Origin of the sequence: Ancylomarina euxina (genome assembly GCF_003863355.1) — a bacterium.
Taxonomy (GTDB): domain Bacteria; phylum Bacteroidota; class Bacteroidia; order Bacteroidales; family Marinifilaceae; genus Ancylomarina; species Ancylomarina euxinus.
In genome coordinates, this window is record NZ_QQWG01000012.1 from 57,672 (window position 1) to 115,342 (window position 57,671).

Here is a 57,671-nt window from a genome sequence, read left to right on the forward strand (position 1 = left end):
AAAGGGGTTAATCGAGTGGTGTACGACATCAGTTCGAAACCACCTGCAACTATTGAGTGGGAATAATATTTCAAGAGCTATCCTTTTAGGGTGGCTCTTTTTTTTTGCTCGAACTCATGTTTGTGAAAATGTTATTTTTCTCTAAAAGGCCTTATATTTCAATATCTGGCTTAAGCGAAGTTTATAAAAAGATTGTATCTTTCGTTTTACTTTTAACGAAGTCTAAATAAATAAAATTAATATATGAGATTATTGAATTTTACCATTAGTAAATCTGCTTTTGCTTTTATACTCTTTTTTGTTTTAAGTTTTTCCCAGACTCAAGCACAAGAGGTCAGAGATCAGACTATTAAATATCAAAATCTAATTGCTCTAGTCGATGCTTTTTATGTAGATAGTGTGAGTCTTGAGAAATTAACTGAAGATGCTATTATAAAGGTACTTGCAGAACTTGATCCCCACTCAGTTTATATCAGTAAGGATGAAGTGAAGGAGATGAATGAACCTTTGCAGGGAAGCTTTAGTGGGGTAGGGATTCAGTTCAATATTTTGAGAGACACATTAATGGTTGTGGCAACTATTCCGGGTGGTCCATCGGAAAAAGCTGGCCTAAGAGCTAGCGATAGAATCATTAAAATTGATGATGAGATGGTAGCTGGTGTAGGAATGAAAAATACCGATGTATTTAAGAAATTACGTGGAGATAAAGGAACGAAGGTCAACTTATCGATTCAACGTAAAGGGGAAAAAGAATTACTTGATTTTCTAATTATTCGCGATGATATTCCAATTTTTAGTCTGGATGCATCATACATGATTAATAAGAATGTAGGTTACATTAAATTGAATCGATTTGCAGCTAAAACAGCTGAAGAATTTTTGGAAGCTCTTTTAAAATTAAAGGAGCAAAAAATGCAAGACCTTATTCTTGATTTACGTGGTAATGGTGGTGGATATATGACTGCGGCTATTAATATTGTTGATCAGATGTTCAACAAAGATCAGTTGATTGTATTTACTGATGGTTTAAAATCGAAGCGTCATGATAATGTTTCAACCGATCAGGGTGCTTTTAAAGAGGGGAGAGTTATTGTTCTAATAGATGAAGGATCTGCTTCAGCTTCAGAGATTGTATCTGGTGCCATTCAGGACTGGGATAGAGGTTTAATCGTTGGTCGACGATCGTTTGGGAAAGGTTTGGTTCAGCGTCAATTTCCGTTGTCTGATGGGTCTATGATTCGATTAACGACAGCTCATTACTACACACCAACAGGACGTTGTATTCAAAAACCCTATGATAATGGTTTAATGGATTATAGAATGGATATCATCAATCGATATAACTCAGGTGAAATGGTTAGTCAGGATAGTATTCATCTGGCTGATTCATTAAAGTATAAAACATTGGTAAAGGAACGCTTGGTATATGGAGGTGGCGGAATTATGCCTGATGTATTTGTTCCAATAGATACATCCGCTAATTTTAAGTACTTTAATTTATTGGCTCGCAAGAATGTGCTTTATCCTTTTGTTTTGACTTTTATGGATAACAATAGAGAAAATTTCAAATCTAAGTATCCAGATTTTGAAACGTTCAATAAGAAATTCCAAATTACAGAGGATATGTTGAAAGAATTGGTTGCACAAGGCGATGAAGCCAAAGTTGAGCATACTGAAGAAGAATACTTAGCGGTAAAAGATCACCTTAAGGTTTATTTGAAAGCTATAATCGCAAGAGATATTTGGGATGGAACTGAGTTTTATCAAATTGTTAATCAAGGAAACGATATACTCGATAAAGCTTTGGAAATACTTGATAATTCTAAAGAATATGAGAAATATTTAAAGTAAAGATTTACTTTTTATGAGAAAAGCCGGATGTTTTCCGGCTTTTTTTATTTAAAACCACTGAAAAATAGCTGATTTTTATAAGCTAAAGACTACTTTTGTAAGCGTAATTTAGCGGGAGTCTATAGTTTATAGAATTTATAGATGCACGAGTTAGTCAAAAGGGTATAATTAATAACAATAGTTTTGAAAACAGATTCGGTAAAGTTTAGAATGATTGCAAAAACCTTTCAAGGTTTAGAGGAGGTATTGGTTCAGGAATTGGAAAATTTAGGAGCTGAGGAGATTAAAGTATTAAAGCGTGCCGTGAGTTTTGTCGGAGATAAAGCTTTAATGTATAAAACGAACTTTCACTTAAGAACGGCGACTCGTGTTATTAAGCCAATCCACAAGTTTAATGCTATAGATACTGATGAAGTGTATAAAGGTATTCAGGAGATAGACTGGAGTGAGTATCTATCTTTAAAAGATACCATTTCAATTGATAGTACTATCAGTTCTGAAGATTTTAAGCATTCAAAGTTTGTAACTTACCGAGTTAAAGATGCTATTGTTGACCAATTCTTCGAAAAAACAGGAGATCGTCCATCGGTTCGTGTGGTAAATCCTACTTTGAGAATCAACGTCCATATTGATAAAAATACATGTACAGTTTCTTTAGATAGTTCGGGAGAATCATTACACAAAAGAGGTTATAGAGTTGCTGAAACAGCTGCTCCTCTTAACGAAGTCATGGCTGCAGGTATGATTCTTATGTCAGACTGGGATAAGAAATCTAACTTTATCGATCCTATGTGTGGTTCTGGTACTTTGTTAATTGAAGCTGCATTAATTGCTTATAACATTCCTGTAGGATTATATCGTAAAGAATTTGGTTTCCAGAAGTGGAGCGATTTCGATCAAGACCTTTGGGATGAGATTTATAATGACGAAACTGAAATTGATTTTGACGCAAATATCATAGGTTGTGATATCTCAGATAAAGCAATGGAAATAGCAGAGCAGAACATTCGTAACGCTGGTTTAAGAAGAAAAATTAAGTTGAATGTAATACCTTTTCAGCAATTTATTCCTCCAGTTGAAAAGGGTATTCTTATCACAAATCCACCTTATGGTGAGCGTTTAAAGGTTAAAGACCTAGAAGGCCTTTATTCTATGATCGGAGAAAGATTGAAGCACCAATTCATGGGTTATGATGCATGGATTTTAAGTTATGGAAAAGAATGTTTTGATAGTATTGGTTTGCGTCCATCAAGAAAAGTAACCTTATTTAATGGTCCTTTGGAATGTAGATTTCAAAAATATTCGATGTTTGCTGGAAGCAAGAAGGATACTTTTAAGGATAGAAAAGAATCAAATAGATAAGTATTCGGACAGTAATCTTTTAGCTATTTTATTATATTTGTTGAGAAGAGATAGTTTAATATAAAGATATTTCAATGAGTTTTAACCTTAACCAGTGGTTTACCGATAATGTGAGCGAAGACAGCCTTTTTTATTATAAAGGGAGTGTTGGTTCTAAGACGGTAACTGAGATTCTGGAGAAGATTGAAGCGATTATGGAAGACAGAAACTTTCCTTTGAAGGAAAGAAAAAAGATCCTAAATATCCTTATCGAATTGGTTCAGAACCTTTATCATCATGGAGAAAAGTTTGAGATTGAAGATTCTTTCAAAAGTTACGGAAGCTTAATCTTTAATAAAAATGATGAGGGAGTGAAAATTATATCTGCCAATTTTATTAAAATTGAAAAGCTGAAGATTTTCACCGATTATATTGATCATACCAATTCATTGGGTACTAGTGAGCTAAAGACCTTATATCGAAAAGTATTGTCTAATCGACATTTTTCTGAAAAAGGAGGCGGCGGACTAGGCATTATCAATATGATACGAAGAAGTGGGAATAAACTTAAGTATTGTTCCAAACGGACCCAAGGAGAGAATTTCTTCTTAGTCTTAACTGTAAAAATTTAGTCAAAAAAATAACGATATTCTTTTATGGATACTTTAATAATAGAAGGCAGCTCAAAAACACCGAAAGTCGTATTCAATGCCGAAAAAGGCGAATTACTACTGGAGGGGCGTTCAATTCCCGAAAATTCATTAGAATTTTACATCCCTTTGATGGAATGGGTGGAAGCATATTCTCATGAAGTAAAAACTGATATCATCGTTCAGATGAAATTGGAATATTTCAATACCAGTTCTTCAAAATGTATTTTGGACTTTTTCAGAAAACTTGAGGCGATTTCGAATCGAGGAAAAAATGTTTCTGTAAATTGGTATTTCGAAGAGGATGATGAGGATATGATGGAAGCCGGAGAAGACTATAATGCGATTGTAGGTATCCCTTTTGTGATGGTTGAGCAAAAAGAAGTTTAATTTATTGACTGATATGATATAAAAGGGGCTGATTCATTTGAATCAGCCCCTTTTGAATTATAGTAATTTGAATGAAAAGAATCTTTTACTCTCCGTCTATAGGACCAGAACCAATCAATTCATCACCATCGTACCAGGCAGCAAACTGTCCTGCAACCACAGCACGTTGAGGCTCGTCAAAAAGAATATATAAACCTTCTTTCTTAAAATATATCGTCCCTTTTTGAAGTGGCTGACGATAACGAATTCTTATATCATAACGTCGTTCACATTCTTCGGTAGGCATTAAGTCCTGACGAATCCAATGGGTTTCTTCCTTCGAAATAAACAGCGCTTTTCGCATTAAAAGAGGATGAGAGTGCCCCATACCCGTATAGATGATATTCTCCTTAACATCAGTACCAATTACAAATAAGGGTTCAGCTTTTCCACCAACATTCAACCCTTTTCGTTGTCCTACAGTATAGAAATGAGCGCCATTGTGTTCACCCACTTTTTTACCATGATGTCTTCTAAACTGAAAGGGTTTAGCTAAGTCAGCTAATTCTTCAGATTTAGGTAGGATTCTGTGAGCGTTTTCAGCTAGTACTTCGACAATAATGCCAGGCTTAGCTTTAAGTTTCTGTTGTAAGAATACAGGTAAGTCTACCTTTCCTACAAAACAGATGCCTTGTGAGTCTTTCTTCTCAGCAGATGCAAGCTTTTCTCTACGAGCTATTTCTCTAACTTCAGGCTTCTCAATATCACCAATTGGGAACATCGCTTTGGAAAGCTGATCTTGCGAAAGTTGACATAGAAAATAGCTCTGATCCTTATTATTATCAACACCAGCTAAAAGGCTATAAACCTCTTTGCCATCAACTATTTTTGTTTCTTTTCTACAATAGTGTCCCGTTGCTACGTAGTCAGCACCAAGTTCTACCGCCTTTTTTAAGAATACATCGAATTTAATTTCACGATTACAAAGTACATCAGGGTTTGGTGTACGTCCTTGTTCATATTCTGAGAACATATAATCAATTACCTGTGCTCGATATTCTGTGCTTAAATCAACAAAATGAAATGGAATATCTAATTTCTTAGCAACCATTTGTGCAAATAGAATATCCTCGTCAAAAGGACATTCTTCAGATTTTAAGCCAACTGTATCATTCCAGTTCTGCATAAACAAAGCTTCAACTTCGTAACCTTGCTCTTTTAGTAAATAGGCTGCTACACTTGAGTCAACTCCACCAGACAATCCTATTACAACTTTTTTTGTCATTTCTTTTTCTCCTTCATTTTGAATCTGCAAATGTACTTATTAAAACTCTGAAGAGCAATATTGATTTTTTCGATATAATTAATGCTTATTTTTAAACAAATTAAATTAATTTAGTATACTGTTAGATCAGAATATTAATTAAAAATGAAAATAATGACTAGAAATTTACTTTTCGTATTCTTTGCACTTCTATGTCTTAATCTTAGTGCACAAGAGACTCAGGACACAAGCTATTGGAAAAAAGGAGGTATGGCTTCCTTATCTTTTTCTCAGACTTCTCTAAGTAATTGGTCTGGTGGTGGAGATAATGCTATTTCAACTAATGTGCAGTTGAATCTATTTGCTAATTATACTAAAGCTAAAAATGCCTGGGATAATACTTTGAAGTTAGAATATGGCCTATTGAAACAAGGAGATGAGGGAACACGAAAGAGTATTGATAAGATTGACTTTGTAACTAAATATGGACATCAGGCAAGTAAAAAATGGTATTATACAGCCTTGTTAGATTTTAAATCTCAGTTTGCAAAAGGTTATAATTATGCAAAAAGTGAAACAGAATCTGATGTAAAAGTTTCAAATTTTATGGCCCCAGCATATCTTTTACTTTCTCTGGGTATGGACTACAAGCCAAACGATATATTTTCAGCTTATTTGTCACCTGTAACAGGTAAGACAACCATTGTTAATGATACCGAATTATCAGACGCAGGGGCTTTTGGTGTAGATCCAGGTGATAAGGTTAGATATGAATTTGGTGCGTTAACTAAGTTAACGTTAAAGAAATCGATTGCTAAAAATGTTGATTTGAAGAGTACACTTGACCTATTTACAGCCTATTCTGATACTTTCGGAAATATTGATGTGAACTGGGATTTGATGATTAATATGAAAGTGAATGAATTCCTAACCGCTTCGATTAATACAACATTGGTTTACGACGATGATGTACAATATGTGAATAAGGATGGCGTTAATAAGGGTGTAAAGGTTCAATTCAAAGAAATATTAGGAATTGGATTATCGTATAAGTTCTAAAATAAGCTCATAATATTTCAAAATGCCTCTTAAGTTTTACTTGAGAGGCATTTTTTGAATTTATAATTAGTTGAAATTAACAGTTTAGAGATATTTTCAGCTTACCTATTTCAAACAAAAAAACATTTGTTTTCTTACTGTTAAGCTAGCTTAAAAATTGTATTTTCGGGATAAATTAGATTTACTATGTCATCATTGAATATATATCGAGCGTCAGCTGGATCAGGAAAAACCTACACACTCACAAGAGAATATTTGAAGCTCGTTTTCGAAGAGGCTTTGAACTATCGAAGCATTTTGGCAGTAACCTTTACCAATAAGGCCACTGATGAGATGAAATCGAGAATATTAAAGGAAATTTATATTCTCTCGAAAGGCGAGAAATCACCCTATGCTTTAGAGCTAATGGAGCTTAATCGTTTGGATGCAATTGGTTTGCAAATAAAGGCAAAAGAAATCCTTAACCGATTATTACACGACTATAGTCGATTTTCGGTAACCACAATTGATAGTTTCTTTCAAAAAGTAGTCCGTTCATTTACCAGAGAAATAGGTTTACAAATGGGCTTTAATATTGAGCTCGATCAGCGTAAAGTTTTAAACGAGGTCGTAGATCTTTTATTTCTCGATGTAGATGAGGACGAACAATTACGTTCTTGGTTGTCTGATTTTGCTGAATCGAAGATAAAGGAGGGTAAAACCTGGAATTTTAAGAATGATATTCTTGAAGTTGGGACTGAGGTTTTCAAGGAAGACTATATGAATTTTGATAAGGTCTTGATCGAAAAGCTATCGGATAAGAACTTTTTGAATGTTTACCGAAAGGGCTTAAAACAAATTAAAGACGAATTTGAAAATACACTCAAAGAGATTGGAACCAAGGCGGTTTGTTTAATCGAAAACCAAGGATTGACCATTACTGATTTTTCTTACGGGAAATCAGGCTTTGCGAATTATTTCTACAAGCTGCAAGCAGGTGATTTTGATGAGCCTGGTACGCGAGTTTTAGCGGCCATAGATAATCCGGATAAATGGACAACTGCTAAGGCGAGTTCTGATTTAAAAGCGGCAGTCTCCTCAGTTTACTCTACTGGTTTGGGAGCTTTGTTGAAAAATGCCGTTGAGTTCTTTAATAATGAATGTCATTTGTATTTTTCAACAGATAAAACCTTGAAATACATCTATACGCTGGGTATTTTAACGGATATTTCAAAAAAGATTAAAGCTTTCACCGAGGATGAAAACCTGTTTTTATTATCCGAAGCCTCTCGTTTACTTCGTAGCATTATTGGAACTAACGATACGCCTTTCGTTTATGAGAAAATTGGGAATGTGTATAAGCATTTCATGATCGATGAGTTTCAGGATACCTCTTCTATGCAATGGGAAAATTTCCGTCCATTGGTAGGGAATTCATTGGCGGAGGATAATCGCTCTTTGGTTGTGGGAGATGTGAAACAGTCAATTTACCGTTGGAGAAATGGTGATTGGAAATTACTCGCTGAGCAATTGGACGTTGATTTTAAAGATCAGGGAATAAATGGCTTAACCTTGGATATGAACTGGCGAAGTTCAAAGAACGTCATTAACTTTAATAATGCCTTATATGCATTGGCGTCTCAGGCTTTGCAGAACGATTATAATAATGATATTCCTGATGGTTTAGAAGACAAGTTAAGTCTTGAGCAAGCTCGAATACTTAATGCTTATGCAGATGTTTATCAGGATTATCCTGGAGGAGAAGACAAGTGCCCTGGATACGTGAAAGCGAATATGATCGAAGTTGAAAAAGGAGAGAAGTGGATTGATCGCGTTTTAGAATTATTGCCAAGTCAAATTGAGGAGATCCAAACTAAGGGTTACAAGGCTGGCGATATGGCTATTTTGGTTCGGAATGGACGTGAAGGGGCTATGATTGCTAATAAACTGATGACTTATAGAAATTCAGAATCTGCAATTGAAGGCGTAAATTATAATGTGATCTCAAATGAGTCGCTCTATCTCAAGAACTCTTCAGTTATCAGTTTTCTATCCCATTTATTGAGGTATTTTATTTACCCCGAGGATAAAATTAACTTAGCTTATTTACTGCAGGAATACAGTCTATATCTAAAAGAAATAAAGCCTGAAAACTTTGATGATATATTTGCTCAGAGCGAAGATTCAGAAGACATATTTAAAGGTTTGTTTCCAGCTGCATTTACCGAAAATATCTCATTTTTAAAGAGACAGGCTCTTTTCGATTTAGTCGAACAGTTAATTGATATTTTTGAACTGAATAAGCGTACAACCGATTTTACTTATTTAGAAGCCTATCAGGATTTGGTCTTAGGCTTTTCTCGTAGCGATGCGCCAGATCTCAATTCATTTGTCGATTATTGGGAAGAGCGAAAGGGTAAGGAAGTTATCTCTGTTTCTGATCATCAGGATGCCATTCGTATTCTAACCATTCATAAGTCGAAAGGTTTGGAGTTTAAGGCTGTTTTATTGCCTTTTTGCGATTGGGATTTGGATGATGTGAAGCACACAAAAATTCTTTGGTGTCAGCCAGAAATGGAAGGTTTTAATAGCATTGATGTCTTGCCAATTCGTTACGGATCAGATTTAAAACAGACGATATATTATAAAGAGTATTTTGCAGAAAAGCTTCAAGCTTATATCGATAACCTGAATTTGCTATATGTTGCAACAACTCGAGCAGAAGAAATTTTAATTACCTATTCACCTTTACCAACAAATGATCAGTTTTCTAAGGTCAGTCATCTTTTATACCATATTTTTGAGAATGCAGCCAAGTATTCTTCTGACTTTAGTGGTAAAGAGATCATCAATATGAATACGTATTGGGATGATGAGAATAATTGTTTTGAATTAGGCGCGTTAACTGTAAAAGAGAGTGAAGATATTGAACATGAAGCTGAGCAGTTAATGACCGAGTACCCAGCTGCAATGCTTGATGATAGATTGAAATTACGTTCTCATGCTGCAGATTACTTTGATTTTTCTGAAGCCGCATCTATCGATAGTTTTGCTCCAATAAATAGAGGTAATATCTTGCATAGTTTATTTCAGGATATTGAATATTACGATGATATAGAGAAGGCGATAGCTAAAAAAAGGCATGAGGGTAAGTTAGACGAATTACAGGCAGATGAAGTTCAAGAAATGGTGGCAGATTTGTTTAAAAATCCTCAAATAGCTTCTTGGTTTTCTAAAGACTGGCGTGTAATAAATGAGCGTGATATTTTATTGGGAGATGAAAATACTTTACGCCCAGATAGAGTGATTGTGAAAGATGATCAAGCGATTGTGATTGATTATAAGTTTGGTAAGAAGAAGGAAAAAACTCATATTTATCAGGTTGGAGCCTATAAAAAACTGCTTGAGAAAATGAATTATAAGCAGGTCAGTGCTTTTATCCTTTATGGTAAATTAGATGAAATAGTAGAAGTATAACCTAAACAGATAAGCCTAAAATGAAACTAAGCCTAATTTTATTATTGATTTTCCTATTATCGTCCTGTGACTTTATCGTTGAAAAATTTTCTAAGAAGAACGATGTGGTTGAGCAATCTTTTTCTATAGATTCCAGTTCTACTGATTCAAAATCGATTAATGGGGAGGTTAGATATAAATTTCCGAGTGGTAAATTAAAATCAATTGTTAACTATAAGGACAATAAGAAAATAGGCATTAGCCATTCTTTTTATGAAACAGGAGAAAAACAATATGAGATTCCCTATGTGGATGGGAAAAAGCATGGCGAGGTTAAATGGTTTTATAAGAGTGGTAAGTTGTATCGATCGACAAGCTATATTGCGGGTGCTAAGCATGGCCCACAGAGAAAATATTGGGAAGATGGCAAGATAAAATCCGAAATGAATTATATGGACAATATGATGTGTGCTGGACTGAAGGAATTCACAAATATAGGGAAGCAAAAGGAAGAACCTCAAATAAAGGTTAAACATGTGAACCTTCTAAGAGATTCAGATATGTACCATTTGGAGTTGAGCTTGAATATGAAATTCAAGAATGTGCAGTTTTATATCGGAGAACTGTTGAATGGAAAAAGCCTTCCTGTGAAAGTCAATTCATTTATGAGCGAACTGGAAACAAAAAAAGGAAAGGCTATTTTTAAGTTTAGTATTCCGAAAGGTCGTAATGCCAATCGAGACATACCTATTGTTGCTGTTGTTAAGACAGCTTATCAAAACTATTACATTCTCAGCACCAAGACAAATGTAAATGTTCGAAATCCGAACTAGATCTTTTAGTTGTTTTTTTATTTATCAAAGCATCGGGTGTATTTTTCATACATTAAAGTCAGTATCTTTACGCTCTATTTCTGATCATTTTTTAGATGTTCCGAAAGAAAAAGAAATCAAATAAGAATTAATAAAATAGTAAGCATGTTTAATTTCGATGATATAAATCTGGACCAAATAGTGGTTCACAATGTAGGTAACAAACATCATGAGGAGACTTTGAAACTTTCAAAGCAGGGAATACAATTGGAAGATGATGATGTTAGAGATATCTTATTGAAATATTTTTTATCTGCTTTTAATAAAGAAGAGTTCTACAATTTTCAGCATGAAGAAGGATTAAGCATGAACGAGGTGTATTGTTTTGCTAGTGAATTCTTTGAGGATAATGAGAGCTTCTACGATCAATCGGTAAATGTTGCTATGCACCTCTACGATAAGTCGAATCACCCTAATATTAAAGGTGGAGAGTTTTATTTGGTTGCGTTCTCTGGTTGTATTATCGATGGGGAGGTTTGTGATGCCTTGGGTATTTTCAAATCAGAAAATAAGGATACCTTCCTAAAGGTATACCAGAATCAGGAAAACTTCGAATTGGGTTGTGAAAGTGGAATCAATATCAAGAAATTGGATAAAGGTTGTTTGATTTTTAATACTGAGAAGGAAAATGGCTACAAGGTTTGTATCGTTGATAAAACCAATAAGAATGGTGAGGCAATCTATTGGAAAGAAGATTTCTTGAACCTAAAGCTTCGTGAAGATGATTTCTACCACACTCAGAATTATCTTGAAATGTGTAAGGGCTTTATTGGTGAGGTTTACAACGATGAGAATGAAGTCGCAAAAGCCGATCAGATTGATTTGATGAATAAGTCGATTAACTTTTTTAAAGACAAAAAAGAGTTTAATGAGGAGTTATTTAAGCGTGAAGTGATTGAGCAGCCAGAGGTTGTAAATGCCTTTGACGAATACAAGAACTATTACCAAAGCGAGCACGATCACGATATTAATGCCGAGTTTAGCATTAATAAAGACGCTGTAAAGGGAGAGCAAAGATTCTTTAAACAAGTCTTGAAGCTGGATAAGAATTTTCATGTTTATATTCATGGCCAAAGGAAGTTTCTTGAGAAGGGCTACGATGCAGCCCGCGATATGAGTTTCTATAAGCTCTTTTTTAGAGAGGAGAATTAGAATATAAAGCGCAAAATATAAAGCCAACAGAATTTTTTTTCTGTTGGCTTTTTTGGTATGTCGGGCATGGTGATATACTAGCAGGATGGACTTGCAACAAAAATGTGGACCATAAGATAAGTTTTTTATCCGCTGCTATTATGCTCTGACTATATGCAAACCTAAGGGAATAATCGGGAACAATAAAAGTGAGACCCTCAGAGTATATACATAAAAAAACCGCCTCCTATGGGTCAAACCAAAGAAGACGGCTTATTAGCAATAAAAGATCAGAGCGTTTCTCTGAACTTAATCTAAACCACTAATAAAAATATTGGCTGATTTGCCCAGCATCAACTATGATGAATCGGAAAACCAGGCCTCCAATAAGAATAAGTATTGCTGGTAAAGCGACAGGAATATGTTTGCCTCTAAGTTCCATCACTTCGAGAATTGCAGGAATAACTAAACCCAATAGAACCACACCACCCCAGAAAGGTAGAGTGTAAGCACCTCCGAGGAATAACTGAGCGGCTTCAATTTGAGCTGCATTACTGGCCATAAATCCCATAAACAGGTGAATGATAAAGAAGACTTCGATACCAATCAAGAGCAAATCGATTTTGCTAAACAGGCTGCGTTCCAATTTTTCTTTGGATAGCCACATGATGGTGGCGGCACCAGTCGATAATCCTGAAACCAGGAATAAAGGGCCTAAAATCGAAGTGTTCCAAAGTGGACGAGCATTGAATGCGGATAAAAGAATACCCGTGTAAATACCAAGAATCACAGATGAGATAATCATTGTCCAGGCGAAGGTTTTGCGGTACTTTTGAACAAATACTTCTACCCATTCGAGGAATTTAAGCTGCCAGGTCCAGTTAGGAATTAAGTCGCGCCAATAGCTCAAACACCAAGCCATAGAAAGCGGTGTGATCAGCATCAGAATCCATGCACCCCACGACATAGGCGATTCAATTCGAATGGTGGTGTAGAGTTGCCAGAAATAAAGTTTATTTTTTAAATCCAGAAAGAGAGCACCTAAGCCTACCATTAAAATAATGGGGACTAGGAATGTTGCTTTTCTGACTGCAGTTGGTAGCTCTTTTTCTTTACCTAATAGTGAATATAGAGCAGCAAAGAATAGAATTCCAGCGGCCAAACCTCCCAGAAAAAGGTAAAGAGGAATTTCCCAGCCCCAAATACCAAGTGTGGGATCAATGTGTGGATTCATTCTTCCGCTAATTAAAATTTCTTCATTCATAACTAAAATTTAGATTTTAGGTTTTGAGATTCTAGATTTGAGAAAAAGGTAGCCTTGAAAATTTCTCTTATCTTATTTCTATGATCTCATCATCTATAATTAGATTAAATAATATACCTGTGGTTTTGTCCCAACTTCTGGAGCGAGTACTTTCCAGCCTCTGTTCTTAAGAAGTTGACTCACCTGACTTTCAGAATCGTCCAAATCACCAAAATACATACAGCTGGTAGGACAAACCGAAACGCAGGATGGGTTTTTACCTTCCTTTAATCTATGATTACAGAAACTGCATTTATCTACGAATCCATCGGGATGCGAGTATCGAGCATTGTAAGGGCAAGATTGTACACAAGCCCCGCATCCAATACATTTCGATCGATCCACCATGACTAATCCACCATTCTCGTAGTGACTGGCTCCAGTAGGGCAGCAACGCACACAAGGTGAGTTTTCACAATGGTTACAGCGTTCAGATCGCAATTCGATGCTCACATTAGGGAAAGTTCCTTTAGCATTTTCTATCACCCAATCACGACAATAACCAATGGGTACGCGGTTTTCATTTTGGCAGGCTACAACGCAATCGCTGCATCCTACACATTTTTTCGTATCAATGATCATTGCATATCTCATGAGATCTCCTCCCTTTCTGGCTTGTCAATTATAAATTTTACAAAATTCCCACGCATGCCTGTTCCGCCCATTATAGGATCGACCATCACCTTGGTTACGAGCTGGGAATCACTAATTCCTCGTCCATTTGAACGCTGAAGTTTTTTATTGGATTTCCCAAAGCCATGAACCATGTATACGTTATCCATGCCAATGCGCTCGGTAACTCTTAGCTTTATAGGAAATTCTGATTTGATGCCATCCTGATTTTCTAACCAGACTTCCTGATCATTAACAAGACCAGCTTCCCTGGCAATTTTTGGGTTCACCCAAAGCTTGTTTTCGCTCATCAGTTCATTCAGGTTTGGGTTGTTAGCTGTACGCCCAAAAGTATGCATAGGCGCACGTCCATAGTTCAGTCTGAAGAAACCTGCTGGTGGTTCAGGATGAGGGGTGTAATTTGGCAGGGGATCAAAGCCTTCCATTTCCAAATCGGTAGAATAGAGCTCAATCATTCCTGTTGGCGTTCCGAATTCGTATTCTTCACCCTCTTCAAGATAAAGGTTCTCGTGCTTGCGCTCGAATTTGATAACACCCTTTTCTTGCATTTCAGACAATGAATGCCCCATTTGTTTCAACTGCCAATCTAAAACTTCGGAATAAGACTTATAGTTGAAATAAGAACTCAATTTTAATTTGTCGGCCAACTTACGAACGATCCAATCCGAAGGCTTGGTTAAGTATTTGGGTTCAGCAGCTGGCATTCTCACGGCTATATTGGGTTCACGATTAGGCGATACTCGTATATCATCGTAACGCTCTAAGTAAGTACATTCTGGAAGAATGATATCAGCATAACCCGTAATTTCCATAGGCATGGTATCTACCACTACAAATAGGTCTAAGTTGTCAATTGCCTCCAAAGTTCGTTTGGTATCAGGAATGGTAGATATCAGATTTGTACCCACAACAAACCAACCTTTAATTTTCTTATCCGTTGTATTATCTGGATGAGATGCATCTACGAATACATTGGCAATGGATGAACCTGCCAAAGCATATTTACCATCAAGATAGTCTTTCCATGTCCACGAAACGGATGGGAAAGCTGGATGGGGGAAGGAAGGGACTTTGGCTGTCTCTGGGAAATAGAATCCACCTTTACGCCCCCATGATCCAAGAAGCGCATTCAGCATTGCCATCGCGCGTAAGCGTTGTGTATCGTCACCATACCAAGTGACATGACGACCAGGATGGATCAGCGTAGCTGGTGCATTAAAAGCCATTTCTCTTGCTGTTTCTCTAATCACATCAGCCTTGATTGTTGTAATTTCTTCTGCCCACTCAGGGGTTTTGTCAGCAACGTGAGCTTCAAGATCTTCAAAGCCGTAAGCATAACGCTCGATATAAGCTTTATCGTATAATTTCTCTGTGATTAATACATGCATCCAAGCCAATAGCAGAGCGATGTCGGTTGCAGGTTTAATGGGTAGCCAATGTTTCGATTTACTGGCTGCAGTTGATAATCGAGGATCAACCGTAATTATTTTTAAGCCCTTATCAATGGCTTTAGACATTTCCTGAACATGAGAATTGTGCATGTTCTCACCAATGTGATTACCAATTAAAACCAGACATTTTGTGTTTTCCAAATCGACAGGCTCAGGTGAGTTAATGTTGGCACCAAAAGTCGCATGAAAACCAACTTCGCGAGGACCACGACATTGGGCATAGGAGGGAGCAGTAATATTTCGGGAACCGAAAGCCTTGAATAATTTCCCGAAGTGTGCACCACCGGAACCGTGCTTGAATAAGGCCATACTCTCGGGACCATGTTCTTCTGAAATCTGGTTCATTTTGTCAGCAATAAAGCGGAATGCCTTATCCCAGCTAACTTCTTTGAAAGTTTGTTTACCATCAACTTCTACACGCATCAATGGCGATTTCAATCGATCTTCATCATTATACATGCCAAGACCTCCTGTACCTCTGGGACAGAATCGTCCTTTGCAATGTGGATCATCTTCATTACCTTCTATTTTCCAAAGTTCACCTTTTTCATCTTGATGTACCCAACCAGCACATTTCCAGAAACACACTTCGCAATAGGTCGGTACCCGTTTTAACTGGGAAGCATCTAAGGGCTCACTGGCTTGCACTTGCCCAATCATGGCATTCAGAATTGGATTTGCTAAAACCAAGCCTCCGAATCCCAATGCGGATATCTTTATAAAATCTCTTCTTGACTTGCTCATCAGATCGATATTTTTATTTCAATCTGTTATCCTATGGAAAGTCTAGAGGATAACAGATTTATTAAAATTTGAAGTCTATTATTGCATTTTTTCGCTTGCTGTCCATTCGAACAAAGCGCCATCATAAACTTTCACATTAGGGTAATTCAAAGCTGATGTTAAGGCTAGATATACAATACCTGCACGTACACTTGATTCGCAGTAAAGAATCACTTCTTTTTCTTTTGTTATACCTGCTGCAGTGAAAAGAGCTTGTAATTCATCTTTCGACTTAAGTTCAGCCTTTGAGTTCATTACATTTTTGAATTCAAGGTTGATAGCAGAAGGAATATGACCTTTGGGTAGTTTTGATTCTTTCACGCCACTGAATTCGTCAGCTGCACGAACATCGATAATTACAGAAGCAGGATTAGTCGATGCTTTTTTTACCTGATCGATGCTTGCAATTGCCGCTTTGTTTAGGTTTACAGCAAATGTTGTTGCTGCTCTGTTGGCAGGATTCTTGGTTACAGGCTTACGTGCCATTCTCCAGGCTTTCATATGCCCATCTAATAATTTGACATCTTTGGCTCCTAAATATTTTAAGATCCAATAAATACGACCTGAATATTTCCCCGAGCCATTATCGTAAATGACAATTGTATTGGTATTACTAATCCCTTTTTCACCAAGAATCTTTGCAATTTCAGCACTTGATTTTAGCGTACTTTTGGGAGTGGTTTTGTATAAGGATTTATGATCTATATTGATAGCTCCCGCAATATGAACTTTAGCGTAGTCAACAGGCTTTCTAGCACTAATTAGAACAACATTAGGGTCTTTTTGAATCTTTAAATAATCCTTTACTGAAATAATATCTTGTCCGAAAGACATTTGAATGCCCAGAAAGCAAACAAATACCATCAATATCACTTTTTTCATATCTATCTATTTTTAATTTGATTAACAAAGTACAAGTAAAGGGAGCCTTTCGGCTCCCAATCATCCCGTTTTTAAAACTTAACCGTTACTTGCAACATGAATATATCGTTATCAATCTCTTTTTCTTTTTCTGCTCTGTATACGTAGTTAGCTTGAATTTTTGTCCAATCGTTAAAGAAATAGTTAAGACCGTAGGTTGTGCAGTACTCTGTGTTACTATCAACATCTTTATTTGAATCGAAGTATTCAAATTTAAGAACAGGTTGAAGGTTGTTTTGGAACTTATACATACCCATTACGAACATACCATCTCTTTTAATATCACCTTGATGTACTTCAATCGGCTCACCACAACCACCACCAGTGGTATAAGACCCCACATCCTTAGCATACAAATATTCAGCTTGTAACATAAAAGCGCCTTGCTTGTATTGAAGATCGGCTCCATAGCGGGTTCTTTCATCTTCAGGCATACCGTCAACTGCAGCCGTTGCTTTACCAAACTTGTAGCTGGCACCTATCTTTAAATTCTTATGAGGGTTAGTAACTAAACGAGCGGCATAATCTTTTCTTTTATTATCATCATTTTGGAATAAGCCTGTACCGTTTGTAATAGCAAGGCTGTACTGAAATAGGGTTGTGTCTGCACCACCCAGAACCATAAAACCACGATCGCGATCAGGCGTTGCTAACTGCTCCACAACTCTGGAACGATTAATGGTATGAAGCTTATGACAGGGTGTATTCAATTCTAAAGAGATTGGTGATTTGAATGAACCAAAAGAGAGTCTTGCAAAATCGTAACGAGAATAGGTGACGAAAGCATCAAGTAAATAAGGCGTTCCATTATTTTTAGAAGGACTTGTCTCAAGAACCATATAGTAGCTAAAATCATAAGGGATACTACCCATAGCCCCTATACGAGCTCTGTTAAAGTTAAATGTATTACTGTCATCAATTCCTTCATTTTGGTTGTATTCAAACTTGGGTTGGAAGAATCCGAATACATTAACCCCTTCTCCTGAAGGTTCGTCGCAACCTTGTGCGTTTGCTACAATAGGTACCATGATGATAACCATTATAGAGAGTAGTATATTTTTCATGTTGATTTTTTTTGTTTGGTTTAGGTTTTAGCAAGGATGCCTAATTTGAAAAGAAAAAATGCTTTGCTAATAGGCAAAAGACTTAGGAGTGATCATCACTCCCAAGTCTTTTAAGATTCTAATGACCTCCAGTTGTCCATTGGTTTGCTGTAATAGCTGTGTTGTCAGTCCATTGGCTATGTGAGTGTTGCAAGCCATTCATTCCGAACAATAAACTCTTTGCTTTATCGTATCCCAATACGTGCAGGTAAGCCGTAATGATACTTGAGGTTTGTCCTGTGTAGCAGTAAGTCACGATAGTTTGATTTGGATCAAGATTGAAAACCTGACTTCCATTCAAAGTCAAAGGATTTAAACGGTGAGCGCCTTTAAAGTGACCAAAAGCATTCCAGTCGCCTTCTGAGAAATAATTATTGATCTGGTAGTTTGAAGGAGTCGCTAATACATCAGGATTCTTAATAGACCACGCTGTATTTTCCAACATCGCCTGAACTCTTTCTTTAAGAATTACAGCTCCTTCAGTAGCCGTTGTGTAAAGAACAGGAGCAGGATAAGTTGATGGATTAACAGGAGCATCATTTGTCCAATTTGCATGATCTTTAGCAGCATCACCAATGTTGCCATCCCATGGACCAGAGTTACCTTGATTACTCATTCCCCACTTAAGTAAAGCGGCATTTGGGTAGCCACTCAAACGTAAAGCAACAACAGCTCTTGCAGCAGTTTGTCCAGTATAGCAAACAACAAGAATTGGCTTATCTGCTGCTTTAGCTGTTTCTAAAATATTTACTAAACTTGAGTTAACAGCACCATCTAAATGACCTTTACCAAAATCTTCAGCACTTCGAATGTCGATAATATATTTGCCATCTTTTGTAGTTGTAGCAAACTTACCATTCTCAGTTGTTGAGATAATCTGGTTTAAATCCATTTGATTATCAATCAGGTAAGTTTGAAGTGCTTCAAAAGCTGGGTTATCAACACCTGTTGCAGCATCATCTTCTTTACATGACGAAAGGAATAACATCGGCAATAAAGCCAGAATGATAAGAAATTTTGTGAATTTTTTCATTTTAAAAGGATTTAGGTTTTTATTATTTAGGTTTTGTAATTTTTAGATATTAGCAGCCTCCTGATTCTTCTTCTTCAGTAGCAGCGCTGACTGGAGTACCAGCTTCAATTTTATCTTCTTTTATTTCTGGGTATTTGGCATGCCAATCTGTCCAGCCTCCATTAATATTTTTCACATTGGTATAGCCAAGTTGTTTAAGAGCAAGGGCTGCTAAAGCACCTCGTTTTGATTTCTTACAATACAAAACAAGCATTTCGTTTTTCTCAGGAACATACATGCCTTCTTCATCCCAAATTTTTTCGTTGGCAATACGAAACTCGATTACGCCACGAGGAATTGAAATTGAACCAGGAATGAAACCTTTTTTGTGCTCTTCGGGTAAGCGAACATCTATAAGAATATAAGCTGAGTCGCTGTTCATTAATGTATGAAAGTCATCAATGCTCAGATCCGATGTTAAGGATCGTGCTTCTGCGATCATCTCATCAATACTCTCATAAATTTTTTCTTCTGGTATACTCTTCATACTACATCCCCATATCAATGTGATTAGGGTGATGGACAGAAGGACTTTTATTGTCTTCATATGCTTTGAGGTTTTGGGTTAGTTCCTATAGAAAATGCGCTTAATAAATTTGTCTTTAAAATCAGTTAAAGAATAAAGATTAATTTCTTTAATGTAATATTAGAGCTTTATCGGTAGATATGCTTGTGATTTGTAAGGGAATAGCTCAAGTTGATTTTTGGAATATGCAATAAAAAACTTGAGCAGGTTGGTGTGAAAAATTGATCTATTACATGCTGAAAATTGATATAAAACATGTTTTATCTTGATAGATTTGTATATATTTAGATTTCTAGATTTAAAACATAAACCCAGAATATTATGCCTATCCCAGAAAAATCAGTTACTTGCAAGAATTGTTTAACCAAATCAGAATGTTTCAAGGAGTTGAATGATTCTCAGTTGGAAATGATTGAAGAAGGACGTCTTGAAGTGACATTTAATAAGGGGGAAGTCATCTGCAAGCAGGGTATGTTAGCCTCACATGTGATCTATATTAAGAAAGGATTCGTAAAACTCTATATAGAAGGCAACAATGGTAAGAACATTATTTTGACCATTGAAAAAGATGGATATCTAATTGGATTACAGTCTTTATTTGGGAAAAATATTTTCCACTACACAGCAGTTGCCTACGAGGAAACAACCGTTTGTTTGTTCGATATGAAAGCTCTGAGTAATTTGTTAGAGCTTAATGCTAGTTTTGCGGCTAAACTGATAGCTCGTTTGAACGAGAATACGATTCGATCTTACAGCCGCCTATTTTGTTTAACTCAAAAGCAATCTAGCGGGAGATTGGCTGAAATTCTACTTTGTCTTTCGAATAGAATTTATCAAAGCCCACGTTTTAACCTGGCTTTATCTAGAAAAGACTTAGCCGAATTGACCGTTTTGTCGGTTGAGAGTTTGTCTCGCGTGATTAAAGAATTCAAGGAAGATAAACTGATTATTGTCGATGGAAAAACAATAGAAATATCAGATCGAAAACGACTCGAAATGATTTGCGAGAATGGCTAGTTTACCTATTCTCAGGACACATAAAAGAATGGCGGCTTATAACCTGATTAAGGAAATAAGCCGCCATTTTATGATTATTGTTTGACGATTCTATTCTGCTAGAATTTTTTTCTTCTCAGCATCAAATTCTTCTTGAGTTAGTATGCCCTCGTCTAATAGTTTTTTAAGCTGAGTAAGTCTTTCAGCTTTAGATTTAATTATTATTTCAGTTGGAGATTCTTTATAATTATCTGGGCAACCCGTGTAATTAAGATTGTAATGGAAATTTTTATAGTCAATTTTTGATACACCACTTTCATGTACGCTAGGTTTCCAAAATGAGCCTGATGCACCATCTACTATTAAACCCCAAGGTACAGGTATACCTCCAATAGTACCTGTCCACGTAACTATAGTTCCTACGAGTGTCCATCCTCTAAAACTTTTTTCTGTAAAATCGAAAGCTTGTTCGTCGCAGCCTGGTTCTTTTACCTTAATTGTTAAGAAGTCGGCATCTATTCTAGGAACTAAAAAATCTGCTTGACCTATTCCTTTTGCTTTCCCTTCGTATGTAATTACTGCATCAGGATGATTCTCTACTGTTACATGGGCATGGTATCTACTTCCACCAATTATGACGCCACAGCTGGATAAGAGAATACTGGATAAAAATAATAAAGCGAGTTTTGTTTTTAGTTTGTTATTGATCATTATGTCTTTTTAATGATTAGCTTGTTTTTATAGCTTCCAAACATAATGAAAATATTTCTTTTTTTTTATGCTATATAATTAGTCAAATTATTAGATGTTTCTAAGTATGTTCCTTATCTAAACATTACGTAAAATGGAGATAGTTACATTTTATATACCATTGCATTGATATTCATTCCTGCACCTACCGATGCAAAGACAATGCTATCTCCTTTATTAATTTTGTGAGGTTTCAGTTCATCCTTCAGAATAAGATCCAGCAGGGTAGGTACGGTTGCAACCGAAGAATTCCCCAACCAGGATATGGTCATTGGCATGATGTTTTCTGGTAATTCATCTATATGATATAGGGCATATAATCTTTTTAATATGGCATCATCCATTTTTCCATTGGCTTGATGAATTAGTATCTTTTTTATATCGCCAAGAGGTACTTTGCTCTTTTCAAGACAAGCTTGAATGGCTTGAGGAACTGTCGTTAGTGCGTATTGGTATAATTTACGGCCATTCATTTTTAAGAATAAGGCATCTTTATGCTCGCTATCAGGATTAAAAGATGTAGCCATATACAACATCTCAGAAAACTGGTAGGTATCTGATCGAGTCGTATGGGCTAATATACCAATAGGTGTATCACTTTCTTTTCCTTCAAGAATAACAGCGCCAGCCCCATCTGCATAAAGCATACTATCTCTGTCGTAAGGATCTGAAATTCGGGATAAAACGTCGGCGCCAATAATTAATATTTGCTTGGCATCACCTGATTTAATGTAATAATCAGCCTGAATAGTAGCTTGCAACCACCCCGGACACCCGAATGGTAGATCGTAAGCAATACAGTTTGGATTTTGAATTTTCAGCTTATATTTGACCCGTGCAGCTAGACTAGGAACAAGATCTGACTTTCTATTATCATGTTTGACGTCTCCAAAGTTGTGAGCTACGATAATATAATCCAATTCTTCTTTATTGATTTTTGAACTTATGATGATATCTTCTGCAGCAAAAAAAGCAATGTCAGATGTGACTAGGTCTTTCGAAACATGTCGTCTCTCAGTAATCGTAGTTATATCTTCAAACTTTTCAGTTATTTCCTGATTCGATTTCTCACTCTTCTTACCATAAGTGTCGTAAAATTCATGGGTAAGGAAATCTTCATTTTTTACTGTTGTTGATGGTATATATTTCCCTGTACCTTTTATAATACTGTAGATTTTACTGCTCATATTTTTTGGTTTTCAAATTGTTTAGTGGTGTAAACGATTCTACTAAGGACGGGGTGAGTGGGATACACTCCAGGCTTTTCAAGTCGAGCTTAATACCTTAATATTAGCAAAATATATTGAATAACTGGCGCTTATTCCTGCATAAATAATGTGCAAGTAGTTTAAAGGAATGTTTCGGGTGAAGAGAAATATAGAAAGCGGAAAGCTTACATTTAGTGACTTTTGAAGTGTAAAGCTATAGAATATTGTAAGGGTTTTTAACTTCCTTTGCATTTAAATCAAAAATATTGAATTGAATATATGAATGAAAATGTTAGAATTGAATACCGTTTTTCGCATTTGTTGGATGTAGATTATGCTTCTCATCCAAATATGATTACTTATTCAGGCAAAATATTAATTAAATCAGATGATGAATTTGATAATTATGATTTAGATGAAATAGAAATTGGTACGATCTGTTTGGAGAGGTATGATTTAAATTTCGAAGCGGGTTATTGTACTTTAATGGAAGCCTTTGATAAAACGCCTTCATCTTTTGAAGTGGGTACAGCACTATTAAACGATAGCTATGAAAAGATAGATGATAAAATAGTAGAATTGGTCGGAGATAGCTTTAATCGAAACGTTTTGCTTGTTAAGCAACTTGAGATAAAAGAAAAATACCGCGGAAAAGGATATGGCAAATATGTTTTAAATAGCTTAGGAATTTATTTTAAGTCGACCTGTGCATATGTGGCTCTTAAGAGCTTTCCTTTGGGTTTTGAAGGCATTACCGACGATAGAAATTACGATAAAGCACAAGACAGACTTAATTCCTTTTTTTTCAGATGTGGGTATAAGAAAATACGTCATGATGCTGATGATATTGAAGAGGATGAGTTTGACGATTTAGATATGGATTTTTTAGATACTGATGAGGTTGAGATGAATCATATCTTTATTAAAAACATTTCTCCTGCTTAGAGATTCAATTGGATAAATTGATGGGATTGTTACTATTGGATAGATAGTGTAAAAAGCGAAAATGCCACATCAAGGAAGCGTAGATGTGGCATTCTCTGAGTAATATACAGAGTGTATATGTCTTTATTATCTTAGTTGATCAACCACCTGTAAAATTGGGTGTAATATAGATTCTCCAAATAAAATACTTCTTTCTGGAGACCATCCAAATTCAGGATCTGGTAGATCATTATTGTCCTTAAATGGCATTTCAATGGTCAAAGATAAACATTTATATCGTTCCCCAATATGTTTTGAACAAATAGCTAGATTAGCCTGCCCAGGTTCATTCTTTGGGTAACCGTTAGTGTCTTGGAAATCAGGGCATGAAGCTATCCATGATCCGATGAATTTTTCTAAAAGATTTTTTAATCTGTCATCAAAAGAAGGGATACCTTCTATACTAGAAATGAAGTTATAAGGTAGTGCTTCGTCACCATGAATATCAATGTTTAAATCACAACCGTATTTATCCATTATATTGCGAACGTGATAAACTTCTGGGCTATAATCCAGTTTAGGCTCTGCCCATTCGCGATTAAGATTGGCACCCGCCGCATTCGACCTTAAATTCCCTAGAATACTACCGTCAATATTCATATTTGGAACAATATAGAAAACTGCTTTGCTCAATAGAGTTCTTGAGACAGCATCATCTTCGTCTAGAATTCTTCCCAGGAAACCTTCCATAAACCATTCTGCCATCGATTCACCTGGATGTTGACGTGCAATCATCCAAATCTTTTTCTTCTCAGGAGATTCTTCTCCAACGATAAGCATGTCAATATCCCGCCCCTGAACAGTTTCACCTATCGAAACCAATTCGCACTCTGGTGAAAGCTGAGCGTTGTGAACGAGGTTAAGATGTTGCTCATAAGTATATGGCGCAAAATATGCGTAAAATACCGAATTGAATTCTGGAGTATGTTCAATCACTAATTCTTTACCATCGTAAGTACTTGGCACTCTAAACCAGGTTTCCTTATCGTATGACGCTGCTGTGTGATAGCCTTCGTATCCTTCAGGATATGAGGCCTCAGAAGCATTTAGGATACGCATTTTACAAGATTGATTTTGTGCACCTTGTAAACGGAAGTGGAACCATTGAAAGAAATCGGAATGGGTATCTTTATTAATTTCAAGTTGAATGTTTGAAGCTGTGGTGCAATCTATGACTTTGATGTTACCACTATCAAAATTTGAATTGATTTTCATATTGAGTGTTTTTGTTGTCTTTTTTTTTATCGATAACCAAAGATAATTTATTTGGAAACTTACACCTATAGTTTGTCTTTATTTCTACTCAAAAACTAAAGGGCCTAAATGAACACGCTTATTGATAAACTTAATTATTTGTATAAATTTGTGGATAAGCATACGATCCGAAAATAAAGAAATATGATCAATCTATTTAGACTAGAGAAACTTCAATCGAAAAAACTAAAATATGGACTGATTGCCATTTTTATTTTATTCGTTGTGGTTGGAACAGTTTTGTTGAAATACTACCGTAATATTTTTTCATCGAATATCGATTTGGGTGAGAAAACCGAATTATTTATTCAAATTCCATCGGGGGCAGATATGCAATCGGTTCTTCATTTATTTGAAGAGAGTCATTGTGTGATCAATTTATCTTCCTTGGAGTGGGTAATGAATAAGAAGCATTATGGTGAATTAGTCAAATCCGGACAATATCGAATCGAAGAGGGTATGAGTAATAATAACCTGGTTAATATTTTGCGATCAGGGGATCAGGCCCCTATTAATTTAACATTTAATAATACCCGTACTCTGGAAGAGTTTGCTGGTAAAATTGGCAGTCAAATTGAGTCTGATTCTCTAAGTATCCTGAACTTTTTGAAGGATGAGGCTAGCTTAAAGCCTTATGGTTTTAAACCAGAAACGGTTATTGGGCTATTTATTCCCAACTCTTATCAGGTTTATTGGAATATGAGTCCAAAGTCATTTACAGATCGTATGTATAAGGAATATGTAAAGTTCTGGAATGTGGATAGGATGAAAAAGGCATCAAAGCTGAATCTAACACCTATGCAAGTAAGTACATTGGCTTCTATTGTTGATGAGGAAACCATTAAAGAAGACGAAAAAGCTCGCGTTGCAGGTGTTTATATAAATCGTTTAAAGCGAGGTATAAAGCTTGATGCTGATCCAACCTTAAAATTTGCTTGGGGAGACTTTTCAATGCGTCGTGTTCTAAATAAGCATAAGGCTATAAAATCACCTTATAATACTTATAAATATGCAGGTTTACCTCCAGGTCCAATACGTCAAGCTTCCGTATCAGGTTTAAATTCAGTGCTTAACTGTGAAACTCACAAATACATTTATTTCTGTGCCAGTCCTGAATTTAATGGCTATCATGTTTTTGCAAGTAGCCTTAGAGAGCACAACAAGAATGCCGCTAATTACCAACGAGCTCTTAACTTACAGCGTATTTTTAAATAAGGTCTAAAGGTTGAAGTCAAAAAAAAATAAAAGATCAAAAAAGCCTATATAAGAAAAGAGTGATTAGCAATAATCACTCTTTTCTGTGTAAATTATTTTATCGAATCTATATCGCATTGACTTCCATTTCAAGTTTGACGCCATATTTTAGAAGAACTGACTTTTTAATATCATTGGCTAGTTGAAGCACTTCGTATCCTTTCGCATCCCCTAGATTAACTAGCACAAGAGCTTGGTCTTTATGAACGCCAGCCTGCCCAACTTGTTTTCCTTTCCATCCACATTGCTCAATTAACCAGCCAGCAGCTAGTTTGGTGTTTGTATTATCCACCTCGTAATTTGGACAATCAGGATGTTTAGATAATAATTGTTCTGCAAATCGAGTATCCACAATTGGGTTCTTAAAGAAAGAGCCTGCATTACCAATCACTTTAGGATCGGGTAGCTTAGATTCTCTAATCTTGATAATAACCTCCCTAATGTTTTTTAGGTTGATGTCATCATAGCTTTCAAGTTCTTTACTTATGGCACCATACTCTAGGTTAAACTCTGGTTTTTTACTCAATCGGAAATAAACGTAGGTGATGATAAAAAGGTTCTTGTATTCTTTTTTGAATACAGAATCACGATAGTCGAACTCACAATGGAAATTTTGAAACTCAACTTGTCTCTTACTTTCTATCGATATGGCATCAAGCTTTTCAACAACCTGAGAGGCTTCTACGCCGTATGCTCCAATGTTTTGAACAGGTACTGCACCAACGACTCCTGGAATATTAGATAAGTTCTCGATTCCACCATAACCATTTGTTACAGCCCAAGCTACTAACTCATCCCAATCTTCGTTAGCACCAGCTTTCACTAAAACTGAATCTTTGTTATCAGACACAATTTCGATGCCTTTGATATTTGGATGAAGAACTAAACCATCATAGTCGTCTGTGAATAACAAGTTGCTGCCTCCACCAAGAATTAGGTATTTGACGTTATCTAGCGGATTGTCGTCTAGAAAAGACTTGATTTCATCAATCGTGTCGAACTCGAAAAAGTAATCCGCTTTGGCTTTAATGCCAAATGTATTATAAGGTTTTAAAGAGTAATTTTCGTGTAGAATAGCCATTTAGCAATTTGTAATTAATAATTGAGATTAGCTCAGTTGTTCTTTCAGTAAAGTAACAAAGCCTTTTATATCATCTTCAGTGGTATCGAAAGAGCACAACCATCTGACTTCACCAGCATGCTCGTTCCAGACCCAAAAGAAGTATTCATTCTGAAGTTTTTCAATTTTATCTTTAGGAATGATGGCCCAAATACCATTGGTTTGAACCTCTTGAGTAATTTTTATTGCTGGAATATTTCGAACTTCTGATTCCAGAAGCCCAGCCATTTTATTGGCATGACGAGCCGTTTTTAACCAAAGGTCATCGGTTAATAGAGCTTCGAATTGACAGGCAATATATTTCATTTTCGAACAAAGCTGCATGCTCTGTTTTCGGACATATTTGGCATTTTTTGAAAGCTCTGGATTGAAGAAGATAACAGCTTCACCAAGCATCATCCCATTCTTTGTTCCTCCAAAACTTAAAACATCAACACCCGCTTTATTGGTGATTTCTTTCACATCAACATCTAAACTCGCTACTGCATTAGCCAATCGAGCACCATCCATATGCACATACATATCGTGCTCATGTGCCAAATCGCAAATTGCCTTAACTTCTTCGGGAGTATATACAGTACCCAACTCGGTGCATTGAGTGATTGAGATAACCTTAGGTTGTGAATGGTGTTCAAAACCAAAACCGTGTAGTTGCGTTTTTATCAAGTCAGGAGTTAGTTTACCATCAGTAACTTCAATAGGGATAAACTTACAGCCTGTAAATTTATCTGGGGCACCACATTCGTCAACTTGTATGTGAGCTGTAGATGGACAAATAACAGAATTCCATGACTGTGTTAGAGTTGATAAGCCAATAACATTAGCTCCAGTACCATTAAAAACAAAATAAACATCGATGTTTTCCCCAAACAAATGCTTGAATTTTTCGATGGCAGATGCCGTATAAGGATCACCTCCATAAGCCATAGAATGACCATAGTTAACCTTCTGAATGGCTTCCATTACCTCTGGTAAAACGCCTGAAAAATTGTCGCTGGCAAATCCTCGTTTATTCATGTTAAGTGTGTTTAAATGATTAGCTTTTTAGAGAAGCTAAAAATAGCGTTTATTCTGCAAAGAGAAGGTGGGATACTTGCTGAAATTTTTAAGCAGATAAAAGAAAGCCCTATTCTTTACAAATATTTGAATAGAAGAGAGCTTTGTTTAATAGGGAGGCTTTAGATCTTCCCGATATTCCAGCTGCAGCCAAGTGCAAAATAATGCATGTCGTGATTTAATCCCAAACCAAAGGAGACATCCAATTGTAGATTATCTTTAATAAGGTAGGTTAAACCAGAATCAAAATTTGTTTCCCAGTTTGAAAATTCGGCATGCTCGCCATAAAGTTCTACATAAGTTCCAAACTTCTCACCTAGTCCAATGCCAAGAGCTACAGAATAAGTTAAATCACCCTTGCCTTCTCCCATATTATTGTATCCCACATTGTATCCTAAACCCAGTTTGTCATTAATTTTGTGAGATATGGCAAGCTTGTTCACTGTACCATATTTGTCATTTGTTAGACCTTTTGATCCAGTGGGTAGTATCAGGTGAGATAGAAAAGCAATCTCAGTGTTGATGCCTTCCTTTTTTAATAACTGAATTTTGGTTCCGATTTCCAGATCGCTAATACCAAATTCATTTTGCGAGCTCACATCATTTTTAATGTTTTCGAATTGTTCAACAAATCGAAGTTCTATGTCTTTTGTAAGCCCATATCGTAATAATGTTGACGGAATTAAAGTTTGTTTGATTAATCCATTTTCATAATTACCAAATAGGATGCCACTCTCAATCTGTAGACTTTTTAGCGGAACAGTTGAAGATGATTCAGTTTGATCGGGTCTGTCTGTAACAATGGTTTGTGCTTTAAGTCCCAAGTTAAAGATCATTAGAGCGAATAGGAGTGTGTATATTTTATTCATCATTTTTAGTTTTATTATTAATAATGTGAATGTAATTATACAAAAGAGAATAAAAAAGATCTGAGTATCTTATTTTAAGATTTGCACGATTAAGAATGAGTTAATTTAGCATGATGAATTTAATGCTAGCAAGAAAAGCAGCCCGAAAGCTGCTCGTTTATATAGAAATTTAATAGGGTATTATTTTGAATCTTTCTTCTCCTTAGGAATAGCATAGAATATCTTGCTTACTATTTTCCAACCATCTTCAAATTTGATTAGTGATAGATAATCGATGTATTTTTTCTCACCCCCTTCATAGAATTCTATCTTGGCAGTGGATACATTTCCTGTAACATCTACAAACAAAAATTTAATAGTCGTGAATTCGTCTTGAAAAGCATATCTATGCTTCTTTTTGCCTTCTTTGGCATTTTCTATCCAGTTGTAAATAGGGTGCTTCCACATGGTGTTGCCCTTTCCTGCACCCATTAGATTAAAGCCTGGATGAATGCCTTTATTTACAGCAACTTCATCTGCATTATTACATAGACCATCAACATAAGCATCTTGTATGACCTTTTTAATGCTATCTGTTTCCTTTTGAATATCATCCTGAGCGAACGAAATCGAGTATACAGATACGAAACAGATCAAAGCTAGAATAAGTTTTTTCATCGTGAGTAGGTTTTGATTAATGTTGTTTGATTTTGAAGATGACTAATTTAGTAAAACATATTGATAGTTAAAAGTTTACATGTGGGATCAAAATGAAGTGCTTATAGGGCATAAAAAAAAGCAGCTCGAAAGCCGCATAGCTATCCCAGATATGTTATCTGGGATTATTGAGTTGTCGATTTACAATCGACTTTTCATCATAAAAAAAGAGGTGTTGATTCTAATCTAATTAGTTTGTAATTTCAGATATGGGAATTAGAAATAAAATATCTGACGGTTATGTTTATTTTTTGACATTGACTGTTGTTGAATGGGTTGATGTATTTACACGACCGGTCTACAAGCATATTATCATCGATTCTTTAATTTTTTGTCAAAAAGAGAAGGGCTTGATTATTTATAGCTGGTGCTTAATGAGTAACCATTTACATTTAATAGTGCAAGCTAAAGAAGACATCAACTTGTCAGATATATTAAGGGATTTTAAGAAATTTACAAGTAAACAAATTATTAAAAGGATGCTTGAAAATCCTGAAAGTCGAAGAGAATGGATGTTGGATCGTTTTAGGTTTGCAGGGAAGTTCAAAAAGAATGTGACGTACAAATTTTGGCAAGATGGAAATGAAGCTAAAGAAATTCATTCTTCGGAATTTTTATTGCAAAAATTAGAATACATTCACGACAATCCAGTTAAAGCAGAGATTGTTGAGAATCCTAATGATTATAAATACAGTTCTGCTATTAATTACGCAGGTGGGAAAGGTCTAATTGATGTTGTTTTAATTTGAATTTTAGGGGATTTTAAATCCCCAACTCTCAACCTGCTGATTGCAAATCAGCAGGAAGCGAAATCATTTAATGGTTATAAAAAAAGCAGCTCGAAAGCCGCTTTTGTATTTTATTCTATGTGGGATGAGAATTAAAATTTCTCGTCATAGTTTGTCCAAAGACCATCACCAATTTCCCAGGCTTTTTCGACTACTTCGGTTCCAAGGTCAATACTTCGATGGGTTAGGAAGGCACGACGCTTACGCTTGCATAGAGATAAGTATTCCTCATCGACTTTAGCCTGCTCTTCGAAATATTGCTTTTGTAAAGGAACAAAGACCTTATCCACATCGTGACGCATATCGCCCCAGCGCTGTGCAGTAAGAGTACTTAGGCGGTTGAATGCCCACCAAGCCGATGTACGAGTGTAACCCAAATGACGAGCCTTAACTTTATATGAAGGTGCTAAGTCAGTGGCTCCGGCATAAACTGGAATATAGATCGAAGTGGCCACATTATCTTGTGCCAACCATACAATACCACCGACATCATCAGGCATCCAGCTACGACATTGTATGATGGTTGCATACATAGTGTACCAACGTGCGATTGTACGCTCACCAAGTTCACCCCAGCCACCGTTTACACCAAAAAGGCGATTCATTCCGTAAGGCATAAATGGGTTTGCAAAAGGAGAGATGGCTTCTTTGCCATCCTTGTCAGCTTGTTTGATATTTTTTACAAAGTTAAAAGGTGTTCCTTCGTAGTAATCTTTAAATATCTCTACTAATTTATCCATGCTTATCTTCTCGTCAGGTTTAACTGAGAACGGAAAATCCTTTGCTGTTGGGTCAAGGTCTAATGATGGTGCTACCATTGAAAGGACTCGCCACTCTCTACGGCGCGAAGCCATAGAACGACGACTCTTAGGAGCGTAGGCATAATTCCAACGGAAGGTTTCCTCCTCTGGATTGTACCAACCATTTTCTTTTGCTAGATCGAAGATATTCTCAGAAGCCATAAAGTAATCGCTATTCTTCAAATCAATTTCCTTGATGGTTGAAGCATTAGCATTAACCGAAAGGTGATGATCAGGAACACGTTGAGCAACCCAAACGGCACCCACTTTACCTTTTCCAGGACCAACAACTTCGAAGTGCCATACTTCTTGCTTATCAGCAATCGTTAAACATTCTCCAAAATCTCTCCATCCATATTTCTGTAATAGCTCATCAGCCATCTTAATTGCTTCTCGCGCGGTTGTGCAACGCTCCAGCATTAATTGTTGAAGTCTTTGACAATCGATTAAACATGCCTCAGAATACAATTCTTCGCGACCACCAAAAGTTGACTCGCCAATCGCTAATTGCTTCTCGTTAATACATGGGTAAGCTGTGTTTAAGAATTGATAAGTTTGGGAAACCTGATCGATTTCACCAATTTTTTTATGCTGATAGGTTGGCATGCGCAAGCTATCGTATGCTGAACGTTCGAAAAGCTCGAACTTACTGTTTTTGTCGTGAGATTTTGATGGAACAACTGACATCCATGCACGCGTACGGTGACTATCGTCGGTATGAGATGTGATGACTGAACCATCGAAAGTGGCTGTTTTTCCTACAGTAATAGTGGTGCAGCCTTCAGGAACACCATTTTGCCAATCGGATTTATCCTGAGCCATACTTGTTGTTGAAGCATAGCATAAGCCGATAAGGAGTAGTGATTTTAATCTTTTAAGAATCATGATTGTGTTAGTTGGTTGTGTAATAAAAAGAGACAATAATAAGATGATTCATCCTTCTATTGTCTCTTTATGTTCTTTATTTTTCTGATTTAACCAGATGAATACCGTCTTTCTCGATGGTAATTATGCGTTGTTTGTAAAGTAGTCCGATTACTTTTTTAAAGTTCTTCTTACTCATTTGTAAGTTGTCGTAAATCTCTTCAGGAGAACTTTTGTCGTTTAAGGGTAGGAAACCATTTTCTTTTTTGAGTATTTCAAATAGTTCTTCGCCTACTCTTGGCACTTCAAGATGGTAGCCTTGTTGTTGCAGGCTAAGGTCGATTTTACCGTCTTCACGGACTTTCTTAACCCAAGCTTTGTAAACATCACCTTCGCGGATGGCGCCAAAAATCTCGTTGTTATAAAGTATACCCATACCTTGATTATCGATAATCGCAGAGTATCCCAAATCTGATTGATGACCAATCATGATACTAACCTCTTGTCCTTCGGTAAATTCAGTATCAAAATTACTTATTATTTGTTCTAGTTTAGCAGTTGCAGCAATACGTCCTGTTTTTTCATCTACGTAAACGTAAACCAAATAGCTACGACCTTCTTCCATTTTCATTTTCTGCTCACGGAATGGGCAAAGCAAATCCTTCATCAGTCCCCAATCAAGGAAAGCACCTACATTAGTTACTGCTTTAGCTCTTAACCAAGCAAATTCACCAACAATAGCATATGGTTTTTCAGTAGTCGCAATCACTCTATCTTCCGAGTCGCGGTAGATAAAAACCTTAATGGTATCGTCCAGCTGTGTGTTCTCTGGTACGTAGCGGATTGGTAATAAAATTTCGGTTTCGTCTTCACCTAGCAGGTAAACGCCAAAGTCGACCAACTTGACAACTTTTAGATCGGCATATTTTCCAATTAAACTCACGTTTTTTTGTTTTAGTATGTGGTACATCGGCACTAGTTTTTTGAAATTCACCAGGCTCTGTATTTTTCATCTTGATTTTAATCCTATTTAGAGATAGGAATTAGAGTTCAAAAGTACGCATCTTTTACGAGATTTTTTTGACTAATTTTATTTTTAGCTGTGTAGGCGATTCTAGGGATAGGATCATGTTTTTGTTCTGTCAGGTTTTCAGTCTGAAGTCTACAGTTTTTGTGTAAGATAGCATCCAATGGTTTATAGGCACTTTTTCCCCAGACTAAGATTTGTTGAATAAGTTATAATGATAATTGAGTTGTTAGTGAGACGTGTTTTTATCTTTACTTATCATTTATTGTTTTCTCCACTTTAAGGCGAGATGAATGGAAGCATAGATAGGGTGTGTTATTTTCACATAACATACATTTGTTCATTAACATTTTTTATTTGATGAGTAAAGCTCTAAAATAAGCCCTATTTTTGAGACGATGAAAACAGTTGATATAACTTATGAGAATTTGGTGGATTTTTCGGTGCATCCTTCCGACTTAGAGCGTTTGGATGGTGGTTGGAAAGGTCTCAAAAAATATATAGAAGAATCTGAGGCTGATGGTCTCGAATTATTGATCGGCTATGAGCCTGCGTCGGATGATATTTCCAAAGAGATTGTGAAGAGTATTCATCTGCCTTTTTGGATTACCTGGTTAGATGTGTGGCGAAAAGGGGAGCAGGGCCTAAAAGCCTATTTTCCACCTATGCCGGCTAATCATATTCAATATTGCTGTGGAGGTTCCAATCAAAAAGAGATGATTGCGACTCAGAAGAAGTTGTGGGAATTGGCAGCTGTCTATCAGCCCAAACAAGCTGTGATGCACGCGGCACATGTGGAATTGGAACATGCCTTTACCAGAAAATTCACTTATACGGATACTGAGGTATTGCAGAGCTTTTCAGAACTGTTGAACCGAACGGCTCAGGAATTCTCCGATGGGGAGCCACCTTGCGTAATTGGTATAGAAAATCTTTGGTGGCCGGGCTTAAACTTTGGTAGTTCATCATTGACAGATGATTTTGCAGCTTTGCTGAACTTTGATAAATGGAACTTTGTTTTGGATACGGGACACTTGATGAATACAAATCCAAAACTGCGCTGTGAGGATGAGGCTGTAGACTTTGTTTTGGAAAAGTTGAGCCAGCTATCTACCGATATTAGAAAACGTATTCAATCTATGCATTTGAACCTGAGTTTGTCGGGAGAGTACCAATTGCAGCAAATTAGGCAAGGTTTACCTGTTGATTGGTCAGATTTAACTCATGGAGAGAAGTACAGCTCTGCTCGTCATCATGTTCTTAAAATTGATCAGCATCTTCCTTTCCAAACTGAACGTGTAAAGGAGATTGTTAATATGATTCAACCTCACACCGTTATTCACGAATTTATTACGCCTACCATGGCGCAATATGACGAGCATTTAAAGCAGCAAATGGCTGTATTGGTCTAGGTGGAGCAAGACTTATTAATTCAAGGGATTGCAAAATCTCAACTTGTGAATGAATCTGGAGCAGCAACGCGTCTTTTTTGTGGATAAAACAGTACCGTTTCGTGTTTTTGACATAATTCTTCTTCAGCCCTTCAAGGGCTAATTTTCTCCGATGAGTATGCATTATCATTATAAATTTTGGATTTAGTTATCAGACTAAATCATACGTAAACAAAACGAAAATCACATCAATTATGAGAATAGCATTCTTCTTGGTATCAACCTTATTCCTTTTTTTACTTGTCAAGCCTGTATTTTCCCAAGAATGGATGAATTTAAAAAACTATCAAGATGAAACAGAGCATGATTCTTTAGAAGATGGTTGTTGGCTGAAAAAAGATAGAAGAAGAAATACTGAAGTTTGGAAACAGGCTAATCAATTTAACCTCAAAGCCCACAAAGGGCACTTAAAATATAAAACAATTAGTCAGGTTAGGGATTTTTATTTGTGGTTCGACGATGAAAGAAAGCAGTTAGGTCAAGAAATTAATGCAGTAGGAGTAGCAGCAATCGTAGCTGGGCAACTTTCTAAATTTGACAATTTTTTTATTCGAACCTTTATTGTTAGAAATAAAGAAGTTATTCGGTTCGGTAACGAGGGGGCTAAGAAAGTTTTTACTTTCGCTTTCCCCTTACTTAGAGATATCTATTTTTCGGATAAGATTTTAAAAGGACAAGAAGCCATCGATTGGGATGTTAAAAATGGGAAAATTGAACAATGTGAAATCCTTGAACCTATTTATAATCAATTAACACCACTGGCGATTCGTCGATTGGAATGCATGGCTAAAGGGAAAGGTCTTTTTTGTTTAGGTGTGCCAAAAAGATTGAGGTTTGAAAAGAGTATTACTGATTGTAAGGCAAGATATGAGCACGCTTTTACCAAAGTGTATCAATATTATTTATCCTGTCAGAATAAAAATATAGATTGAGTTTGTTTCTCCCTCAGCATGGGTGAATACAATGCTAATTTGAAGCTGCAGAATGGGATTTTAGTCAAATTATTGATAAATTTTTGAAATCCTCCGAAGCAGATGCTTTGGAGGATTTTTTTATGTCATCTATATCGATCAGAAATCAGACTTCATCAATCACCATTATATCTATAATTGCCAGCAGGCTAAATTTTTAGTAATTTTAAGATAAGGTCTTGTTGGCCTTATTTAAATGTTAATAAAGAAAGCTAATACCAAGAATAAATATTTCCAGGCAAGCAGTACTCATAAAAAATGCCATAGCCATGAAACTTAAAGCCTCTATTTATCTGTCAGTTCTTATCCTTTTGTTTATATGCGCTACTTTGAATGAAGAGGTACATGCCGAAAAATCGATAGATAAAGTGTTAGTTGTAGGAACAAAAGAATCTCCACCATTTTCATTTAAAAATAATAAGGGGAATTGGACGGGTATCAGCATTGAATTGTGGGAAGATATTGCTGCAGAAATGGGGCTTAAATATCAATATCGGGAGCATACAGTAAAAGGCTTATTGGATGGTGTGGCAAATCATTCTCTAGATGCCGCTGTTAGTGCATTAACCCATACAACAGAGCGGGAAGAACGATTTGATTTTACACATCCGTTTTATAATACTGGATTGGGGATTGCAGTACAAACCAAAAGAGGAAGTGTTTGGAAGGCTGTATTGAAAGAATTCTTATCAACAGAATTCCTTGAGATTATTGGCGTGCTATTAGGTACTATGATGCTGATTGGTTTTATTATCTGGATGTTTGAAAGAAAGAAGAATCAAAAAGACTTTGGCGGAACGACCAGAGAGGGGATTGGTTCAGGTATATGGTGGTCCGTTGTAACCATGACTGCTGTTGGTTATGGCGACAAAGTCCCCAAGACTTTGGGTGGTCGTTTGTTTGCTACAATCTGGATGTTTACTGGCATCATCCTTATCTCAACTTTTATAGCAACCATTACTTCTGTACTAACCGTTTCGCAATTGGAATACGCAATAGATGGTCCCGAAGATTTAAGAGTGAATACGGTTGGGACGATTCGTTATACTACCAGCGAAATTTATATGCATGAAAACCACATTGTCTATATTCCTTATGATACTCTTACTGAGGCTTTGGAAGCCCTTGATATCGGCATAATTAATGCCCTTGTTTACGATGCCCCTTTGCTCCAATATTTTATTAACCGGGATTATAAAGGGAAAATTGAAGTTCTGCCCAGCACATTTCTGCGTCAGGATTATGGTATTGCTCTTCAACAGGGCAGCCAATTCAGGGAACCTATAAATAGGATTCTCCTTAGGCGAATACATCAGCAAGACTGGCAGGATTTGCTTTATAAACATTTGGGTGGTCAAGAATAAGGCTTGATTCTGTTGGGACTGCAGCCTTAAAATGCAAGACATGAAAAATCCTCAAAGTCAATGTCTTTGAGGATTTTTTTTTATGTGTTTGATTCTGAAATCAAAAATCAGCAGTCATAAATTAAAGTGTTTTGCACATCACTTGTTTGCCTTCACGCGTACAAGTTTGGAAGCCCATCTTTTTAATGTATTTCAGGTTGTCTTCAATATCAGAGTCACAAACAATACATTTTACCTGATGCTGTGAAAGAACATTGCTTAGCTTGTTGTAAAGGTAGTTGGCAACTTTAAAGTCACGGTATTGAGGTAGAGCGTAGTCAATGTCAATTTTAAACATATCGTCTTTCACCTCACCAATAAAAATACCAGCTACCGACATATCGCGCAATACAAACATGCTAAGCTTACCTTCCGTACCTTTAAAATCTGGGAAAAATTTCTCAATATCTTTTTGGTATGAGTCTAAGTAGTAGTTTAAAATACCGTCGTTGTCTTTCACTTCAATTAGCTTGAAATTCTCCTTATGCTTGTTCATTTTCACCAGATAATAAATATTGGTGCAAACAATCAGAAAGTTCATAAAGGCTACAGGGTAAGAACCAATTAAAAAGCCATATAAAGCAAATAGCATAGCACCTAGCATATTGTACCATCTGAGTTTGACAATTGAAGTCATAGACAAAGACACAAATACGATTATTGACGCTGCATAACCTAACCATTCCAAATAAGAAATGCCTAAAAATTCTAACATACTAGAAAAGTTTGTTTCGCTGATTTAAATTCAGCTGAGTTAATAAATAAGATAGTTGGATGGTTGAAATAGTAGGGTGCCCATGGTAGGCGCCACTAAAATAGTTAAATTTATTTAAAAGATAAATTGGCACTCTAGTTTCTTAATTGAATTCCTGAAAATTACAAATACCCAAATCTTTTAGCCTAGAGTATAAACCCTGGGCTGTAGTGCATTTTTTTTTCAATCATACGGTTTTATCTAACTCAAAGACTTGTCATTAAAAACAGGGGTTGCAGCTCGAAACTTTTGTACTTTGGACGTAATCGTTCCGTATTGTAATACCGATCGATATCAACTATTTTTTTTGAACTGGTAACTATATCGATAGGGGCATTGTCGTAGCGTCCATTTCTAAGAGTAACTAAACGTCCATGTATCCCTTTTATGATTAGGTCGAGTGCCAGGTTGCCAAATGCCATGGGCACAATGGAATCTATAGCATCAGGGTCGCCGCACCGAACCAAATATCCAAGTTTCTGATTGATCACGTTTACGGGTACGCCCTTATTATATTCCAGTGATAGGTGTTTCATCTGGTCGGAAACCCTTTCGCCAATACCACCCAATTTCTTATGTCCATAGTCGTCCATATCGCTATCCAGGTAAGTCATGTTTTCACCTGTAAAAGCCGCCCCTTCAGAAATTAGAACGACAGAATATCGGCTAGGATTTTTAAATCGATCTTCAAGCATAAGTTGTGTGAGCAGGTTGATGTCGAATTTGTATTCGGGAATAACACAACGGTTGGCTGCTCCTGCAAGTGTTGGCAATATCGACGTGAAACCTGCATATCGACCAAATACCTCAAGTACCAGAAAACGTTCGTGTGAACCCGCAGAAGTTCTTAGACTATGGGTTAATGAGATGGTTCTCGTAATGCAAGTGCTGAATCCGATGCAATAATCCGTTCCGGGTACATCATTATCCATGGTTTTAGGAATGGCTATCACTTTGAAGCCTTCCTTATATAAACGTACGGCATAGCTTAAGGTGTCGTCACCACCAATAGGTATCAGGTAATCGATGTTGAGAAAGGCTAGATTGGCTAGAACTTCCTCCGTAAGATCGTTAAATTCAGCCTTGTATTTGTCTTGCAAATGTGAAGGGACACGTGATTTTGATGTTTTTGAGGGATTGATACGGGAACTGTGTAAAAAGGTGCCACCAGTTCGACCGATTCTATTAACCATTTCTTCAGTTAGAATGGAATAATTTTCGCTGTTATCTACTTTTTCATCTCTGATTATGTCTATTAAGCCCTTCCATCCCTTGCGAATACCCACAACTGTATAACCTTCTCGCAGGGCTCTGATGGTAACTGCACGAATGGCAGGATTTAGACCTGGAACATCTCCTCCTCCGGTTAAAATGCCAATAACCCCTTTTGTATTCTTTGGTATTTTCATAGTGATCTCCTTTCATCATTAACTCCTATTAAGGTAATGATTTTTCGCTGAAAAGAGATGGCTTTGTATGAGACCTAATGAATTTGGGAGACTGGTTTTAATGAGAAAAGATGAATGATAGGATATTGGCACCCATTCTCAAAGCTTTGGTGTGGTTTTCTTCTGTGTCGTTGTGTACCGATGGATCTTCCCAGCCATCGCCAAGGTCACATTCGTAGGAGTAGAAACAAACGAGGCGACCTTTGTGAAAAATACCGAAACCTTGTGGTGCTTTCCCATCGTGTTCGTGAACCTTTGGCAGGCCAGTCTTAAATTCATAAACCTGATGGTAAATGGGATGCGAGTAGGGGAGTTCAACCAACTCTTCTTTGGGAAATACCTTCTTTATTTCTCTTCGGAAATAGGCATTCAAACCGTAGTTGTCATCGACATGTAAAAAGCCACCAGCCTCGAGATATCGACGTAGGTTTTGAGCTTCCTGATTGTTGAAAATGATATTCCCATGTCCGGTTAAATGAACAAATGGGTACGAGAATAATTCCTGACTGCCAACTTCAACGGTTGCTGGTTCAGCTTGTATGTTGGCAATTTTATTGGAGTTGCAAAACTCAATCAAATTAGGTAATGATCCAGGGTTGGCGTACCAATCGCCTCCACCATTGTACTTTAGCAGAGCAATGCGGACACCACTTTCCTGAGCAGATACATTTAAGCTTAGAGTTAAAAACAAAAGTATGAATATGAATCTTGACATAGTTTAAACTCTATTTGTGAATGATCTGCTAAAATCTGATTTATCTACGGGAAGACCTTTTATTGATTGGCTAAACTTACAATATGACAAGCGACTACTCCTGCAGTTTCTGCTCTCAATCGGCTTGTGCCTAAAGTAATTTCTTTGAATCCATTCGCTCGAGCCAACTCTACCTCCTGAGGACTGAAATCTCCTTCTGGTCCAATAAGAATTAGAGCATTTTGCTTAGCAGTACAGAGATGTTTGAAATGTGTTTTTTCTCCTTCATAGCAATGGGCAATATACTTTTCACCATCAAAAGGTGCACTTACTAAATCTTTGAACTTGGTTAGTTCATTCAATTTTGGATGATAGGCTTTTAAGGATTGTTTGACAGCTGAAGTAATCACCTTAAAAAGACGTTCTGTTTTCACCACTTTTCGCTCTGAAAACTGACATAAAAGTGGTGTAAATTCGTCAATACCAATCTCCGTACATTTTTCCATATACCATTCGGTACGTTCGATGTTTTTAGTAGGAGCCGCTGCAATATGTAGTTTGTAATCTAGCTTCTCAAATTCTGCTTGGGTCTCAATGCACTCAACCGTGCATCTTTTAGGATGTGCGTCTATAATTTTAGCAGTAAAGAGATTTCCTTTTCCATCAATTAGATGAATTTGATCGTCTACTTTTAATCGAAGAACTTTTGCACAATGCTTTGATTCATCTTCGTTTAATTGATAAAATTTATCTTCTATATCGGGGGTGTAAAATAAGTTCATTAGTTAATTTTTAATTTATGAATTCAATTGATTTAAATCTAAAATCATAATTCTGCAATCTTAAATTATTGCTTTTGGTTTATTCGGTTTTTAATTGTTTTGACGAGCTTGCAAAGATAGCAGTTAACTCATTTGCTCCTTGCTTAAGAGTTTTTATTCTCGGGTCAATTTTGATAATTTCAATAGCGAATTTCTTTGTCCTGTTTAGTAGATCTTTCGAATTCATCGTTCATTTATGATTTAAAATTCATGATTTATGATTGTGTTTAATCATAAATTTCAAATCATCACTCTTAAATTAAAAGAAGACGGGTTGGTATATCGCTGCAAAAATAAAACTAAGTACCGATATAATTAAACCAAACATGAAAATAGTATAAGATATTCGAAGTAAATTATATTTTTTACCCAATACCATTCCCAAATAGTATTGATCTTTGATTAAACTATCGTATAAATCATCGTAATCTAGCATTAAACCTTTTAATGCTTTAGAATAATCTTCAACCTGCATTTTGTGAAAGTTTCCAAAAAATAGAAGATTAACTTTTTTCTTTTCAACATCTTCTTGTGAGAATGTTCCTGATGTGACATTGGGTCTTGTGGCTAGCACAGAGTAAATAATTGTAATTAAACTGACCGTTAAGAGAATCAGGCATGGAATAATAAAATGAGGAACTTCCATAATATTCTTAAAAATAAAGAAGATTGCTGAAATGATGATTGAATTCACCGAGATCATCAAATTTGCTTTTGAATCGGCAATAGAACTCAGGTTTATCTGATTACGTGAAGTAACCTTAAACATGGTTTCAATTCCCCGTTGAGGCATCTTCAATTTTAGATTCTGATTCTCAAGTTTAATAAGCTTGTCGTTAAGCTTTTGAATCTCTTTATTCTGATATGAGTTAACCTTCTCAGTGACTTTCTGAATATTAAGTTCTTTCTTTTTGGCTAATACCTTTTTTCCATAATCCGTTCGGTATGTGTGTCTTTTTAAGAAGTTTAAAGTTTCTTCCCAATACGATTTTGTAGAAAATTCATGGTTGATAAGAGCAGATCTTTCTTCTCGTAATTTATCTGAAGATTTCATGAAATTTTTTGATGCTAAATGGTGAAGGTCAGCATCACAAAGCACCATGGAGATAGGACAATCACATGTTGTGTAAGGTATTTTTGTATTCTGGATTGCATAAATTATTATTGCAATTTTTTCAGATGGATAATCATGTTCCTTCAGAAAATTTTCTGCAATTTGAGCACTAATGATCTCATGTTTAATGAACCCCCTAAAATAGCCTGTATCATGAAACCAAGCAGCCAAGACAACAATCTCCAAGTCTTCTTCAGAAAACTCCAGCATGCCTGCAATTTTTGTTGCTTGCTTCACCACGTTTTCAGTATGTTCTATGTTATGGTAGGTATAAATTGGTTTGTGATTCTTTTCAAAAAAATCAATCACGAATGCTTTTGCTTGTTCTGTAATAGACATACGTTTGTGTATTGAGTTCAAAAAAATACAGGTGACTAAAGATAGTAATAATCTTATTGCCTTTGAAAATAGAGCTTGTTTGTCGTTAAAATGAATATCGTTTTTGATGAGGATACTGATTTTTCTTATTACCAATTGACTAAAAAAAAGCAAAAGTTAAGCTTTGTTTTATTGGTTTTGATTGGGATAATGCTTGGGTTTTGTTTATTTTTATCGGTGAAAACTATATTCAATTATGCTCTGTTTAAAGAAAGTCAACCTATTGATATTATTAGCCTTAAATGTGGCTTTTTCAGCTTGTTCAAAGAGCAAAAAAAACAAACAAACCTGCTTTCTGTCTGAACATTATTCTCACTTTCCCTATGCCATTAATCAGCCTGCCTATACTTATATTTTGGATAATACATTACATGAGATATCAGGCTTAAGCTATGTAAAAGAAAATAAGTTGCTCTGTGTGAATGATGAACAAGGTTATGTTTTCGAATATGATACACAGCAAAAGAAAATTTCCCGAAGAATTAAGTTTGCAAAGAAAGGCGATTTCGAAGGTGTTGAATGGGTAGGGAATGATTGTGTTGTTTTACGTAGTGATGGTAGACTGTACTTTCTTGGAGATATTGATAATATCGTAAGTGAATCGAAAAAAGTGAAAACCGGCTTGGGTCCTAAAAATAATACTGAGGGCTTAGCATATGATATATCTACTCATTCTCTTTTAATTGCTTGTAAGGGGCTTGCTTATCCTGATTCAACTTATCCTGATAAAAGAGCGATTTATCGCTATTCAATAGCAGATAGTAAGTTAATTCAAAAGCCTATTATTCTGATTGATCAAGGAGAGTTAGAGATTATTTTAAACTTGGATGCTAATACCAAATTTTCCAATAAGTTACTTAAAGGGCTAGCGCCTTCAAAAGGGAATTTGATCTTTCAGCCATCAGGCCTTGCGATTCACCCAATTAGCAAAAATATTTATGTGATTGGATCCGTAGGTAAACTTCTTTTAGTATTGAGCCCACAAGGTGAGTTGTTAGCCGTAAATAAATTGAAAAGTAAGATTTTTATGCAGCCCGAAGGTATCTGTTTTGCTCCAGATGGAACTCTATTTGTTTCAACTGAAGGCAAGCTAAGTCAAGCTAAGATCTACCAGTTTAAGTATAAGCCGATCCTGAATGATTAATTGTTAAGCGTACTAACCTTTGTTTTTTTAATTTGATGACAAAATATCTACTGTATCTATTGCTATCATTGGTTTCCTTAAACTTGTTTGGGAGCTCAGGGGTACTTGTGGTTGATAGTACACAGCTGAATCATAGCATTTTTTTTATTGGTGATATGGGTGAGGCTCCCTTGGTTGATGCCAATATGCAAATGCTAAAAAATCAGTTGAATTGTTCTGGTGAAAAGGGGACTCTCGTTGTTTTAGGGAATTCCATTTCGAAGGATAATTTTAAAGATGATACGGATGAAGAGTTTGATGATACGGATTTGAACCAGTTCCTTAGCTTTGTGAAAGATTTCAAGGGTGAAGTTATCTTTATGCCAGGTGATAAGGAATGGACTTTAAGCCCTAAAAGTGGCTGGGAATCTTTGAAGAACTTTGAAAATTACGTTGAAGATTTCTTAGATAGAGGAGATGTGTTTTTACCATCAGAAGGTTGTCCAGGTCCAATAGAAATTGAATTGAGTAAGGACATTGTTCTTTTGATCGTTGATTCACAATGGTGGCTTCACTTAGGGGAAAAGCCTGAGGAAGAATGTGAATTTGAAAGTACGGCTGACTTTTTGATTCAATTAAGTGATGTCTTTAAAAGAAATGAAAATAAAAAACTGGTTTTAGCAAGTCATCATCCTCTTTATAGTGGGGGGAATCATGCCGGTTTTTTTCCATTTCCAGGGCCAGTGGAGTTGTATCGAAAATTTATTGGTACGTCTCAGGATTTTGCTTCACCCTACTACAAGCAAATGCGTCATATGGCTAAGAAAATGATAGGTAAATCACCTCATTTAATATCGGTCTCAGCCCATGACAATAGTTTGCAGTTTAAACAAGTAGGCGATGTTTTTCAAGTTGTTTCAGGCTCAGGTAGTCAGGCTGACTATGTGAATGAAAAAAAGATGGATTGCGCACTAAGCGAGATTGGTTTTTCTAAATTGAACTTTTATGCTGATGGAAGTGTCTTTCTTGAATTCTGGACAGTTGGTAAAGAAGGAGAGCAAAAACCAAGGCTGGCTTTCAAGAAATTCCTATATAAACACCAAGCTATTTCCAATGATGAAATAGATAAGCGTCATGATCAAATCGATTACTCTGATAGCACAATCACCATAGCAGCAAGCCAGGTTTATCATACCGATAGCAAATTAAAATTGAAACTCTTGGGGAATAATTATCGGAAGGAGTGGGGGACCCCAATAAATGTGCCGGTATTTGATATCGGAAAGGAAAAAGGCGGCTTGAAGATATTAAAGCGAGGTGGTGGTCAACAAACACGATCATTAAGATTGGAAGCAAAGGATGGACGTCAGTATGTTTTGCGTTCCGTTGAAAAATATACTGAAAAAGCGATTCCCGAAAGCTTGCAAAAAACGTTTGCAGCACAAATTGTGCAAGATGGCATTTCCGAATCTTATCCTTATGCCGCTCTAGCTATTCCTAAAATGGCTAAAGCTGCTGGTGTTTATCACACACATCCTAAAATTGTATATGTTCCAGATGACCCACGTTTTGGAATTTATCAGGAAGGTTTTAAAAATGAGCTCTTTTTATTTGAAGAACGACCTTCTGGTGATTGGTCAGAATCTGAGCTATTTGGTGGTACAAAGAATATTCTGAGTACGGATAAGCTATTGAAGAAACGCTATAAGAATTCTAAATTGGTGATTGACGAAGAGGCTGTTTTACGAGCTCGAATCTTTGATCTCTTTCTAAACGACTGGGATAGACACGATGATCAGTGGCGTTGGGCTAGTTTTGAAAAAGGTGACAAGATAATCGCACGACCTATTCCTCGAGATAGAGATCAGGTTTTCTTTTATAGTGATGGTAAAATACCTTGGCTAATGCGTCGGAAATGGTTAATCCCAAAATTTCAGGTTTTTGATTCTATTGTTGAAAATGTTTCAGGACTAGGCTTCAATTCTCGGTATTTTGATCGAAGTTTTTTATCTTCAAGAACAAAAGAGGATTGGGTAAGGATGGCTTATGATTTGAAAGATAGGTTGAATGATAAGGTGATTGAAGCTGCAGTTTCGGATTTACCTTCTGAAGTCTTTGCAATATCTGGAAATGATCTGATTTTAAAACTAAAAGCAAGAAGAGAGCAGTTAGCTCAAATGGCTGAAACATTTTATGCTTTTTTGGCAAAAGAGGTTGATGTTGTAGGAACAAATGAAGACGAATTGTATAGAGTTAAGTGGAATGATAATGGAGGTTTAAATGTAAAAGTGAACAGTCTTTCGAAAAAAGGGAAAAAGGGGAAATTGATTTTTACCAGAACTTTTCTTCCAGAAGAAACCAGAGAAGTCCGTTTGTTTGGATTAAAAGGTAAAGATGAGTTTGATATAAGGGGGATAGCACCAAAAAGTGGCGTTAAGTTAAATCTTATTGGAGGTAAGGGAAAAGATCGTTTCGTCATAGAGAATACGCGAAGGAATAAGGTGAGTATATATGATAAAGTTAAAACGGATCTTATTAATGCTTCTTCGTTTAAGAATAAAACATCGAATAATTCACAGCTTAATGTTTACAACAGAAAAGCCTTCAAATATGATATTCTTAGTCCTATAATTAATGCAAATTTTGTAAGTGATGATGGTTTGATTTTAGGAGCTGGTTTTAATTATACCTCCCAAGCTTTCAATAAAGACCCCTTTGCATCCCAACACAAATTTTTGGTTAATTACGCGTTTAGGTATCCTTCATTTGAAATAAAATACGAAGGAGAAATAAATTCTATTTTCAGGAATATTGACTTTGTTGGTACCGTCGATTATAATTCTCCAAACTTTCAAGGCTATTACTATGGTTTGGGTAACAAAAGTGAAAATCCACAATCTGATGATAAACGATACAATAGTATTCGTTTCGAAAAAGTCTTAATAAATCCACAGGTTCGATTAAAATTTAATAGCCATCATCAAATAAAAATGGGCTTGTTTTTTGAACAATCGAGACTGCAAGAGACTGATAATCGGTTTGTGACAGACTTTTCTAACTCGTTGAATGATTTAGACCCGATAGAGGATTTTTCAACAAGGAAATATTATGGAGTAAATATTAATTATATTTGGGATTCCAGAAACTCAACAGTACTTCCTTCGCGTGGTATTTATTGGCAATTGGGTTATCAAGCATTCAAGGGGTTAGAGCGATATGATCGTGATTTTAATCGATATTCTTCAGATTTGAGAATGTTTTTTAGTTTTAGTCCACTCGCCAGAACAGTTTTAGCTGTGCGAGTTGGAGGCGCATATAATTCTGACGGATATTCGGTATTTCAAGCTAATAAGTTGGGGTTAAAATCGAATTTAAGAGGATTCCCTTTAGATCGATTTGCAGGAGATGGAATTGTATATCAAAACACTGATGTTCGGTTTCGATTGTCAAAATTTAAATCGTACTTATTAGCAGGTGAATTTGGTCTGTTAGCTTTTAATGATATCGGCAGAGTTTGGCTCTCTGGAGAACATTCAGATACATTACATCACGGCTATGGTGGTGGCTTGTGGCTTTCACCTTTTAAGTTGATGATACTTACAGTGAGCTATAGTTGTTCCAAAGAGGATAAAATATTTTCATTGGATTTTAAGTATATGTTTTAGTGCGAAAGTAAATAGATTTTGTTGATGTTGACCAGTAGAATATAATGTGAAAGTTAGAATGGTAAAGATAGATAAGTCAAAATATAAGATCCTTTTGGTGGAGGATGATTTCATAAATGGGAAGATTGTAAAAACTTTGCTCGAAAAAGCAACTTATAGAGTAGAGTGGGTTAAAAATGGGAAGGAAGCTTTAGAAGTCTTGATTCCCCACTCAACAGAATATAATTTGATTTTAATGGATATTCAAATGCCAATTATTAATGGGTATGAGGTGAGTATCAACTTAAGAGAGATAGGGATTAATGTTCCTATTATATGCATGACGGCTAATGCCTTTTGTGATGAAAAGGGCAAGTCGAAAGAAGCAGGAATGAATGACTACATCTCGAAACCTGTGACAAAAGCATCACTGTTTGAGATGGTTGAAAAATATTTATAGATTAGGAAATTGATCTACTTATTTACGTTTTAAACGTATTGAAAATTTAAATAATTGCGGATGAAAGTTTGTATAGCTGAGAAACCAAGTGTTGCGCGTGAAATTGCAATGATTTTGGGAGCCAAGAGCCAAAAAAATGGATATTATGAAGGAAATGGCTATCAAATTTCTTGGACTTTTGGACACCTATGTACACTTAAAGAACCAGGTGAATACAATCTAAATTGGAAATATTGGCACCTTAATGATTTACCAATGATTCCAGGGCGTTTTGGAATTAAAGTTATTGATGATACTGGCGTTCAGAAGCAGTTTGATGTTTTAGCTAAACTTATTGCAGGTGCTGATGAAGTTATAAACTGTGGTGATGCTGGACAAGAAGGAGAAGTGATTCAGAGATGGGTACTTCATAAGGCAAAATGCAGCGTACCAATTAAGCGTTTGTGGATTTCATCTCTTACTGAGGAAGCGATTCGTGAAGGTTTTGAAAACTTACGTGATGGCAAAGAATTTGACCGATTGTATGCTGCTGGATCATCTAGAGCAATTGGCGATTGGTTGCTTGGAATGAATGCGACTCGTTTATTTACACTTAAATATGGCAGTGGTAAAAATGTACTTTCCATAGGTCGAGTACAAACACCTACATTAGCGCTGATTGTCAATCGTCAGAAAGAAATTGATAATTTCGTTTCTCAAACTTATTGGGAGTTAAAAACAATTTATCGTGATGTTACTTTTTCAGCAACTCGCGGTCGTTTCGATAAAAAAGAAGAAGGGATTGAATTTTTAGGTCAGATTAATTCAGAGCCTTTCGAAGTCGTTTCTTTTGAGCGAAAAGCGGGCAAGGAATCGCCTCCTCAGTTGTACGATTTAACTTCTTTGCAGGTTGATTGTAACCGAAAGTTGAATTTGTCTGCAGAAGAGACTTTACGAATTATTCAAAGCTTATACGAGAAAAAATTAACCACATATCCAAGGGTTGATACCACCTACCTAACAGAGGATCTTTATAAGAAAATTCCTGAAATTCTAAAGAAACTGACACCTTATAAGGCGTATACTGAAGTATTGCTCGGAGAAAAGATACGTAAGTCGAAAAAGGTATTTGATAATAAAAAGGTAACTGATCACCACGCAATTATACCTACAGGTGTTCTGCCTGGGAGTTTGCGTTACGAAGAAAAACAAGTTTATGATTTAGTTACACGACGTTTTATTGCTGTCTTTTACCCTGATTGTAAGGTTAGTAATACAACAGTGTTGGGACAGGTTACAAATATTGATTTTAAGGCAACCGGAAAACAGATTATTGAACCAGGTTGGCGTGTACTTTTCTCGAAGGATAGTAATGTGGGGGAAGGGACTATTCTCCCAGTTTTTGAGAAGGGTGAAAGTGGAGAGCATGTTCCCGATTTGGCTGAAAAGCAAACTCAGCCTCCTAAGTATTATTCTGAAGCGACTTTGTTACGTGCGATGGAAACAGCAGGTAAGCAAGTTGATGATGATGAGTTGAGAGAGCTAATGAAAGAAAACGGAATCGGTCGTCCATCAACTCGTGCGAATATTATTGAAACACTTTTTCGTCGTAAATACATCAAGAAAGAGAAGAAACGCCTTGTGGCTACTGTGGCAGGTATGCAGTTGATTGATACCATTCAGAATGAACTTTTGAAATCTGCAGAATTAACAGGTTTGTGGGAGAAAAAGCTGAGAGATATTGAGCAAGGAAACTACGAGGTTGATCAATTCATGATAGAGCTTAAACAGATGGTTTTTAATATCGTTAAGGATGTAAAGTCAAGAGTTGATGTCAAAAAGATTGCTGCGATTGAGGATGTGAAGGAAAAAGAGAAAAGTAAGCAGAAGGTCCCAGCTAAAGTAAAAGAACTCGTTTGTCCTAAATGTAAAGACGGCCAAATCCTAAAGGGGAAAACTTCTTGGGGATGTAGCAATTGGAAGAATGGTTGTGATATTAGATTACCCTTTGAATTTCAGAAAAAGAAATTGACCGATAAGCAGGTTGAAGCCTTAATATTAAAGCAAAAGACTCCTAAAATAAACGGTTTTGAGATAGATGGGAAAAAACAGAATGGTGTTGTGACTCTTGGTTCATCTTTTGAGCTGAATTTTATTGCAGAGGAAGCTGAGATTTGGCATTGTCCTTTGTGTAAGGATGGTATTATGATAAAAGGCAATGCTGCCTATGGTTGTTCGAATTATAAACAAGGCTGCCGTTTTATAATTCCTTTCGAGTTTATGGGGAAGAGTCTTTCTGAAACTCAGATAAAATCATTGGTGACTGACAGAAAGACGAAACTAATCAAAGGTTTTGTAAATACGGAAACACAAGAGAAAGTTGATGGTAAGTTGATTGTCGACAATATGGGAAAGATAGTCTTCGGGAAACAATAAAATATCTAAATAAAACGAAGCTCAGTTTTAAGCTGAGCTTATTGTTTTAGCATTTTAGGCGTGGTGTAATGTATTAATTTTCCCGATCTAGCATTGATGTCAGACCAGTTTTCAACATCGAATTCTATACCAATTGCGGTTCCTGTTGGAACATCTAGATAAGCTTTGTTGAGAAGTTTTGAAGCCCATGAAGCGATATCTGGGTTGTGACCAAACACCCATACTCGCTCATATTGACCCGCATTTTTCTGTAACATTTCTAAAAACTCCTGGGTGCTAAAGCCATGGTAGAGTTGATCAATTTGAACAATTTGATCCAGTTCAATATTAAAACAGTGTGCAAATAGTCTGGCTGTTGCAATGGCTCTATTAGCAGTGCTGGATACAATCAGGTCTGTTTGGATTCCTTTGTTGAATAAATGGCTCGAAACTAGAGCAGAATCGTTTATACCCCTATGGGTTAGGTTACGTTCAAAATCACTGATGTCGTAACGAATAACTTCTGTTTTGGCATGACGAGATAAAATAAGTTGCTTCATCTTTTATGGTTTTAATAGGAACAATATATTGTGTTAATTCTTGCTTTTTTTCGAAAACTCTATCGCTTCAAGATATTTATAGATATCTCTCTGAGCCCTTTTTGCATCTTGATTAACACCATTTTGAGGCTTGATATTTTCCAATCGATCATTAATTATTCGAGCATTTGTATTGTCACTAAGCTGAATGTTTAGAATATCAATAAGTTCTTGTTTTAATTTAGGTTTTTCAATTGGGAATGCGCATTCTATACGTCGGTGAAGGTTGCGTGACATCCAGTCGGCAGATGATAGATAGACTTCTTTAGAACCATTATTGTAAAAATAGAAAACACGAGCATGCTCAAGAAATTGATCGACAATACGAATGATATTTATGTTCTTTGAGTAGGATTTGTTTGGAATCAGGCAACAAATTCCTCTGATGATAAGATCAATCTTAACACCTTTACTGCTTGCTTCGTATAGTTTGTTTATCATTTGTCGTTCCTGCAAGCCATTCATTTTTAATATAAGATGACCTTTCCCACCGTTTTCTATATTAGCGATCTCTCTATCAATCATCTTTAAGAACTCATCTCGCATGTTGAATTGACCAATGAGTAACTTATTGAATTTGCATTCAGTTTCCTGATTTTCAAGATAATTGAATAAGAGTTTTAGTTCAGAGATTGTCGTTTCATCTTTTGTAAATAAACCATGATCTGCATAGATACGAGCCGTATTCTCATTAAAATTACCTGTGCTCAGGTAGGCATAATCTTCTTTTTCTGTTTTTCTGATGACAAGTGCGATTTTAGCATGGACTTTTAAACCTGGTAGGCTATAAATGATTTTAACACCTGCTTTTGTCATAGCTCTGGCTGAGTTCATATTGGCTTCTTCGTCAAATCTGGCTTTTAGCTCAACAAGAACCGTGACTTTTTTTCCATTTAAAGCAGCATTAATCAAAGCATTAACAACCGCGGAGTTTTCTGCCACTCGGTATTGAGTTGCCTTAATCTCTTCAACCTTTGGATCAATTGCAGCTTCATTCAAAAAGCGAATGACATATTCATAAGATTGATAAGGGTAATGAAGAAGGATATCTTTTTTATTAATTTCTTTGAATATCGATTTACTTTGTCCGAGTTCCTTTACCTTGAGGGCATGAAAAGGCTCATCTTCCAACTCTTTTCCTGCCGGATTTGGGAAGCTAAAGAAATCCTGGAAATTGTGATATCGAGCTCCCTTAACAAGCTCATTATTTGTAAGGTTAAAAGCTAGCTTAAGTAGGTTTAAAAAATCGCGGGGAATGTTTTCATCGTACAAAAATCGTGATGGTTCTCCTCTTTCACGCTTTTTGATATTACGCTCGATCATACTCATAATGTTTCCAGAGTACTCATCTTCTATTAAAAAATCGGCATCACGACTCATTTTAAAACTATAGGTAGAGTCAATTTTAAAGCCAGGAAAGACGACTTTCATATGTAATTTCACAATATCATCGAGAAACATGATGTGATGTTTATCGTTAATAGCGGGTAATTCAATAAAGCGATCGAAGCGATTGCTAGGAATTCTTACAATCGCGTATTTGGCGCGCCTAGGTTTATCAGGGTTATCTTTTTTACTTCTCTTTTTATAAAGTTTTACAGCCAAATAAATGGCGTTGTTTTTAAGAAAGGGCTGAATCTGTTTCTTCAAAAGCAACATAGGCTGCATATGAGGAAGTAAGTTATCAAGGAAAAATTCCTTGGTAAATTCGTAATGTTCTTCGCAGAGGTCTTCCCCTTGCAACAATACAATGTTATTTTCAAGTAATTCAGGAACGATTTCTTTTGAGAAAATATGACCAAATTCAATTTGCTGCTTGTGAACTTGTTGCTTAATTTTTTTTAGTGTCTGATCAGGATTTTCTCTTAATTGTAGTTTGTCTTCAATAGGTAATTCCGTGAATCTTTGGTAAGAGGCAACTCTAATACGATAAAATTCATCAAGATTAGAAGAATAAATGGCTAGGAACTTAATTCTTTCGTAAAGAGGTAAGTTCGGGTTTCTGGCTTCATCTAAAACTCGATTATTGAATGATAACCAACTTAAATCGCGATTGAAAAATTGATATTTTGTCATATAAATGAAAGATTCAAAATGTATTCTAACAAAATTATAAAAATTTAGATAGGCTTTACTCGCGAGTTAGTTTAAATAAAATTGTTTTAGTCAGATTGATGTTTATTCGTTGGCAGCAGTCATATTATGCAATTTCTTGAAACGTGTTACTTTAGACATCGGGGCTAAAAGGTAAAGATAGTTGAGTTTACTTACAGGATCTCTGAATCGTCTCTCATCTTCCTTGACTTCTTCCATGGTAATATTGATCTCATGAATTGAGGATCTCATAAACATGACCTGATTTTGATATTCAAAATAGAACCAATGACCGTCTTCGAGTTCCATATAAAGATACATGCGGTTACCTCGACTACTCTTTCGAACTTCGATTTTACCTTTTACAATACAATTGTGACTCGTCTGATGAATACTGCCAAGTTCAAGTTCACCTACTGAGTAATAGGCTTTTTCCTTTGGCTTCCATTCTAATTTAACTCGATTAAAAAATAGGGTTTGTTTTGTTGTATCAGGTAAAGCATCATATGAACTTTTTTCCTTGATTTCCTTCACTATCTTATTAGCCTCAAGTTCAGGCATTATAAGAGGGAAGGTTTGCAGAAAGTGGTCGTTGTTCAAATTACTTGGTCTTTGTACAGAGTTTGAGAAATGTTTATTCATCATCTTCAACAATAGCTCTGAAAAATAAAAATCAAAGCCTAAACAAGTTATCAAACTTACTTTTCCTTTATCAGAATCGTAATCAACAGTACCAGCGGCAGTGGTTTTGACATGACCTAGTTTAACTCCGAGGTTTATTATACCTTCACCATTTAAATTACAATTATTCATATTGTAAGATAATAGGTTTCCGGGCAGTTCTGGTTTTTTTAGTTTCTGTTCGCTACCAACTTGATAAAGATTTTTATCCTTATTGAAGGTCAGATATCCATCAACGGTAAGAAGCGGATTATCCGTGTAGAATTTTCTTGTTGATAAGAATGCTGGGTAAATATGAATTGAATCATTAGTGAGATACAGGGAGTTAAATATTTTTACACTTTCCTTATCGCGCCCAATTGTGTCTATTGGAATCATGATATCTTTAGGATTAATCGGAGCATTGAATGTCAACCATCTATTTTTGATATTATCACATTTGTTATGAATTTGAGTTTCACCATTAAAACGAAGGTGCTCTTCTCTTGCTGAAAGATGAGCTTCTCCTCTGAAATCGAAATCAGGGCTTAAAGTAAAGGACATGGCATCAGGAATTGCTCCAGAAGCAATGGTTTGTCCTGTTGAATCGACACTGATTTCTTTGAAATAGATTTCTTGTTCTTCATCAAGTTCATCTTTATAGGTATAGAATCCAGAGCCTGTGTAATTTCGTCTTCCTTTTACTTCTACTAAAGCATCAGTAATTTCATGGAAATGATGTAGAGTGTCGGCAAGTATCTTACAATTACTTAGTGGTGCTAAGTAGCCATTATTTTCAATAGTGATATTACCATGCAGAGGTATAATACTAGCATCAGCAATCTTTAGTTTCTCAACGAATTTAGCGGCAATGGTGTAATTGGTTGTGTCATAAATCGCATAAGGGCTTACGAAACTAAGAGAATCCTGATCAAAATGAGTTGATATAAATGTATTATATGATGTTTTAGGAAGGGACTTGATTTTGCCCGTTTCCCACAATTGGTTCAAATTTGCGAGTTCTTCACTTCCAAATTCAATTTGATCATTAGTCATATTCCATTTAAAACTGTTGAGTTGGCAGATATAGTTGTTAGATGGGAAGCTACTGTAATTTCCTGCTATAGTACTTTTGAAATCTGAACGTTGGGTACTTAAATCGATAATCGCATTGCACATTTCCGCTTTAAAAGAATAACCAGCCTCATTACCGTTGAGTAATTTAAATTGACTAGTGTCAGCAGTGATTTTAGCCCCAGAATAATTAAAATAATTTGAAGTGAAAGAACCATTCGCATAGACCATTTCTCCTGAGCCAGCCATTTTATTATTGGTAATATTTACGATACCTGAAAGTGATGCATGGCCTTCGTACATGTTTAATGGCGAACCTTTTCCTTGACTTTGAATCTTGAATTCATCCTTGATGCTTTGCCATTCAACCCAGATATTTTTCCCGCTTATATCAGGATGAGAGAAAGGGGTACTTTGAGCCAAAAGGGTATATGATTCTGCTTGCCCCTTTGCACTTTCAGGCAGAAAAGTAAAGTGGTCCGATACGATTTTAGTGTTCTTTTCGGTAAAAGTTCCTTTACCCCAGAGTCCATCGTTATTTAAATATAGTGAATCGGTAAAAATTGCTTTATTGTAAACTAGAACCCCATTTTTTTCAATGGCATGGGCAAATCCAATAGAATTATCATTGTTTACAATTAAAGTCTCGCGAAAACTGGGAACAATGCCCCCGGATTTAAATTCACCCTGAAACTGCAGATCTTGATTGGATAGTTTGTTGATGTTGTCAATCGTAAATGGATCTACTTTAATATAGAAGTTATCTTTTTTATAGACGTTATTATGAATATATGCTTTCTCATAATATAGGTAGGATGAATCATATGAATTGAAGATTGGATACTGTTCTAAATATTCATTCCCAGATTTATTTGAAGGATCGTCAATCAGAAGATTGGCTGTGGCATTTTTTACAATGTTTTCGAGAAAGATGGCATTTCTTCTGGCAAATTGACCTTGATCATCTGTTGGGATATAGGCTTTTAAAGAATCAATAAGTCCCATGTCAACTTTGAAATTATCATAGGAGAAATTGAAGTTTTTACCGTACATATTTAGTGGTCCTGCTTTAACTAAACCACTAAATTCAAAGTCTCTATTTTTTTTTACAAGTAGTTTCCCTCCTTTAGGAACAAAGCTCACATTTTGTGAGTTACTGACCGACACTTGATTGACACCATTGATTTGTAGATGAAAATTTTTGAGATTCAGTGTCGCATCATCTTGAAGTTTTTCCGTATTAGCTGAAAAGTGGATAACATCGTAATCTTGTTTTCCCATTGCCGCAGAAATATAATCTCCACTACGTTTTTCAATAGTGATTTCATCTTCAGATACATTGTAATTTACAAATCCCTGAAATGACAGAGCAATCACTTGCTGGCGAATCTGACTGATTGGTTTTCTGAGATAATTGGCGTACTCCTCAGTGGTAAAAGTGTTGGAATATGTGTATTCTGCAAATTCGTGAAGAAGTACCAAAGGGTGTTTATCATCCATACCTTGAAGCCTTAGGTAATGGTTGTTTGTAAAATAGTTAAGAGATTCAAATTTCGCAAGACGATGTGAGGCGCCTTTCATTTTTTTAAAGTGGATTATGTTTTCGTCCATTTTCCAATGAAGAATACCAAAATCCATTAGAATATTGTGGTAATTGTTAAAATAGGGACTTTGTGACATACCTGTTCCATCACGTGTTAGAATGAGGTCCTTTTCTTTGGTAAGAATTTTCAGATGAAGATTTGGATGATATATTTTGAATGTATCGAGATGCAGAGTGATTTCGGTATCTTTTCCAATAATTTTATTGTTTGAAAAGCTAAAGTATTCCGATGAAGCTTCAATAAACAAGCTGTCGTTTCTGGTTAATGTGATTTTTGCAGGCTGTTCAGAGTTGCCTTTTCCTATAAATTTAGCACCCTGAATAGCTATACCTCCTTTATAGTTAATGTTTTCAAACAAACTGTCAATTGCGATATTTTGCTCAAATGATTCAAACCTTGGATAGCTTGCTGAAGCTGGATCTTTCACAATATTGACTTTCTCGATTAAAGAGCCTGATATGAAATCCTTAAATAGAAGTTGGTTTTTGTATTGAGCTGTATCAATTTCTATTTTGGGTTTGGTAATATCTAGTTTATAGCCTTTGAATTCGGCATATTCATCTGCGGGAGCTTTTCCAGCTCTCGTCCATGCAATTTTTCCCTTTTCACCTTTCCATTTCTTTTCGAAAGGGTAGTAGGCTCCACTTGTATTGTATATACAACAGCTATCTTTTTGCGAATAACAAACTAATTCTGTTGAATGGAATATAATCTTAAGTGTGTCATCATAGATATAATGAAAATCGTTTGATCTTGTTTTCCATTCAGTTGAGAAGGATTTATATAGAAGTTGATCTTTGAGAAGATTGTTTGTTTGCTTAAGAAATTCATTAATGTTTTTTAATTTGACTTTTGGATTACTCAGTTCATTAAGCAAGCCTTTTTCCCAATTTGAATAGTTTTCATCGTCTAAACCTTTCTCATTAAAGAGTATGAGGCTATTGAAGTAATCGTAAAAATCGGGTACAATACGAGCACTTTTTTTTCTGAATTTTTCACAAATAGAAAGAATAGAGTCTCTTTTAGCACTAGAGGCTTGAGCCGTATTCCAAAATTGTTGAAATTTTTCTTGAAAAGCTTTCTTCTCCTTATTATTTAAGGAGGGGTGATCCATCAACAAGTCTATCTCGCTTATTGAAACTATAGAATCTTGATTGAATGGTTTAGCCTTAGTAGTAAAACTGGCTAATAAAAATCCTAAGAAAATAAGCGAGAATAGTTGTTTTGACATTGTTGATTATTTTTGATTCTTGAAATTAGAGTTCAGAATACTTAGGCTATTTTTTCACGAAACGCACGGCAACCCAATTGGTGTCAACTTTATGGTCGATATAGCTTAGTGAATTCTTTTCAGCTTCTTCTTGAATGTACTTAAGGTCCTCAGTATAAAAACCACTCATGATAAGCTCACCATTTTGAGGTAAGCAGGCCACATAAGTTTTCATGTCATTTAATAGAATATTTCGGTTGATATTGGCTAAAACAATATCATACTCTTTACCTTCTAAAAGGCGTGCATCTCCTAAGAAAACAGATACATTGTCAGCATGATTAT

Annotated in this window: 46 protein-coding genes (2 of these 46 cut by a window edge); 20 read left to right on the top strand and 26 right to left on the bottom strand. The window is 36.0% G+C overall.

What is annotated here, in order from left to right:
• The 5 genes from guaA to DWB61_RS12125 all read left to right on the top strand — a co-directional run.
• Positions 1-66: the 3' portion of a glutamine-hydrolyzing GMP synthase gene (guaA, locus tag DWB61_RS12105; protein ID WP_125031164.1), read on the top strand. Its footprint begins 1,467 nt before the window's first position; 66 of the gene's 1,533 nt are visible here — the last part of the coding sequence; its start codon lies off the left edge, out of view; its stop codon occupies positions 64-66.
• A gap of 177 nt (positions 67-243) precedes the next feature.
• Positions 244-1,851 carry a S41 family peptidase gene (locus DWB61_RS12110; protein WP_125031165.1) on the top strand — a complete coding sequence of 536 codons (1,608 nt, stop codon included), beginning with the start codon at positions 244-246 and terminating at the stop codon, positions 1,849-1,851.
• A 183-nt stretch (positions 1,852-2,034) separates the two neighbouring features.
• On the top strand, positions 2,035-3,213 hold the full coding sequence (locus tag DWB61_RS12115) for a THUMP domain-containing class I SAM-dependent RNA methyltransferase (RefSeq protein WP_197091193.1): 1,179 nt from the start codon (positions 2,035-2,037) through the stop codon (positions 3,211-3,213).
• A 74-nt stretch (positions 3,214-3,287) separates the two neighbouring features.
• On the top strand, positions 3,288-3,824 hold the full coding sequence (locus tag DWB61_RS12120; RefSeq protein ID WP_125031166.1) for a SiaB family protein kinase: 537 nt from the start codon (positions 3,288-3,290) through the stop codon (positions 3,822-3,824).
• A 24-nt stretch (positions 3,825-3,848) separates the two neighbouring features.
• The gene (locus DWB61_RS12125) at positions 3,849-4,232 is read left to right on the top strand and encodes a DUF1987 domain-containing protein (protein ID WP_125031167.1); all 384 of its coding nucleotides are present in this window, start codon (positions 3,849-3,851) and stop codon (positions 4,230-4,232) included.
• A gap of 85 nt (positions 4,233-4,317) precedes the next feature.
• Here the strand turns inward: DWB61_RS12125 and mnmA are convergent, their stop codons facing one another.
• Positions 4,318-5,526: a tRNA 2-thiouridine(34) synthase MnmA gene (gene mnmA, locus DWB61_RS12130; protein WP_225423387.1), complete on the bottom strand. Its 1,209-nt coding sequence runs from the start codon at positions 5,524-5,526 to the stop codon at positions 4,318-4,320.
• Between the two features lie 123 nt (positions 5,527-5,649).
• Between mnmA and DWB61_RS12135 the strand changes: the two genes are divergently transcribed.
• The 4 genes from DWB61_RS12135 to DWB61_RS12150 all read left to right on the top strand — a co-directional run bounded on the left by DWB61_RS12135 (position 5,650) and on the right by DWB61_RS12150 (position 11,993).
• Positions 5,650-6,534 (top strand): DUF3078 domain-containing protein, encoded by an 885-nt coding sequence (locus DWB61_RS12135; protein WP_125031169.1) that lies wholly within the window; start codon positions 5,650-5,652, stop codon positions 6,532-6,534.
• A gap of 186 nt (positions 6,535-6,720) precedes the next feature.
• A complete protein-coding gene (locus DWB61_RS12140; protein WP_125031170.1) occupies positions 6,721-9,990 on the top strand; it encodes a UvrD-helicase domain-containing protein in 3,270 nt (1,089 codons plus the stop codon).
• Positions 9,991-10,010: 20 nt separating this feature from the next.
• On the top strand, positions 10,011-10,802 hold the full coding sequence (locus tag DWB61_RS12145; protein WP_125031171.1) for a toxin-antitoxin system YwqK family antitoxin: 792 nt from the start codon (positions 10,011-10,013) through the stop codon (positions 10,800-10,802).
• A gap of 144 nt (positions 10,803-10,946) precedes the next feature.
• The gene (locus tag DWB61_RS12150; protein ID WP_125031172.1) at positions 10,947-11,993 is read left to right on the top strand and encodes a nucleoid-associated protein; all 1,047 of its coding nucleotides are present in this window, start codon (positions 10,947-10,949) and stop codon (positions 11,991-11,993) included.
• 301 nt (positions 11,994-12,294) lie between these two features.
• Here DWB61_RS12150 and nrfD read toward each other — a convergent pair whose 3' ends face one another.
• The 7 genes from nrfD to DWB61_RS12185 all read right to left on the bottom strand — a co-directional run bounded on the left by nrfD (position 12,295) and on the right by DWB61_RS12185 (position 19,785).
• Positions 12,295-13,236: an NrfD/PsrC family molybdoenzyme membrane anchor subunit gene (gene nrfD, locus DWB61_RS12155; protein ID WP_125031173.1), complete on the bottom strand. Its 942-nt coding sequence runs from the start codon at positions 13,234-13,236 to the stop codon at positions 12,295-12,297.
• A gap of 99 nt (positions 13,237-13,335) precedes the next feature.
• The gene (locus DWB61_RS12160) at positions 13,336-13,857 is read right to left on the bottom strand and encodes a 4Fe-4S dicluster domain-containing protein (protein WP_225423388.1); all 522 of its coding nucleotides are present in this window, start codon (positions 13,855-13,857) and stop codon (positions 13,336-13,338) included.
• Positions 13,858-13,865: 8 nt separating this feature from the next.
• Complete coding sequence (locus DWB61_RS12165) at positions 13,866-16,103, bottom strand: molybdopterin-containing oxidoreductase family protein (RefSeq protein WP_125031175.1); 2,238 nt, start codon at positions 16,101-16,103, stop codon at positions 13,866-13,868.
• A gap of 78 nt (positions 16,104-16,181) precedes the next feature.
• The gene (locus tag DWB61_RS12170; RefSeq protein WP_125031176.1) at positions 16,182-17,024 is read right to left on the bottom strand and encodes a sulfurtransferase; all 843 of its coding nucleotides are present in this window, start codon (positions 17,022-17,024) and stop codon (positions 16,182-16,184) included.
• Positions 17,025-17,095: 71 nt separating this feature from the next.
• Positions 17,096-18,127, bottom strand: coding sequence for a porin (locus tag DWB61_RS12175; RefSeq protein ID WP_125031177.1), 1,032 nt, complete (start codon positions 18,125-18,127; stop codon positions 17,096-17,098).
• 118 nt (positions 18,128-18,245) lie between these two features.
• Positions 18,246-19,199: a rhodanese-like domain-containing protein gene (locus tag DWB61_RS12180; RefSeq protein ID WP_125031178.1), complete on the bottom strand. Its 954-nt coding sequence runs from the start codon at positions 19,197-19,199 to the stop codon at positions 18,246-18,248.
• Between the two features lie 49 nt (positions 19,200-19,248).
• Positions 19,249-19,785 carry a rhodanese-like domain-containing protein gene (locus DWB61_RS12185; protein ID WP_125031179.1) on the bottom strand — a complete coding sequence of 179 codons (537 nt, stop codon included), beginning with the start codon at positions 19,783-19,785 and terminating at the stop codon, positions 19,249-19,251.
• 300 nt (positions 19,786-20,085) lie between these two features.
• Between DWB61_RS12185 and DWB61_RS12190 the strand changes: the two genes are divergently transcribed.
• A complete protein-coding gene (locus DWB61_RS12190; protein WP_125031180.1) occupies positions 20,086-20,781 on the top strand; it encodes a Crp/Fnr family transcriptional regulator in 696 nt (231 codons plus the stop codon).
• Between the two features lie 90 nt (positions 20,782-20,871).
• Here the strand turns inward: DWB61_RS12190 and DWB61_RS12195 are convergent, their stop codons facing one another.
• Positions 20,872-21,471 carry an SHOCT domain-containing protein gene (locus DWB61_RS12195; protein WP_125031181.1) on the bottom strand — a complete coding sequence of 200 codons (600 nt, stop codon included), beginning with the start codon at positions 21,469-21,471 and terminating at the stop codon, positions 20,872-20,874.
• Positions 21,472-21,614: 143 nt separating this feature from the next.
• Positions 21,615-22,697, bottom strand: coding sequence for a 3-oxoacyl-ACP synthase III family protein (locus DWB61_RS12200; protein WP_125031182.1), 1,083 nt, complete (start codon positions 22,695-22,697; stop codon positions 21,615-21,617).
• Between the two features lie 300 nt (positions 22,698-22,997).
• Between DWB61_RS12200 and DWB61_RS12205 the strand changes: the two genes are divergently transcribed.
• Positions 22,998-23,663 carry a hypothetical protein gene (locus DWB61_RS12205; RefSeq protein WP_125031183.1) on the top strand — a complete coding sequence of 222 codons (666 nt, stop codon included), beginning with the start codon at positions 22,998-23,000 and terminating at the stop codon, positions 23,661-23,663.
• A 126-nt stretch (positions 23,664-23,789) separates the two neighbouring features.
• Here the strand turns inward: DWB61_RS12205 and DWB61_RS12210 are convergent, their stop codons facing one another.
• A complete protein-coding gene (locus DWB61_RS12210) occupies positions 23,790-24,917 on the bottom strand; it encodes a M14 family metallopeptidase (protein WP_125031184.1) in 1,128 nt (375 codons plus the stop codon).
• A 183-nt stretch (positions 24,918-25,100) separates the two neighbouring features.
• Between DWB61_RS12210 and mltG the strand changes: the two genes are divergently transcribed.
• Positions 25,101-26,171 (top strand): endolytic transglycosylase MltG, encoded by a 1,071-nt coding sequence (mltG, locus tag DWB61_RS12215; RefSeq protein ID WP_125031185.1) that lies wholly within the window; start codon positions 25,101-25,103, stop codon positions 26,169-26,171.
• A 106-nt stretch (positions 26,172-26,277) separates the two neighbouring features.
• Here mltG and murB read toward each other — a convergent pair whose 3' ends face one another.
• From murB to DWB61_RS12235, 4 genes are all read right to left on the bottom strand, one after another.
• A complete protein-coding gene (gene murB / locus DWB61_RS12220) occupies positions 26,278-27,291 on the bottom strand; it encodes a UDP-N-acetylmuramate dehydrogenase (RefSeq protein WP_125031186.1) in 1,014 nt (337 codons plus the stop codon).
• 27 nt (positions 27,292-27,318) lie between these two features.
• A complete protein-coding gene (locus tag DWB61_RS12225) occupies positions 27,319-28,347 on the bottom strand; it encodes a threonine aldolase family protein (protein WP_125031187.1) in 1,029 nt (342 codons plus the stop codon).
• Between the two features lie 161 nt (positions 28,348-28,508).
• Positions 28,509-29,255, bottom strand: a complete 747-nt coding sequence (locus tag DWB61_RS12230) for a transporter (RefSeq protein ID WP_158614403.1) — start codon at positions 29,253-29,255, stop codon at positions 28,509-28,511.
• A gap of 180 nt (positions 29,256-29,435) precedes the next feature.
• A complete protein-coding gene (locus DWB61_RS12235; RefSeq protein WP_125031189.1) occupies positions 29,436-29,912 on the bottom strand; it encodes a nuclear transport factor 2 family protein in 477 nt (158 codons plus the stop codon).
• A 248-nt stretch (positions 29,913-30,160) separates the two neighbouring features.
• Between DWB61_RS12235 and DWB61_RS12240 the strand changes: the two genes are divergently transcribed.
• On the top strand, positions 30,161-30,700 hold the full coding sequence (locus DWB61_RS12240) for an REP-associated tyrosine transposase (protein WP_125031190.1): 540 nt from the start codon (positions 30,161-30,163) through the stop codon (positions 30,698-30,700).
• Positions 30,701-30,831: 131 nt separating this feature from the next.
• Here the strand turns inward: DWB61_RS12240 and DWB61_RS12245 are convergent, their stop codons facing one another.
• Both DWB61_RS12245 and DWB61_RS12250 read right to left on the bottom strand, forming a co-directional pair.
• Positions 30,832-32,424: a dipeptidase gene (locus DWB61_RS12245; RefSeq protein WP_125031191.1), complete on the bottom strand. Its 1,593-nt coding sequence runs from the start codon at positions 32,422-32,424 to the stop codon at positions 30,832-30,834.
• Between the two features lie 76 nt (positions 32,425-32,500).
• Positions 32,501-33,373 carry a CvfB family protein gene (locus tag DWB61_RS12250; RefSeq protein WP_156190250.1) on the bottom strand — a complete coding sequence of 291 codons (873 nt, stop codon included), beginning with the start codon at positions 33,371-33,373 and terminating at the stop codon, positions 32,501-32,503.
• Positions 33,374-33,828: 455 nt separating this feature from the next.
• On the opposite strand from DWB61_RS12250, the gene DWB61_RS12255 reads away from it, so the two are divergent.
• The 3 genes from DWB61_RS12255 to DWB61_RS12265 all read left to right on the top strand — a co-directional run bounded on the left by DWB61_RS12255 (position 33,829) and on the right by DWB61_RS12265 (position 37,216).
• Entirely contained in the window at positions 33,829-34,842 is a 1,014-nt protein-coding gene (locus tag DWB61_RS12255) for a hypothetical protein (RefSeq protein WP_125031192.1), read from the top strand.
• Between the two features lie 233 nt (positions 34,843-35,075).
• Positions 35,076-35,813 carry a hypothetical protein gene (locus DWB61_RS12260; protein ID WP_125031193.1) on the top strand — a complete coding sequence of 246 codons (738 nt, stop codon included), beginning with the start codon at positions 35,076-35,078 and terminating at the stop codon, positions 35,811-35,813.
• A gap of 308 nt (positions 35,814-36,121) precedes the next feature.
• Positions 36,122-37,216 carry a transporter substrate-binding domain-containing protein gene (locus DWB61_RS12265; protein ID WP_125031194.1) on the top strand — a complete coding sequence of 365 codons (1,095 nt, stop codon included), beginning with the start codon at positions 36,122-36,124 and terminating at the stop codon, positions 37,214-37,216.
• Positions 37,217-37,337: 121 nt separating this feature from the next.
• Here the strand turns inward: DWB61_RS12265 and DWB61_RS12270 are convergent, their stop codons facing one another.
• The 5 genes from DWB61_RS12270 to DWB61_RS12290 form a co-directional block, all read right to left on the bottom strand.
• Positions 37,338-37,970 carry a YgjV family protein gene (locus DWB61_RS12270; RefSeq protein ID WP_125031195.1) on the bottom strand — a complete coding sequence of 211 codons (633 nt, stop codon included), beginning with the start codon at positions 37,968-37,970 and terminating at the stop codon, positions 37,338-37,340.
• A 245-nt stretch (positions 37,971-38,215) separates the two neighbouring features.
• On the bottom strand, positions 38,216-39,418 hold the full coding sequence (locus DWB61_RS12275) for a 6-phosphofructokinase (protein ID WP_125031196.1): 1,203 nt from the start codon (positions 39,416-39,418) through the stop codon (positions 38,216-38,218).
• Between the two features lie 97 nt (positions 39,419-39,515).
• On the bottom strand, positions 39,516-40,172 hold the full coding sequence (locus DWB61_RS12280; protein ID WP_125031197.1) for a DUF4159 domain-containing protein: 657 nt from the start codon (positions 40,170-40,172) through the stop codon (positions 39,516-39,518).
• 59 nt (positions 40,173-40,231) lie between these two features.
• Positions 40,232-40,933 (bottom strand): 16S rRNA (uracil(1498)-N(3))-methyltransferase, encoded by a 702-nt coding sequence (locus tag DWB61_RS12285; RefSeq protein WP_125031198.1) that lies wholly within the window; start codon positions 40,931-40,933, stop codon positions 40,232-40,234.
• A 298-nt stretch (positions 40,934-41,231) separates the two neighbouring features.
• Positions 41,232-42,425 (bottom strand): Pycsar system effector family protein, encoded by a 1,194-nt coding sequence (locus DWB61_RS12290; protein ID WP_125031199.1) that lies wholly within the window; start codon positions 42,423-42,425, stop codon positions 41,232-41,234.
• A gap of 235 nt (positions 42,426-42,660) precedes the next feature.
• Here DWB61_RS12290 and DWB61_RS12295 point away from each other — a divergent pair, with 235 nt between their 5' ends.
• The 4 genes from DWB61_RS12295 to DWB61_RS12310 are packed head-to-tail and all read left to right on the top strand — an operon-like array spanning position 42,661 to position 50,106.
• A complete protein-coding gene (locus DWB61_RS12295; protein ID WP_125031200.1) occupies positions 42,661-43,608 on the top strand; it encodes an SdiA-regulated domain-containing protein in 948 nt (315 codons plus the stop codon).
• Between the two features lie 35 nt (positions 43,609-43,643).
• Positions 43,644-47,252, top strand: a complete 3,609-nt coding sequence (locus tag DWB61_RS12300) for a BamA/TamA family outer membrane protein (RefSeq protein ID WP_125031201.1) — start codon at positions 43,644-43,646, stop codon at positions 47,250-47,252.
• A gap of 58 nt (positions 47,253-47,310) precedes the next feature.
• Positions 47,311-47,691 (top strand): response regulator, encoded by a 381-nt coding sequence (locus tag DWB61_RS12305; RefSeq protein WP_125031202.1) that lies wholly within the window; start codon positions 47,311-47,313, stop codon positions 47,689-47,691.
• Between the two features lie 60 nt (positions 47,692-47,751).
• On the top strand, positions 47,752-50,106 hold the full coding sequence (locus DWB61_RS12310) for a type IA DNA topoisomerase (RefSeq protein WP_125031203.1): 2,355 nt from the start codon (positions 47,752-47,754) through the stop codon (positions 50,104-50,106).
• 38 nt (positions 50,107-50,144) lie between these two features.
• Here DWB61_RS12310 and DWB61_RS12315 read toward each other — a convergent pair whose 3' ends face one another.
• The 4 genes from DWB61_RS12315 to prmA form a co-directional block, all read right to left on the bottom strand.
• Positions 50,145-50,645 carry a SixA phosphatase family protein gene (locus DWB61_RS12315; protein WP_125031204.1) on the bottom strand — a complete coding sequence of 167 codons (501 nt, stop codon included), beginning with the start codon at positions 50,643-50,645 and terminating at the stop codon, positions 50,145-50,147.
• A gap of 33 nt (positions 50,646-50,678) precedes the next feature.
• The gene (gene ppk1, locus DWB61_RS12320) at positions 50,679-52,760 is read right to left on the bottom strand and encodes a polyphosphate kinase 1 (protein WP_125031205.1); all 2,082 of its coding nucleotides are present in this window, start codon (positions 52,758-52,760) and stop codon (positions 50,679-50,681) included.
• Between the two features lie 102 nt (positions 52,761-52,862).
• Positions 52,863-57,347, bottom strand: a complete 4,485-nt coding sequence (locus DWB61_RS12325; RefSeq protein WP_125031206.1) for a hypothetical protein — start codon at positions 57,345-57,347, stop codon at positions 52,863-52,865.
• Between the two features lie 46 nt (positions 57,348-57,393).
• Positions 57,394-57,671, bottom strand: partial view of a 50S ribosomal protein L11 methyltransferase gene (gene prmA / locus DWB61_RS12330; protein ID WP_125031207.1) — the 3' end only. The gene runs 565 nt beyond the window's last position; 278 of the gene's 843 nt are visible here — the last part of the coding sequence; its start codon lies beyond the right edge, outside the window — the gene reads right to left on this strand; the stop codon is at positions 57,394-57,396.

What these genes read in the sequence shown, in the direction of transcription:
- DWB61_RS12270 (WP_125031195.1), bottom strand. Translation starts at nt 37,970, where the DNA reads ATGTTAGAATTTTTAGGCATTTCTTATTTGGAATGGTTAGGTTATGCA.
- DWB61_RS12290 (WP_125031199.1), bottom strand. Translation starts at nt 42,425, where the DNA reads ATGTCTATTACAGAACAAGCAAAAGCATTCGTGATTGATTTTTTTGAA.
- DWB61_RS12245 (WP_125031191.1), bottom strand. Translation starts at nt 32,424, where the DNA reads ATGATTCTTAAAAGATTAAAATCACTACTCCTTATCGGCTTATGCTAT.
- DWB61_RS12235 (WP_125031189.1), bottom strand. Translation starts at nt 29,912, where the DNA reads ATGAAAAAACTTATTCTAGCTTTGATCTGTTTCGTATCTGTATACTCG.
- murB (WP_125031186.1), bottom strand. Translation starts at nt 27,291, where the DNA reads ATGGCTATTCTACACGAAAATTACTCTTTAAAACCTTATAATACATTT.
- mltG (WP_125031185.1), top strand. Translation starts at nt 25,101, where the DNA reads ATGATCAATCTATTTAGACTAGAGAAACTTCAATCGAAAAAACTAAAA.
- DWB61_RS12150 (WP_125031172.1), top strand. Translation starts at nt 10,947, where the DNA reads ATGTTTAATTTCGATGATATAAATCTGGACCAAATAGTGGTTCACAAT.
- DWB61_RS12125 (WP_125031167.1), top strand. Translation starts at nt 3,849, where the DNA reads ATGGATACTTTAATAATAGAAGGCAGCTCAAAAACACCGAAAGTCGTA.
- DWB61_RS12325 (WP_125031206.1), bottom strand. Translation starts at nt 57,347, where the DNA reads ATGTCAAAACAACTATTCTCGCTTATTTTCTTAGGATTTTTATTAGCC.
- DWB61_RS12120 (WP_125031166.1), top strand. Translation starts at nt 3,288, where the DNA reads ATGAGTTTTAACCTTAACCAGTGGTTTACCGATAATGTGAGCGAAGAC.
- DWB61_RS12110 (WP_125031165.1), top strand. Translation starts at nt 244, where the DNA reads ATGAGATTATTGAATTTTACCATTAGTAAATCTGCTTTTGCTTTTATA.
- DWB61_RS12265 (WP_125031194.1), top strand. Translation starts at nt 36,122, where the DNA reads ATGAAACTTAAAGCCTCTATTTATCTGTCAGTTCTTATCCTTTTGTTT.
- DWB61_RS12180 (WP_125031178.1), bottom strand. Translation starts at nt 19,199, where the DNA reads ATGAAAAAATTCACAAAATTTCTTATCATTCTGGCTTTATTGCCGATG.
- DWB61_RS12135 (WP_125031169.1), top strand. Translation starts at nt 5,650, where the DNA reads ATGACTAGAAATTTACTTTTCGTATTCTTTGCACTTCTATGTCTTAAT.
- DWB61_RS12280 (WP_125031197.1), bottom strand. Translation starts at nt 40,172, where the DNA reads ATGTCAAGATTCATATTCATACTTTTGTTTTTAACTCTAAGCTTAAAT.
- DWB61_RS12185 (WP_125031179.1), bottom strand. Translation starts at nt 19,785, where the DNA reads ATGAAGACAATAAAAGTCCTTCTGTCCATCACCCTAATCACATTGATA.
- DWB61_RS12315 (WP_125031204.1), bottom strand. Translation starts at nt 50,645, where the DNA reads ATGAAGCAACTTATTTTATCTCGTCATGCCAAAACAGAAGTTATTCGT.
- DWB61_RS12295 (WP_125031200.1), top strand. Translation starts at nt 42,661, where the DNA reads ATGCTCTGTTTAAAGAAAGTCAACCTATTGATATTATTAGCCTTAAAT.
- DWB61_RS12225 (WP_125031187.1), bottom strand. Translation starts at nt 28,347, where the DNA reads ATGAATAAACGAGGATTTGCCAGCGACAATTTTTCAGGCGTTTTACCA.
- DWB61_RS12175 (WP_125031177.1), bottom strand. Translation starts at nt 18,127, where the DNA reads ATGAAAAATATACTACTCTCTATAATGGTTATCATCATGGTACCTATT.
- DWB61_RS12240 (WP_125031190.1), top strand. Translation starts at nt 30,161, where the DNA reads ATGGGAATTAGAAATAAAATATCTGACGGTTATGTTTATTTTTTGACA.
- DWB61_RS12230 (WP_158614403.1), bottom strand. Translation starts at nt 29,255, where the DNA reads ATGAATAAAATATACACACTCCTATTCGCTCTAATGATCTTTAACTTG.
- DWB61_RS12140 (WP_125031170.1), top strand. Translation starts at nt 6,721, where the DNA reads ATGTCATCATTGAATATATATCGAGCGTCAGCTGGATCAGGAAAAACC.
- DWB61_RS12305 (WP_125031202.1), top strand. Translation starts at nt 47,311, where the DNA reads ATGGTAAAGATAGATAAGTCAAAATATAAGATCCTTTTGGTGGAGGAT.
- DWB61_RS12145 (WP_125031171.1), top strand. Translation starts at nt 10,011, where the DNA reads ATGAAACTAAGCCTAATTTTATTATTGATTTTCCTATTATCGTCCTGT.
- ppk1 (WP_125031205.1), bottom strand. Translation starts at nt 52,760, where the DNA reads ATGACAAAATATCAATTTTTCAATCGCGATTTAAGTTGGTTATCATTC.
- DWB61_RS12170 (WP_125031176.1), bottom strand. Translation starts at nt 17,024, where the DNA reads ATGAAAAAAGTGATATTGATGGTATTTGTTTGCTTTCTGGGCATTCAA.
- DWB61_RS12200 (WP_125031182.1), bottom strand. Translation starts at nt 22,697, where the DNA reads ATGAGCAGTAAAATCTACAGTATTATAAAAGGTACAGGGAAATATATA.
- DWB61_RS12165 (WP_125031175.1), bottom strand. Translation starts at nt 16,103, where the DNA reads ATGAGCAAGTCAAGAAGAGATTTTATAAAGATATCCGCATTGGGATTC.
- DWB61_RS12275 (WP_125031196.1), bottom strand. Translation starts at nt 39,418, where the DNA reads ATGAAAATACCAAAGAATACAAAAGGGGTTATTGGCATTTTAACCGGA.
- DWB61_RS12205 (WP_125031183.1), top strand. Translation starts at nt 22,998, where the DNA reads ATGAATGAAAATGTTAGAATTGAATACCGTTTTTCGCATTTGTTGGAT.
- DWB61_RS12160 (WP_225423388.1), bottom strand. Translation starts at nt 13,857, where the DNA reads ATGATCATTGATACGAAAAAATGTGTAGGATGCAGCGATTGCGTTGTA.
- DWB61_RS12210 (WP_125031184.1), bottom strand. Translation starts at nt 24,917, where the DNA reads ATGAAAATCAATTCAAATTTTGATAGTGGTAACATCAAAGTCATAGAT.
- DWB61_RS12255 (WP_125031192.1), top strand. Translation starts at nt 33,829, where the DNA reads ATGAAAACAGTTGATATAACTTATGAGAATTTGGTGGATTTTTCGGTG.
- DWB61_RS12250 (WP_156190250.1), bottom strand. Translation starts at nt 33,373, where the DNA reads ATGTACCACATACTAAAACAAAAAAACGTGAGTTTAATTGGAAAATAT.
- DWB61_RS12260 (WP_125031193.1), top strand. Translation starts at nt 35,076, where the DNA reads ATGAGAATAGCATTCTTCTTGGTATCAACCTTATTCCTTTTTTTACTT.
- DWB61_RS12310 (WP_125031203.1), top strand. Translation starts at nt 47,752, where the DNA reads ATGAAAGTTTGTATAGCTGAGAAACCAAGTGTTGCGCGTGAAATTGCA.
- DWB61_RS12190 (WP_125031180.1), top strand. Translation starts at nt 20,086, where the DNA reads ATGCCTATCCCAGAAAAATCAGTTACTTGCAAGAATTGTTTAACCAAA.
- DWB61_RS12195 (WP_125031181.1), bottom strand. Translation starts at nt 21,471, where the DNA reads ATGATCAATAACAAACTAAAAACAAAACTCGCTTTATTATTTTTATCC.
- DWB61_RS12285 (WP_125031198.1), bottom strand. Translation starts at nt 40,933, where the DNA reads ATGAACTTATTTTACACCCCCGATATAGAAGATAAATTTTATCAATTA.
- DWB61_RS12300 (WP_125031201.1), top strand. Translation starts at nt 43,644, where the DNA reads ATGACAAAATATCTACTGTATCTATTGCTATCATTGGTTTCCTTAAAC.
- nrfD (WP_125031173.1), bottom strand. Translation starts at nt 13,236, where the DNA reads ATGAATGAAGAAATTTTAATTAGCGGAAGAATGAATCCACACATTGAT.